The organism is Novosphingobium sp., from assembly GCF_030699305.1.
In the GTDB taxonomy this organism is placed as follows: domain Bacteria; phylum Pseudomonadota; class Alphaproteobacteria; order Sphingomonadales; family Sphingomonadaceae; genus Novosphingobium.
The window spans coordinates 445,529-501,561 of record NZ_JAUYNB010000010.1 but is presented as its reverse complement, the minus strand read 5'-3'; the positions used below and the strand labels follow the sequence as shown (position 1 = coordinate 501,561).

Genomic DNA, 56,033 nt, shown 5'->3' with positions numbered 1-56,033 from the left:
TCCTCGTCCACCAAGGGAAAGCGCCGCCCGCGCAGCCGGTCGTCATAGCGGTAATTGCCCATCCGGAACTGCTCCTCACAGCCCAGCGCAGCGACCGGCACGACATAGGCGAATTCCGGGTTGCGGGTGGTTTGCACGCCGTTTTCCACCCGGTCGCAATCGGGATGGAATTTGGTCCGGATCGTGCCGTCGTTCTGTTGCAGCGTGGAGAAATAGCCGTCCGCCAGCGCGATCATCTCCGCGCGCGGAGTTGCCACTTCGGCCATTGAATTCATGATGGGCTTGTCCCAGAACCGGGGGTTCAGGAACTTGATCCCCGAATCCGACTGGCGCACGACGATGCTTTCCGCTTCCTCGATCCCGCCATCCGCCGCCACCTTCAGCCGCAGTGCAAAGCCCGATTCTTCGGCGTGTTCGTGTGTCACGCCGAAAAACCCGACCTGACCGGTGCGGGTGTCGGCAAAGCGCAGATCGTAATCGCCGAGCCGATCAATCGTACCCCAAAGTCCGTCGCCGATATCCAGCATGACATTGTTTTCAGACGTCTTCGCCCCGTCCGCCCAGCGCAGCCGCTCTGGCGCGCGGTCCTGCAAGGCAGCCAGATAGCCATCGAGGACGGCATAAAGTTCAGCGCGGTCCATTGTCTCTCCCAATCGGGCTTTACGCCCTGTCATGGCTGCGGCATATCTTACCAATTGTTATAAACACAAGCACAGAGTGCGATCCCGCTCCGGCGGGTCGCCACTTCGCCGGGAGAAGCCAGATGAAGCCGCAGTTTCTTGCCGCACTCACCGCAGTGGCCGCCGCCGTGCTGGCCGCCCAACCCGCGTTCGCCGCGAAACCCGCCGGGGCAGGGCGCTGCAAGCTGACCCCGAAGCAGGTTGTGACGGAATTCATGACCGAATTCTATGTCCGCAAGAACGTGCGCAAGGCGTTCGAGACCTGGGTCGATCCCGGCTATATCCAGCACAACCCGATGGCCGCGACCGGACGCGACGCGGCGATTGCCTTTCTGGAGCCATTCTTCGCCAGCAATCCCGCGATCCGGTATGAGATCAAGCGCGTGATCGCCGACGGCAAGCTGGTCGCGGTCCACGCCCACGGCCGCTTCTCGGCAGAGGACCGGGGCATCGCCGTGGTCGATATCCTGCGGGTCGAGGGGTGCCGGGTGATGGAGCACTGGGACGTGGTCCAGCCGGTGCCGGACAAGGCCCTGAACGACAACGGGATGTTCTGACGCCCGGCGACGCCCCCCCTTACAGGATGAAGTGATCCCCCGCGGCGCGCACGGTGATGTCGCCGATCGACACGCCGGCCGGTTGATCGATCACGTGGATGATCGCATCGGCGATGTGTTCGGGCGCCAGGCTGGCGTAATCGATGTTTTCAGGATCGAGCCGCGCCGCCGGGAACTTCCCGTCCTGCATCCCGGCGACCATCGCCATGAAATCAGGCGTATTCTGACCCAGAATGCCGACGCTGGCGGCCTGGTTGACCACCGTGCTGCCCAGCCCCGTGGCCGGAACCCCGGTCGGCTTGACGATCGTCACCTTGATCTTGCCGCGCGCTTCGACCCGGAAACTGTCCGACAGGAAGTTCACCGCCGCTTTCGATGCGCCATAGACCGCCGCGCCCGTCACCGGGAAATTGCCATAGATCGACGAGACGTTGATGACGTGGCCTGACCCGGCCGCGATCATCGGATCGTGTGCGGCGACCATTCCGTTCAGCACCCCCTTGATGTTGATGTCGATGCAGCGTTCCCACGCGGCATAAGCCGCCGCGTGATCGGCGATGAACGCCAGCGGCATGATGCCCGCGTTGTTGAGCATGACATCGACCGCGCCGAACGCGTCCAGCGCGGCGCCGACCAGCGCCTTCACCTGACCGAGCTGGGTCACATCCACGGCCACGGCCTGCGCCTGTCCCCCGGCAGCGCGAATTTCGGCGGCAACTTCCTCCACAGCGGGCAAGTTGATGTCACCCAGCGTGACTTTCGCCCCGCGCGCGGCGGCCTTTTGCGCCACGAGCCGCCCAAAGCCCCCACCCGCACCGGTGATGACGATGGATTTGCCGCTCACGTGATCTGCCATGCTGCTCTCTCCCGATTTGCCCGACTGTATCAAAGCTGCGCGGGCATCGCGTCAAGCAGCATGGTCTTGGTTTCGAGATAGCCCCACAGCCCTTCCGGCCCGCCTTCGCGGCCGATTCCGGATTGCTTGAACCCGCCGAACGGCAGGCCGAAGTCGATCCGCAGGCCGTTCTGCCCGAACCCGCCGGTGCGGATCCGCCGCCCGATCGCATAAGCCGCCTCGGCATCCTGCGTCAGGACCGAACCGTTCAGGCCATAATGGGATTCGTTGGCAATCCGGATCGCATCTTCCTCATCCTCGCACGGGATAAGGCTCAGCACCGGTCCGAAGATTTCCTCCTGCGCGATCCGGCTTTGATTATCGACATTGGCGAACAGCGTCGGTTCGATGAAATAGCCCTGATTGAGATGGCTGGGCCGCCCGCCGCCGCAGACCAGATCGGCGGTTCGCTTGCCTTCCTCGATATACATTTCGACGCGTTCCAGCTGGCGCTTCATCGCCAGCGGGCCAAGCTGGGTGGCCGGATCATCGGAATGGCCGATCACGACCTGCTTCATTTCCGCCGCGATCGCCGCCGCCAGTTCATCGTGCCGCGCGCGCGGGACGATGGCACGGGTCAGCATCGCGCAGACCTGTCCGCTCATCAGGCTGAGCGTGCCGGTCAGCAGCTTGGCCGCCGCTTCGGTCGGGAAATCATCGCGAATGATCGCCGCGCTCTTGCCGCCGAGTTCCAGCGTGTAGCGCGCAATGCGCTCCCCGCAGACTTGGGCGATGCGCTTGCCTGCCAGCGTCGATCCGGTGAACGACACCTTGTCGATTCCGTGATTGTTGACAAGGTGATCCGCCGCTTCGCGGTGGCTGGGCACCAGGTTGACGACGCCCGCCGGGATGCCTGCCGCTTCGGCGGCTTCGGCAATGATATAGGCTTCGAGCGGGGTTTCCGGGCTGGGCTTCATCACCACCGTGCAGCCGGTCAGCAGCGCATAGGCGACCTTGTTGGCCATGATCCCGAACGGCCCGTTCCACGGCGCGATCGCGGCGACCACCCCGACCGGTTCATGCACCACGATTCCGGCGGCCGCGCCGGTCGTTTCGCGCTGCTGCACGAACCCGAAAGCTTCCGCAAAGCCCGCAATCTGCGACAACCCCAGCACCGATCCGCCGTGCATCGGCCCGGCAAAGCTGGCGAGGCCGCCCATCTGCGCCGTCCATGCGGCGGCCAGTTCGGGCACACGCGCTTCCAGATGCGCGACCATCCGCCGGAATGCGGCTACCCGCTCTGCCGGGGGGGTCGTCGGCCAGGGACCATGGTCAAACGCCGCGCGCGCGGCGGCAACGGCCGCATCCATGTCGGCCTCGTCCGCTTCGGCGCAAGTCGCAATCACCTGTTCGGTGTTGGGCGACACCATTTCCAGCATTCGCCCGGAATGCGCAGGAACCCAGTGGCCGCCGATGAACAGCTTGTCGGGATGAGCGATATTCACGCCTTGGGGCAGCATCGGTAATTCTCCCAGATGGTAATATTATAACAATTGTTATCGATCTTAGCGCCGCCCCCGGCTTGGCGCAAAGGAAAACACGCAACAAAAAGGGGTGGCCGTTGCGGACCACCCCTCCTGTTTCCCCACCTGAATGTCAGGCGTTCGATCCGGTCAGAACTGCTTCTTGACCGTGATCGCCCATTCACGCGGACGGCCAACCTGTGAGTAGATCGTCCCCGAGAAAGCGTAGACCGCCGCGAAGCGGGCCGGCGTGTAGTACTTGTTGAACACATTCTGGAGTTCGAACGAAATCGACAGGTCTTCATCCGGGTTGCGCCAGGTCACGCGGGCGTTTCCGAGCGTGTAGGCCTCGAAGTAGTCGATCGGCCCGCCAGCCGCGACGCGGCCGGCGCTGGTCTTGCCGGTATAGGCCATGTCGAACCGCGGCGTGATCGAGCCATAGCCGCCCAGATCGGCCTTGTATTGCGCGCCGACGCTCCACTTCCAGCTTGGCGTCACGATCGGATCGGTGATCAGGATCGCGTTGCCGACACGGGCGTCGATGGTCGACCAGTTGCCATCCAGATGGCTGAGCGACGCGTCGATATCGAACCCTTCAACCGGCGATGCGGTCACTTCGACTTCGAAGCCCTTGATCTTGCCGTTGCCCGCGTTCTGGCGGGCACCGCACGGCGCGTTCGAACCCAGTGATGCGCAGCTGATCAGCGGCAGCTGGATTGCCTTGTAGTCGTTGATGAAGGCCGCCACGTTCACCCGCAGGCGGCGGTCGAACAGGTCGGTCTTGAGGCCGGCTTCATACGCCCGGACCGTTTCCGGACCGAAGCTGCCGTTCAGTGCCTGCGCAGCATCGAACGGACGGGCGGTCACGCCGCCGCCCTTGAAGCCGGTGCCGACGGTGACATAGGCCAGCACCTGCGGCGAGAAGCGATAGTCCGCCGAAACGCGCCAGTCCCACCGGCTGCCGTCATAGGTGGCCTTCACACCGTCGAGCGCGCCAAGGAAGTACGACACGGTGCCGTCAAAGTTCTTGCGGACGAAAGTGTAATCCTTGTGCTCGTCGGTATAGCGCACGCCGCCGGTCAGCGTCAGGCCCTCGATCGGGCGGGCGATGATCGTGCCGAACCCGGCCTTGCTGTCGGCGTTGACGGGGTCATTGCCCATGAACTGGAAGTTCAGGCCCGGCGCGATGTAGCGGATGTCCTGGCGGGTGAAGTAGACCGAACGCTGGTCGGACATGAAGCCGCCCACGGTCAGGTCGACATTGTCACCCAGTTCGGCGTTGACGCGCAGTTCCTGGCTGAAGAACCAGAACTTCAGATCGTTGTAACCGCCCGCACCCTTCGCCGCGATCGGGCCGAAATCATCATCGGTCCCCCAGATCTGGCGATAATCGCGATAGGCCGTGATCGACTGGATGTTGATCGTGTCGGACAGCTTGATCGTGCCGTTGGCGGAAACGCCCCAGCCATCAAACTTGGTGGTGTTGGGCATGAAATAGCCTTGCCCCACCTGACCCCACGGTCCCGGCTGGCCGCCGCCGGGCGACAGGTTGTTGCCGGGCAGATAGAAGCTGGCATACGTGCAGAAGCGTCCGCAGATCACGCGGTCCAGGCCGTTGGTCTGCGTCACCACTTCGGCCGCATTGTTGCGGTCTTCACGGGTATAGTCGGCGGTCACGGTGAAATCGATCACATCGCTGGGGTTGAACCGCACGGCGGCGCGGACGCCTGCGTAGTTCACTTCGCCCAGATCGGCCATGACGCAATTCGAACCGGAACTTGGGAAAGCGGTGATGCCATCCGGATTGGTCGGGAACGAGCAGCCGTAATCGACCTGATTCACATAGCCGTTCTGGCGCTTGTATACGCCCGACACGCGGGCATACAGGCCATCGGCCAGCACGAAGTTGGCGCTCGCGCGCAGTTCCATGCGCTGGCGTTCGCCATACGTTGCCTGGATCGAGCCGGAGTTTTCGTCCGACGGCTTCTTGGAAAACAGTTTGATCGCGCCGCCGATCGCGTTGCGGCCGGTCAGCGTGCCCTGCGGCCCGCGCAGCACTTCGACGCGTTCCAGATCGAGCAGGTCGAAGATCCCGCCGGTCAGCGTGGCGTAATAGACATCATCGACATACATGCCGACGCCCGGTTCATAGGCCGGGTTGAAATCGAACTGGCCAACGCCGCGGATCGAGGCACCCAACGACGAGCCATAAGCGCCGCCCATGGCGTTCAACGTGACGTTCGGGGCCTGACGGGCGACTTGCGACAGATCGGTCTGGTTGCGCGATTCCAGCAGAGTGGCGTCCACCGCCGTGATCGACAGCGGGGTATCCTGCAATTTCTGTTCGCGGAACTGGGCGGTAACGACGATTTCGCGGCCCGCTTCGGACGTGTTCTGATCATCGCTGGTCTGCGCCAGAGCCGGCGTCGCCAGACTCAGCGCGATCATGGAAGCACCGGCCGCAAGGCCCATGCGCGCAATTGCAGTCATGCCAGAAAGCTTGGCCATCTCATCCCTCTCCTTATTTCGGACCCTTCCGGGGCCTCCTTAGATTGTGAGTAAGACATACAATATTCGGCTTGGCAAGCATTCCGTTATCGTCAATTCCTCTGGCCGCATGAGTGATGCAAAAAGGTCACAATTGTTAGGGATGTCGCTCGATCCCCCTTGCGCCGGTTCAACCACGCGCCGATAGGCGGGGCATGGATGCCACCCCACCCGGACCTGCCGCCGATATCACCCCCGGCGAAGCGCCGTTCGACCTGTTGATCCGTCTGCTCAAGCTCGGCAGCTTCATCAATGGGCCGATGAAAGACGGGGTGTGTGATCCTTCCGGCGTGTCGCAGATTGAACTGAAAGCGCTGATGGCGCTGGCGGGTGAGGGCGATCTGGCGGGGCACGATCTGGTCGAGATCATGGGCGTGCCCGCGATGAACGTCAGCCGCGCGCTGGCCACCCTGCGCGAACGCGGCTGGATCGAGGCGACGAGCGACCCGGAAAACCGCCGCCGCAAGCCAGTGCGCCTGACCGGCAGCGGCTTGCAGGCGTACCGCGCACTGCTTCCCGCCGCCGAGGCCGTGGCGGAGGCAGTTCTGGGCGGACTGACGCCGCGCCAGCAGCGTGAGTTTGCCGCCCTGTCGGACAAGATCATCGCCGCGATGACCGACTGGATTCGCAGCCACCACGAAGGCGTGAAGCTGTAACCCGGCCGCAAGGCCCTGACCCTAGGGCCACTGCTGCTGCAATCTGGTGAAGTTTTCCACCACGAACGCCGCGCCCAGCACGGGATGGGCAAAGCTCATCGCCACCTCCTGACGGTGCGGCCAGGTCTGGCGCCATTCCTCTTCCGGCAGGATCACGTCCGGACCGATCGGATTTTCGGGATAGCACTGCACAGCGGGCTGCAAGTGCGCGACCGTGTGCGCCCAGCCGGTTTCGTAATCGGCCTGCCACTGCATCAGATAGTTGAGCCGCTTGATCTTCCACACCAGATCACCGGATTCATTGGCTTCGCGGACATAGTCATTCTCATAGATGCCCGCTTCCCAGAACTGTTGCGGCATTCCTTCGGGCAGGCTGTCCTTGATCGCATCGTGCCAGCCGCCCGCCAGCACGCCCCGGAACCGGGCCTTCGCGGTCGTGCGATCAGGCGCGACGGTGATCACGTCCTGCAACTGGAAATGGTCGAGCAGCAAGCCCTTGACCGGCCCGCGCCGTCCGCCAGTGAACAGGTTCTGGAACCAGGTGCCATAGAGCCGGATCACCCCGGCATGGCCGCGATATTCGCCCGACAGGAACACCACCGCGCCGTCTTCGGCGAACAGCCCCGCCACTTCCTCGGGCCGGTTGTAGTCGATGTAATAGCCATAGGCCCATTGCAGCTTGCGGATCGCGGCCTGATCCTCAAGCTCAGCCACGCGGCCTTCCAGCGCGGTGAAGCGCGATTCCAAATCAGCCATTTCGACTCTCCCGGTTTAATTGTATGCAAAACTAACAAATGTCCGAAAGATGGCGAGAGGGAAAATCTGCATGAGCGAATGGCAAGGCCGCGTAGCCTTCATCACGGGCGGCGTTTCCGGGCTGGGGCTGGGCCTCGCGCAGGCGTTCAGCGACGCGGGCATGCGGCTGGCGCTGTCCTGGCGCAACGAGGCTTACCGCGCCGCCGCCGCCGCCTGGTTCGCCGCCAACGGGCGTGAGGAACCGCTGTGGATCAAGCTGGACGTGCTGGACCGCGCCGGCTGGGCGGCTGCGGCCGATGCGGTCGAGGCGCACTTCGGCGAGGTCCACGTGCTGTGCAACAACGCCGGGGTCAGCGTGTTCGGGGACACGGCGGAGGCATCCCATGCCGACTATGACTGGATCATGGGCGTCAACTTTGGCGGAGTGGTCAACGGGATCGTCGCGTTCCTGCCCAAGCTGAAAGCTGCGCACGGCAAGCGCCACGTCGTCAACATCGCCAGCATGGCCGCGTACCTGTCCGGCCCGCAGGCGGGGATCTATACCGCGAGCAAGTTCGCGGTGCGCGGGCTGACCGAATCGCTGCGTTATAACCTGGTCCCGCTGGGCATCGGCTGCACGCTGGTCTGCCCCGCGCTGATCCGCACCAACGCCTGGGATTCCGCCTTCCGCCGCCCCGCCGAATTTGCCGGAAGCGGATTTGGCGAGGTCGACAAGGCGCAGCTGGAACAGTTCGGCAGCGTGTTCCAGGCCGGGATGGACCCGCACGAGGCCGGGACCAAGATCATCGCGGGCATGAGCGCGGATACCGGCCTCGTCTTCACCCACCCCGAATTCGCCGAGGACTTCAAGGCGATCTATGAGGACAGCCTCGCCGCCCTGCCCGATGAAGTCGCCCCGCCAGAACGGTTGGAGGTCGAGCGGATGCGCCGCGCCGCGAACAAGGCCGCGCTGGCGGGCAAGGCCATCACCATCAACGATCTCAGCTAGACGCCGCGCCTCGCTTCACTATCTTGGCACGATCTGGAGGGGTTCAGAGGAGAACGACTGATGTGCGATGATCTGACCGCTCACGCCGAAGAAGCCGCGCTGGCGCAAACCGGCCTGAACCGCCGCGAATTTGCCGCGATTGGTGCGGCGGCGATCCTGGCATCGGGCTTTGCCACTTCGGCCAGCGCGAAAGGCGCGCCGAAGCTGAAGGAACAGACCGTCATGTTCGCCACGCCCGATGGCTCGGCGGATGCGTTCTTCGTTCACCCGGCCCGGGGCAAGCATCCCGGCGTGATCATGTGGCCCGACATCGCGGGGCTGCGCGATGCCTACAAGGTCATGGCGCGGCGGCTGGCGGAATCCGGCTATGCCGTGCTGGTGATCAACCAGTATTATCGTTCCCGCCCGGCCCCGATCATGGACAGCATCGCCCAGTGGCGCACGCCGGAAGGGCAGGCCAGGCTGGGGCCGATGATCAAGCTGATCGACCCCGCCGCAACCATGCGCGATGCCAAGGCCTGCGTGGCGTTCCTGGACGCGCAAAAATCCGTCAACCGCAAGCGCGGGATCGGGTCGTGCGGCTATTGCATGGGCGGGCCGTTCACCGTGCGCAGCGCCTATGCCGTGCCGGACCGGGTCAAGGCCGCCGCATCATTCCACGGCGGCGGACTGGTGACGGACAAGGCGGACAGCCCGCACAAGCTGCTCGCCGCGACCAAGGCCAGCTACCTGATCGCCATCGCCCGCAACGACGATGCCCGCGCCCCGGCGGACAAGGACACCTTCCGCGAAGCTGCCAAGGCCGCTGGCCGTCCGGCAGAGGTGGAAGTCTATGCGGCCGATCACGGCTGGTGCACGCTGGACGCCCCGGTGTTCGACAAGGTCGAAGCCGACCGCGCGTGGGGCCGGATGCTGGCGCTCTACAAGGGGCTGTAAGCGCCCTTTACGCCCACCAATACGCCGTCGCGCGCATTTCGATGCTGACGCGCGGCGGCGCATCGGCGGGAGCCAGCGGATCGTCGAACGCGACGTGCGGCAGGCAATGTGCGCGGGCCGGATCACTGTCATTGGTCTTGAACAGCACGGCTTCGTCCGCCGTCATGTCCGGATAGTAATACCACTGATGCGCCGGGTTATGCCCCACTACCCAGCTTTCGAACGACCATTCCGGCGCACCGTTTGGTGGATCGAATATCGCGTCGGCCACGATCAGATCGTCCGCCGCCACGCTGCGGATATCGCAAAACGCCAGCGGCACATCCTGCGGCGGCGGGGATAATGCGCGCCACAGGTTATAGGCGGCGCAGCGGGTAAAGGCGCGGCCATTTGCCCCACGCTGCGCAAACTGCGCGGCAGTGACATCGTTGATGTCGACATGGGCGAACCGGGCCGGATGCGAATTGTCGCTGCTCCCGGCCTTGCCGCTCTTTTCGCTGTAGCGCAGGATCCCGGGACTGGTGACGAACACCTCATCCGCCCCGGTCAGCTGCTGGATCAGCGCCGCCACTTCATCGCAGTGGATCGCGGTCAGCATGTCCCGGTCCGTCCAGTCCGTCACCGCGCTGCGGTGCCGGACCAGCTGGAACCCTTCGCGATCGACCTGTGCGTCAATCGCGCGGGCATCGCGGACCGCCATGGCCCGCAAGTCCACCGGCACCTGATCCTTCTCATGCGCGTTGGCGTAGTAGAAGGGGCGGGGGCAGCCCCGCTCGACATAAGCGATCAGGGCGGTGCGGTCTGTCACCCCCATATCACCTGTTAACCCTGGATCTTCGATGCGTCGAAGGTTTCCAGCCCGGGCTTGAAGCTCTTTTCGTCGAGGAACTGGCGGGTCGCTTCCTTGCGGGCCGCCGCGCCGCCAAAGCTGTGCAGCGCTTCCTGCGCACGGATCTGGTATTCCAGCCCGTTGTCATAGGTCATGTCGACCATCCGGCGCATGGTCCACTTGGTGGCGCGCAGCGCGTTGGTGTCCTTCTTTTTCAGCGCATTGGCAATTTCCAGCACGCGGGCATGGAGCTGATCGGCCGGGACGGCTTCGGTTACCAGACCCTGTTCCTCGGCCTGCTTGCCGGTCAGGTTTTCACCCATCATCGCGTGGTACATCGCCTTGCGGAACGGCATCAGTTCCTGCGCGACCTTTGATGCGCCGCCGCCCGGCAGAATGCCCCAGTTGATTTCGGACAGGCCGAACTGCGCGTCGTCGGCTGCAATCGCGATATCGCAACCGAACAGCGGGCCATAGCCGCCGCCAAAACACCAGCCGTTGATCATCGCAATGGTCGGCTTTTCATACCAGCGCAGGCGTTCGAACCAGCCATAGCTTTCGCGCTGCGACTTGCGGATCGCCCAAAGGCCCTGCTCTTCGGTTTCGCGGAAGTATTCCTTCAGGTCCATGCCAGCGGTCCAGGCTTCGCCTTCGCCGGTCAGCACCAGGACTTTCACGTCGTCGCGGAACTCCAGCTCTTCCAGCACCTTCTTCATCTGCCGGTTGAGCTTGGGGCTCATGCAGTTGCGCTTTTCGGGGCGGTTGAACTTTACCCAGGCAATGTCATTTTCAACCGTGAAGGCGACGGTGTCTGCTTCGGGGCGATCAACGGCGGTCATGGCAATCCTCTTTCGTGGCAAATGTTGCTATGACACATAACAATATGGATTGCTATGTGCAATAGCCAAGGTTAGAGCAGCGCTGTGAAAGACCCGCTGCTCGACCTTCCCGGATACTCCCTGCGCCGCGCGGCATCCGCGATGATGGCAGAGTTTGCCGCACGGATCGAACCGCTGGGGCTGCGGATTGCAGATGTCTCGGCGCTGCTGGTGATCGAGGCCAATCCCGGCGTTACTGCCAGTCAGCTGGGCCGTGCGCTGGATATCCAGCGGGCCAACATGGTGCCGCTGCTCAACCGGATCGAGGATGCCGGCCTGCTGACCCGCCGCCCGCTCGACGGCAAATCGCATTCGCTGCACCTGACCGAAGCCGGCGCCTCGAAACTGGCCACAGCGCGCATCACCATCGCCACTTTCGAAGACTGGCTGGTTCACCGCGTTCCGGCCGAACACCGCGCCCACCTCAAGCCCGCGCTTGATGCGCTGTGGCGGGATTAGGGTCAGGGCCTATTCCCCCCGCATCGCCGGAACGGCACGCGCCGCATCCTGCGGCGTCACGCCCGGCGCGGGGGCGGCGCTGATCGTTTCAAGGCGGCGCATCACCCGGCCTGCGCGCTGGATCGCGCGGACCAGCCGGGGATAGACCCCGCAGCGGCACAGGTTCGGCACGGCGGCGGCAATGTCCGCTGGCGTCGGATCGGCATTGCGGGCCAGCAGCGCGGCGGCCGACATCACTATACCGGGGGTGCAGAACCCGCACTGGATCGCCTGTTCGGCCACCAGCGCCTGTTGCACCGGGTGCGACCGATCGGGCGACAGCCCTTCGATCGTGGTGACGACCCGCCCCTCGGCCTCGCCCAGCGTGATCAGGCAACTGCGCAGCGCCGCACCATCCACCAGCACCATACACGCGCCGCAATCACCCGATCCGCAGCCATATTTGGTCCCGGTCAGGTTCGCACCGCTGCGCAGGCCCCACAGCAGCGGGGTTTGCGGGTCCATCCGGAATTCAACCGGGCGGTCGTTGACGGTCAGGCGGGTCATCCAGGTCGGATCAATCGCGCCAGCTGCGGTCGATCTTGTCGATCCGGCGGGTCCACGCCTCGAAATCGCCCTGCCCCGGCAGCTTGCCCGGCACCTGCCCTTGCGCCAGATCGCGCTGGTGAACGGCGACGACCTCGTCCGAGACGCGCAGCGGCTGGCCCATCGCCAGCGTAGCCATCTGCACTTCGCAGGCGCGTTGCAGCGACCAGTGCTGGATGAAGATTTCCGGGATCGACCGGCCCAGAATCACCGGGCCGTGGTTTTTCAGCATCAGGATGCGCTTGTCGCCCAGATTGGCGAGCAGGCGCTGCCCTTCCTCGGCGCGCACGGTAATGCCTTCGAACTCGTGATAGGCCAGCTTGCCGATGAAATTGCAGGCATAGAAATTCACCGGTTGCAGCCCGCCTTCCAGACTGCACACCGCCATTGTCGCGGTCGTGTGGGTGTGGACGATGGCGTGGGCCCACGGCACGTGGCGGTGGAAATAGCTGTGCTGCACGAACCCGGCCTTGTTCACCGGGTGCGGACTGCCATCCAGCGTGTTGCCATCGATGTCGATCTTGACCAGATTCGAGGCGCAGACTTCGGAATAGAGCAGGCCGAACGGGTTGATCAGGAACGAATTGTCCTCACCCGGCACGCGCACCGAGATATGGTTATAGATCGATTCGCCCCAGCCCATGTGGTCGAAGATCCGGTAGCACGCGGCCAGTTCCCGCCGGGCCTGCCATTCTTCCTCGCTGCATTCAATGTTGCGCGCGTGCGCGTTCAACTGGGTGGCCATCGGCGTTCCTCCATCGGGTTCGTATTTGCCACCGATCCTAATCCAGTCAGCGGCCGATGGAAACGCTCAATCCGGCCCAGACCGTGCGGGGCGTGCCAAGGTCGATCGAGCCGCCCTGATTGCGGGTGACGATGGTTGCATCGGTCAGGTTCTCGCCGCGCAGCACCACGGCAAAGCGGCGGCCCAGCGGCACCTTGACCACCGCGTCCAGCGTGGTGGCAGCGGGTTGAAGACCGGTTTCCAGATCGTCCTCATACTGCGCGCCGATGTGGCGCAGCGTGGCCGACAGCAGCCAGCCGTCGCGCGGCATCCACGCCAGACTCGCGCTGGCGGCCAGTTTGGCGACTTGCGCGGGGCGCTTGCCATCCAGCGCCAGCGACGCGCCGCTGGCCTGCACTTGCGCATCGGTCAGCGCCAGCGATCCGTCGAACCGGACCGTGCCCAGCGTGGCCGAAGCCGCCAGTTCCACCCCGCGTGAACGCACCGCATCGACATTGCGGCGCTCGCGCAAGTTCGTGCCAATCGTGACGTTGGCGATGGCGTTCTTCACCTTGTTGTCGAACGCGGTCAGGTTCAGCGTCACGCCCGGCGTCGGGGTCAGGTCCACACCCGCTTCGAACCCCAGCAGTTCCTCGTTGCGCAAGGCCGCGTTGGCGCGGGTGGTGACGGGGAACACCGCGAAGGGACGATAGAGCTCGTTCAGGGTCGGCTGGCGCAGGCTGGTATAGGCCGCGCCGCGCAGCGCCAGCCCTTCCGCCGCCTGCACCCGCGCACCGCCGCGCCAGCTGACGTCCCAGCCCGCCCGGTTTGCAAAAGCGTTGTTCACCGTGGTCGTCCCGGCAGCATTCGCCTCGGTGAAATAGCCATCGCGGATCGTCCAGCGGTCGGCGCGGAGGCCCCCCGTCAGGGTCAGCGCGCCCAGCGTCCAGCTGTCCTCGACGAACAGGCCGAGGTCGGTGTTGCGCCCGCCCGCGCGGCGGCGCGCGGTGACGAGGCCGGTGACCCCGCTATAGGCTTCTTCCTGGGTCCGCCCGGTCATGCTGCGCCAGTCCGCGCCCAACCGTAATTCGTGGCTGCCGCCGACCGGCGGGCGCAGTTCCAGCTTGCCGCCGATCCCGGTGGCGGGAGTGCGGCGCTGGTGCAGTGTCTTGCGGAAACTGGTGGAGCTGATCACGATATTGGAAAAATCGCGCGCCTGCACATAGGCCAGCGCATCGAACTGCCAGTCGCCCTTGCCCACCAGCCGGACGCTGGCATCCTGCCCGCGTGTGGCGCTGTCCGCCCCGGCAAAGCGCAAGGTCCGCTGGTCGTCATAGGCCAGCCCCCGGACCTGCAATTCGATTGTGTCGGTCAGCGGCGCGACCGCGCGCAGGCCCGCCGACCAGCTGTCATAGCGCGCCCGGGTGCTGGCGGCGACGCGCTGCGCGACCGGCGTGGTCCAGAACCCCTGCCCCCGGTCCCAGCGCCCACTGAGCACCGCAAATCCGCTGCCGAGTTTGGGGGCCAGCGTGACCGACAACTCGCTCTCACCCCGGTCGTTGACGAGGGCGCTGGCGTTCAGCAGGTCAAGGTCGTCCGCCCCGGCGCTGAGCAGCTCGATGGTCCCGGCCACCGCGCCTGCGCCAAACGCACCCGATCCGCCGCCGCGCGTCACCAGCACGCGCGACAGGCGTTCCGGCGCGATGCCGGAAAACGGGATATAGCCAAAAAACGGATCGGCCTGCGGCACTCCGTCGAGCAGGACCAGCGTGCGGCTGGAGGCATTGCCGCCCAGCCCGCGAAACGTGACACCCTGCGCCGATGGATTGGCCGAGCGGCTATCCGACCTGCGAAACTGCTGGAATCCCGCAACCGACGACAGCACATCTTCCAGCCGCCCCGATGCCGCGCGCGCCAGCCGGTCCGGCGGGATAACCTGAACGCCATAGATCCCGTCTTCAGCGGTGCGCTCCAGCCCCTGCCCGGTGACGACGATCGTGGAATCGTCGCCTGTCTCGGCATGGGCGGAAACCGGCAGGGCCAGCAAGACGACAGGGATCAGGGCGCAACGCATATGCGCCGCCCATCGGCGCAAACGCAGCGCATTTCAATGGGGACTTAGGCCAGTTCCATCGAATAACCGGCCGCGCGCACGGTGCGGATCAGGCTGTCCTCGCCCGCCCGGTCGATCGCCTGACGCAGGCGGCGGACGTGGACGTCGACCGTGCGTTCGTCGATTTCGCGGTCCATGCCCCACACCGCATCGATCAGCTGCTGGCGCGAATGGACCCGGCCGGGGCGTTCCATGAAGTGGCGCAGCAGGCGAAACTCGGTCGGGCCAAGCTTCAGCGTCTCGCCCGCGCGGCGGACGCGGTGGGCGACCGGGTCCAGTTCCAGATCGGCCACTTTCAGCACGTCGCCTTCCAGCGCGGGACGGCTGCGACGGAGCAGCGCCTCGACCCGGGCGAGCAGTTCGCGCGGGGAGAACGGCTTGGTCACGTAATCGTCCGCGCCGGTTTTCAGGCCGCGAATGCGGTCCTCTTCCTCACCGCGCGCGGTCAGCATCAGGATCGGCACGCGCGCGCTGTCCTTGTTGCGGCGCAACTGGCGGCACACCTCGATGCCCGACAGGTTCTCGATCATCCAGTCCAGGATGATCGCGTCAGGCAGGCTTTCGCGCACCATGACCAGCGCTTCCTCGCCATCCGGCGTGACGCGCACGTCGAACCCTTCGGCGCGCAGGTTCCATTCGAGCAGCTCGGACAGGGCCGCGTCATCCTCGACGATGAGGATCGAGGCGGCCATCAGTTTAGCTCTTCGTCCAGGAGCGGCAGTTCCCGCCCGGTGTGATACAGCCCGGTGGCGGCGAAATAGACCATTTCGGCCACGTTGGTGGCGTGATCGCCGATCCGTTCCAGGTTGCGGGCCACGAACAGCAACTGCGCAGCGCTGGAAATGGTCGCCGGGTTTTCCATCATGTGGGCCACCAGATTGCGGAAGATGCTGTCATAGAAATTGTCGAGCTTTTCGTCCCGCCCGATCACTTCAATCGCCAGTTCGGCATCGCGTGAGCCATAGGCGTTGAGCACGTCCCGAACCATGCCCTGGGCAATTTCCGCCATGGCAGGCACCAGAATCAGCGGTTCGAACTTCTTCAGCCGTTCGATGTGGCCAACGCGCTTGGCGATGTTCTTGGCGTAATCGCCGATCCGTTCAACCACGCCGGAAATCTTGAGCGCGGCGATCACATCGCGCAAATCGTCCGCCATCGGGGCGCGCAGCGCGATGATCCGCACGGCCAGCCGGTCCACCTCAGCCTCCAGCGCGTCAAGCTTGGCATCGGCCAGAACCACGGTGTGGGCCAGCACTTCATCGTGCTTGACCAGCGCTTCCACGGCATCGCGGATCAGAACTTCGGCCAGCCCGCCCATTTCGGCGACCAGACCGCGCAGCCGCGCGATTTCGTTATCAAATGCCTTGACGGTATGTTCGGCCATATTCGAATTCCTCAGCCGTAGCGGCCCGTAATGTAATCCTTCGTGCGCTCTTCGCGCGGATTGGTAAAGATGTCCGATGTCTTGCCGTATTCGACCATGGTGCCGAGATGGAAGAACGCGGTGCGCTGCGAAACACGCGCGGCCTGCTGCATCGAGTGGGTGACGATCACGATCGCGTAGCGTTCCTTGAGGTCGTCGATCAGTTCCTCGATCCGCGCAGTCGCGATGGGATCGAGCGCGGAGCACGGTTCGTCCATCAGGATAACTTCGGGGCTGACCGCAATCGCCCGGGCGATGCACAGGCGCTGCTGCTGTCCGCCCGAAAGCGCCGTCCCGGATTCGGCCAGCCGATCCTTCACTTCGTCCCACAGACCGGCCCGGCCGAGTGACTTTTCGACGATCGCATCCATCTCGGCCTTGTTTCCGGCGAGGCCGTGAATGCGCGGGCCGTAAGCAACGTTTTCATAGATCGACTTGGGGAAGGGGTTGGGCTTTTGGAACACCATCCCCACGCGGGCGCGCAGTTCGACCACGTCCATCCCCGAACCATAGATGTCCGAGCCGTCCAGTTCGATCCGCCCATCCACGCGGCACCCGGCGATGGTATCGTTCATCCGGTTGAGCGTGCGCAGAAAGGTCGATTTGCCGCAGCCCGACGGGCCGATAAAGGCTGTCACCACCCCGGTCGAAATATCGATCGAAACATCGTTGATGGCCTGTTTTGCGCCGTAGAACACGTTCACGTCGCGGGCCGTTATCTTGAGTTTTTGTTCTGTCATGGGGTTACCAGCGGGTCTCAAACTTGTTGCGCAGATAAATGGCGAGGCCGTTCATGGCCATCAGCAGCACCAGCAGAACGATGATCGCCGCCGAAGTGTTCTGCACAAAGCCCTGATCGATTTCATCCGACCACAGAAAGATCTGCATCGGCATCACGCTGGCCGGATCGGTGAATCCGCCCGGCGGAGTGACCACGAACGCGCGCATCCCAATCATCAGCAGCGGCGCGGTTTCACCCAGCGCGCGGGCCATGCCGATGATCGTTCCGGTCAGGATGCCGGGCAGCGCCAGCGGCAGGACATGATGGAACACCGATTGCACCGGGCTGGCCCCGATCGCCAGCGCGGCATCGCGGATCGACGGCGGGACCGCCTTGATCGCGTTGCGACCGGAAATGACAATCACCGGCATCGTCATCAGCGCCAGCGTCATCCCCCCGACCAGCGGCGAGGAGCGCGGCAGGTGCAGGAAATTGATGAACAGCGCCAGACCCAGCAGGCCGAAAATGATCGAGGGCACTGCGGCCAGGTTGTTGATCGACACTTCGACCCATTCCACCCAGCGCTGCCCCTTGGGCGCGAACTCTTCCAGATAGACCGCCGCCAGTACGCCCAGCGGGAACGACAGCGCCAGCGTGACAGCCATCGTCAGGATCGAACCCTTGGCCGCACCCCACACGCCCGCAACCGAGGCGTCGGTGGAATCCGATCCCGTCAGGAACGCCAGGTCCAGCCCGCCCAGCCCCTTGGCCAGCATGGTTACCAGCAGGAAGGCCAGGAACCCCAGGCTGAGCACGATGGCGAACAGCCCCGTCGCCTTGAACCGGCGCTCGGCCGAATGGCGGCTGGCCAGCCGCCGCTGCATGTCGGGCGATTGCCAGGATGAGCTAATCATACGCTTCCCGATACTTCTTCACGACGCGCAAGGCGACAATGTTGAGCGCCAGCGTGACGACGAACAGCACCAGCCCCAGCGCAAACGCGGACAGGGTTTTGGGGCTGTTGAATTCCTGATCGCCAGTCAGCAACTGGACGATCTGGTAGGTAACCGTGGTCATGCTGTCGAATGGATTGATCGACAGCCGCGCCGCCGCGCCCGCAGCCATCACCACGATCATGGTTTCGCCGATCGCCCGGCTGACCGCCAGCATCACGCCCGCCACGATTCCGGGCAAGGCGGCAGGCAGCAGGACCCGCTTGATCGTTTCCGATTTGGTCGCGCCCATCGCCAGACTGCCATCGCGCATCGCCTGCGGCACCGCAGCAATGCTGTCATCCGCCATCGAGGAGACGAACGGAATGATCATCACCCCCATCACCAGACCGGCAGCCAGTGCGCTTTCGGAGGAGGGATTCTGCGACCCCATCGCGGCCGCGAAATCGCGCACCAGCGGGGCCACCGTCAGCGCGGCGAAATAACCGTAGACCACGGTCGGGATCCCCGCGAGGATTTCCAGCGCGGGCTTGAGCCACTTGCGCATCCGGGCTGAGGCATATTGCGTCAGGAACACCGCGCTCATCAGGCCCAGCGGGATCGCGACGATCATCGCAATGATCGCGCCGATGAACAGCGTTCCCCAGAACAGCGGAACCGCGCCGAAATCCTTGCCCAGGTCTGGCCCGGAGCCGGTCTTGGGGGCCCAGTGCAACCCGGTCAGAAAATCGATCGGCGAGACTGCGCTGAAGAAAATGCCGGATTCATACAGCAGGGACAGGACGATCCCCGCCGTGGTCAGAACCGCGATCAACGATGCCAGCAGCAATACGCTGAGCGTTGCCCGCTCCACGCGCGTGCGCGCCGGAAAGTCTGGCCGCACCTGGGTATATCCAAACGCCCCGCCCGCGAACGCGGCCAGCAGCGCCAGTGCCGCGCCAATCAGGTCGAACCGTAATTTGACGCTGCGAAAGGTGTCGGCAAGCCCGGCGGCAAGCGGGTTGAACACGGCGGCGGCCGGGTCCGCAGCCAGTCGCCTGGCTTCACCCAGAATGGCATCGCGTTCAAAATCCGATGCCGGCAACTGCGCCGCAGCCGGATCGGCCAGCACCGCGTCGCGCACCATCGCGGGCGAAATTCCCGCCCAGATCGTCCAGACCAGCAGCGCCGGGATGACAATCCACAGCAGCAGGTGCCAGGCATGATAGCCCGGCATTGCCGCCAGCGATCCACGACCGGTGTACAGCAATCGGGCCTTGGCGCGACCGGCAAACCAGCCAGCCGCGCCAAGGCCCAGAACCACCACCAAGACAAATTGCGAAATCATGGGAGCGCGTGTCGTCCGATCACTTCAGGTCAGCAGAGTTCATCAAGGTCTTGTTGGTCACCACGTCCGCATAACGCGCGCGCACGTTTTCGGGGGACACGATCATGCCCTTTGACTTCAGCAGGCCGTCAGCGCCCCACACCTTGGGCCATTCAGCCATGTACTCGGCCAACCCCTTGATCGCGCTGAGGTGCGCCGGCTTGACGTAGATGTACATCGCGCGGGCACCCGGATACGAGAAGTCGGAGATCGTTTCATACGTCGGCGCAATCCCTGACAGCGGCACGCCCTTCAGCGTCTTCAGGTTTTCTTCCAGGAACGAATACCCGAACGCCCCGATCGCCTTGGGGTTCTGGGCCAGCTTCTGGACGATCAGGTTGTCGTTTTCACCCGAATCCACATACGGACCGTCGCTGCGGACCTCGGTGCAGACCTTCTTGTGGGCGTCCTTGTCGGACGTCTTCAGTGCCTTCATCGCCGGATCGGTGTCGCAACCCTTTTCCAGGATCAGTTCGGCCAGCGAATCGCGCGTGCCCGAAGTCGTCGGCGGGCCGTATACCAGGATCGGCATCGCGGGCAGCGCCGGGTTGATGTCGGACCAGTTCTTGGCGGTGTTCCGCTTGCCAAACGGGTTGGCGGCCAGCGCCTTGTAGATCTCGGCCGGCGTCAGCGTCATCGCCGGAGCATCCCTGCCCGCCGCAAAGGCCAGGCCATCGATCCCGATCTGGATTTCGATGATGTCCTTGACGCCGTTCTTGGTGCACTCTTCAAACTCGCTCAGCTTCATCCGGCGCGAAGCGTTTTCGACGTCGGGGTGCTGGGCGCCGATTCCGGCGCAGAACAGCTTCATGCCGGCCCCGGTTCCGGTCGATTCGATCACCGGTGACTTGATCCCGGCCGACTTGGCAGCGCTCTCTGCCACGGCGGTTGAGAACGGATAAACGGTCGATGAACCGACCACGCGGACAAAATCGCGCGAGCCTGACGAGGAGCCGCCCGAACCGCAAGCCGCAAGGGCCAGCGAGGAGAGGGCAACGGCGGTAAATGAACTGATCGAACGCATGGCAACCTCTTTGGTCAGCGAGTAATGACTGGGCGGATATGAAGGTTGCGTGACAGTTTGATGACAATCCGCCACATAACCCCGATTCAGGTCACCAGCTCAGGGCATCGGCTCAGGGCATCGGCTCAGGGCAGCAGCGGCAAAATGAGCGTCGCGACGGTGCCTTCACCGGAGCGGCTGGCAATATCGAATCGGCCCCGGTGGCGTTCCACGATGTGCTTGACGATGGCCAGCCCCAACCCGGTTCCGCCCGCCGCGCGGCTGCGGCTGGCATCGGCCCGATAGAACCGCTCAGTCAGGCGCGGCAAATGTTCAGGCGCAATGCCGTCGCCTTCGTCATGAACGCTCAGCGCGACGCGGCCCGCAGGCGTCACCTCGATCATCACCGCCACATCACCGCCCGGCTTGCCGTATTTGATCGCGTTGTCGATCAGGTTGCGCACCACTTGCGCCAGTTGCCCGCGATCCCCGGCCACTTGCGCCGCTTCGGTGTTGGTGGTGATGGTCACTTTGCCCCGTTCGCCCACTTCGCCCACGCATTCGCGGGCCAGCGCCACCAGATCGACCGGCGCGGTCGGCGCATCGTGCTTCACCGCCTCGATCCGCGACAGCGACATCAGATCCTCGATCAGCGCCTGCATCCGCCGGGCTTCGTGGCGGATGATCCCCAGGAACCGCTTGCGCGTGGCTTCGTCCGCCCCGGCCTTGGAATCGTCCAGCGTTTCAACATAACCCAGGATCGCGGCCAGCGGCGTGCGCAGTTCGTGGCTGGCGTTGGCAACGAAATCGGCATGGGCACGCGCCACGCTGACCCGCACGGACAAGTCATCCATGACGAGCAGCCGCGCGCCGCCATCGAGCACGTGGCAGGACACCTTCCACCGGCTGCCCCGCACCGACAGCCCATCGACCGTCACGCTGCCATCGTTCGGCTGGCTGAGCAGCGCGACCACCTTGGGATCGCGAATCGCGATTCGCGGGTCTTGTCCGATGACATGCGCACCCAGCACTTCACGCGCCGCAGCATTGGCAAACCGCACCTGCCCGCCAGAAATCAACAGGGCCGGAGTTTCGAAATGATCGAGCAGGCGGGGATCGGTTTGCTTCATGGCGGGCAGTCTATGGCTGTTCTCCATGAAAGAAAATGGTCAGCCGCACGAAAAACCGCAGGCAGAGCCGGGCGCGGAGACAGGGCGGCGTGCAGCCGGCCTGAAGCCAATAACCGGCCCGACGCGAACAACAGGTTGGCAAGTGCCGCGCGGCTTGCTCAAAAGGGCATCATGGACAACGTTCTCTCCCCTGAACTCAGCGCCTTTCGCGATGAAGTGCGCGGTTTTATCGCGGGCAACCTGCCCGATGACCTGCGCCGCGCCGCGCGCCGCACGCCGTCCGTATTTCACGATCCCGACGTCTCTCTGCCCTGGCAGCGCATCCTCAACGCGCGCGGATGGGCCGCGCCGGACTGGCCGTTGGAATTTGGCGGGCCGGGCTGGGACGCGGTCCAGCGGTACATCTTCATTTCCGAATGCGTCGCCGCCGATGCCCCGCACCTCGCGCCGATGGGCCTGAAGATGGTCGCCCCGGTGCTGATGCATTACGGCACGCCGCAGCAGCAGGCCCATTACCTGCCGCGCATCCTGTCGGGTGAGGATTACTGGTGCCAGGGCTTTTCCGAGCCGGGATCGGGCTCGGACCTCGCCTCGCTCCGCCTGCGGGCCGACCGGGACGGCAGCGACTATGTGCTGAACGGGTCCAAAATCTGGACCACCCATGCCCATTTCGCCAACCGGATGTTCTGCCTCGTCCGCACCTCGACCGCGGGCAAGCCGCAGGCCGGGATCAGCTTCCTGCTGATCGACATGGACAGCCCCGGCATCCGGGTCAGCCCGATCCACACGCTGGCGGGCGATCACGAATTGAACCAGGTGTTCTTTGACGATGTCCGCGTGCCGCAGGCCAGCCGGCTCGGCGAGGAAAACGACGGCTGGTCGGTCGCCAAGCACCTGCTCGCGTTCGAGCGCGGCGGGGTCTATGCCCCGGCGCTGGTCGCCCGGCTGCGCGACGTGGAACGGGCCTGCCCGGACGATCCGGTGCTGCGCCACAAGATCGCGCGTCAGGCGGTATCGCTCGAAGCCTTGCAGGCCATCGAGCTGAAGGCGCTGCGCAAGGAAGGGCCGACCGCGCTCTATCCGTCAGTCCTGAAAGTGCTGGGGACCGAGGCGTCGCAGGCGATCGACGTGTTGGCCTGCGACATCCTGGGCACCCCCGGCTGGCGCGCGCGCGAGGCCGATCTGCCGGACGACATTACGGTGACCGTGCCGCGCTATCTCAACAACCGCGCGGCTTCGATCTATGCCGGTTCGAACGAGATCCAGCGCGATATCATCGCCAAGCTGATGCTGCGCTGACGACCATCAAGCCCCCACAACCCATCCGTTCGTGTCGAGCCAAGTCGAGACACGTTGGCGCGGCTGTGTCTCGACTTGGCTCGACACGAACGGATTAGGTTGGATCAGAGAGCGGAAAAATGCCGCCGCGCAGGGCCGAGTTCCGCGCCGATGGCGAGGCCGCGCTTGTAAAACCGGCCCAGCGTCAGTTCGCCGGTCAGCCCCATCGCGCCATGCATCTGCACCGCGCCTTCGCCCACCGCGCGGACCGCGTCGATCACCTCGATCGCAGCGGCGCTGGTCGCATGGCGGCGCGCGGCGGGATCGGCATTTTCCGACTGCACCGCCACTTCGGTCAGCGCGGCGGCTTTCAGCAAAGTCATCTGCATATCCGCGACGCGGTGGCGCAGCACCTGGAAGCGGGCGATGGGCTGGCCGAACTGCTGGCGCTGGCCGAGGAACGCGACCGTATCATCCAGCATCCGCCGCATCAGCCCGCACGCCTCTGCGCAGCGCCCCGCGATCAGCGCGTCGCGGCCCAGCGCCGCCAACGCGGCGGCGGCATTGCCCCCCGCAACCGTTTCCGTCGGCGGCGCGGCAAAGGCGATGTCGCCCAGCACCGTGCCGTCCAGCATGGGACGCGGCGTGATCGCGGCACCGGCCCCGCCCAGCCGGACCAGCCGCACGGCGTGATCGTCCAGCACCAGCGCCCAATCAGCGGCGGCGGCTCCGGCCACCAGTGTTGCTGCGCCGCTTAGCGGATCACCGCTCAACCCGGCATGGTTCGCCGCATCGACCAGCATGATCCGCTGTTCCCCCAGCGCCAGTGCGGGCAACACTGCATGATCCGGCGCGGCGCGGGCCAGCAGATCGGCGGCCAGCACGTGCGGCAGCCAGTCCGACGCCGCCAGTGTCGGCCCCAGCGCGGCAGCCGTCAGCGCGCGTTCGGTCGCGCCGCCGCCAAAGCCGCCAGCGCTTTCCGGAATGCCGATGCTCATCAGTCCCAGATCGCCCGCCAGCGCAGTCCAATCCGGCTGGTCGTGATCGGCCAGGTAGCGCGCGATGCCGTCGCGCAGAGTGATCTGGTTGGCGTCGAGCGGAAGGTCCAGAGTCATGGCAGCTATGCAATCCCGGCAATCAATTGAACGGCCAGCCTGACGGCATCGCCGGGGCAAGTCCAGCCTGCGCGGCTGGCCAGCGCTGGATTTGCGGGTCGCCACCCCGCTTGAAAAGCTGACGAGCGTGGCCGGGTTGGCTCTGGCCAAACCGTCCGCCCTGCGACACATAAGGGGCCATGAACCCGCGCGACTTTGGCCTGCTGACTGTCATCTGCCTGATCTGGGCGGCCAGCAACGTGGTGAGCAAGGTCGTGGTCGGCGACTGGCAGATTCCGCCGCTGTTCTTCGCCGCGATCCGGTTTGCGCTGGTGCTGGCGGTCACGTTGCCGTGGCTGCGCCCCGTGCCGCGCCCGCTCTGGCGGATCGTGCTGATCGGCCTGCTGATGGGGGCCGGCAATTTCGCGCTGCTGTTCATCGGCCTGCAAACGGCTTCGCCGTCGGCGGCGGCGGTGGTGATCCAGGCCGGGGTGCCGATCACCACGCTGTTGTCGATCATGCTGCTGGGCGAACGGATCCACTGGCGGCGCGGGCTGGGCATTGCGCTGACGCTGGTGGGCGTGCTGATCGTGGTCTGGCGGCCGGGTCTGGCGCTGTCCGCCGGGCTGGTGTTCGTGCTGGGCGCGGCGTTTTCAGGCTCCCTGGGGGCAATCCTGATGAAGCAGACCGAGGAAATCGCCCCGATGCGGTTTCAGGCCTGGGTCGCGCTGACCGCCTGCATTCCGCTGACGCTGGCGACTGCGCTGTTCGAAACCGGGCAATGGCAGACCGCGCTGGCGGCAGGCTGGCCGTTCGTGGCCGCGCTGCTGTTTTCCGCGCTGATCGTGTCGGTGATCGCCCATACCGCTTATTACGGGCTGATCGCGCGGTATGAGGCAAACCTGCTCGCCCCGCTGACGCTGATTACCCCGCTGGCGACAATCGCGCTGGGGGTGATGATCACCGGCGATCAGCTGGACGGACGCATGATCGCCGGGTCCGCGATTGCGCTGCTGGGGGTGCTGATCGTGGCAGTGCGCCGCACCGGCGCGCCGATTGCCCAGGCCCAGGAACACGCCTGAGCGCTGTTGGTCACGCCTCCGCCAGCGGTTTCCCATCATCGCGCAGCACGATGTAGATCGCCGGGATGACCAGCACGGTCAGCAGGGTTGATGACATCAGCCCGAACAGCAGCGAGATTGCCAGCCCCTGGAAGATCGGGTCGGTCAGGATCACCGCCGCGCCGATCATCGCCGCCGCCGCCGTCAGCACGATCGGGCGGAACCGGATCATCCCGGCTTCCAGCAGGGTTTCGCGCAGGGACTTGTCCGCGCTGCGGGTGTGGTTGATGAAATCGACCAGCAGGATCGAGTTGCGCACGATGATCCCGGCCAGCGCGATGAACCCGATCATCGAGGTTGCGGTGAACGGCGCATTGAACAGGATGTGGCCGATCACGATGCCGACCAGCGTCAACGGCACCGGGGTGAGGATCACCAAGGGGATCGTGAAGCTGCGAAACTGGCCCACAACCAGCACATAGATGCCCAGCAGGGCCACCATGAAGGCCGCGCCCATATCGCGGAACGTCACCCAGGTAATTTCCCATTCGCCGTCCCACAGCAGCGACACGCGGCTTTCATCATCCGGCTGGCCGTTGAGCAGCATTTCGGGCTTTTGCAGCCCCTTGCCCGCCCAGTCGAACGCGTCGACCGCATCGCCCACCGCCATCATGCCATAGATCGGCGCTTCATAGCGACCGGCCAGTTCCGCCGTCACCATCGCCGCCCCGCGCCCGTCGCGGCGGAAGATCGCCTGCCCGCCCGGTTCCATCCGCGCGGTGACGAGTTCGCCCAGCTGGATCAGCTGGCCCGACGGCGTCACCGCCACCGGCGTTGCCGCCAGCGCGGCCGACCAGTTGCGCTGCGACTGGTCGAGCGCCAGTTCGATCGGCAGCGGATCGCGGTCCGCGCCGCGCGCGGCATAGCCGACGACTTGCGTGCCCATCAGCGCACCGATGCTGTCAAACAGCTGGCGTTCGGACAGGTCGTAATGGTCCAGCTTGGCCCGGTCCGGGATCAGCTTCAGCGTCGGGCGCGGCTGGCCAAAGCTGTTGTCGACATCGACGATATAGGGAATCGACTTGAAAATCTGCTCCACCTGCTCCGCCGTCTTGCGCCGGGTCGCTTCGTCCGGACCATAGATTTCGGCCAGCAGCGTCGCCATCACTGGCGGCCCGGGCGGGGTTTCGACAACTTTCAGCGAACCGCCCGCCGGAAGCGCAATGGCCTTCAACTTTTCGCGCAGGTCCACCGCCACGTCGTGGCTGGAGCGCGACCGGTCACCCTTGGGCAGCAAGGTCACCATCAGATCGCCCATTTCGGGCTGCGAACGCAGGAAGTAATGCCGCACCAGCCCGTTGAAATTGAACGGGGCGGACGCGCCGACATAGGCTTCCATCGACACCACTTCGGGTATGGTCCGGGTGATCGTGGCTGCCTGTTCCAGCACCCGCGCGGTGCCTTCCAGGCTGGTGCCTTCGGGCAGGTCGGCGACCAGCTGGACCTCGCTCTTGTTGTCGAACGGCAGCAGCTTCACCGTCACCGCCTTGAAATAGAACATCGAGCAGGCCACCAGCGTTGCCACGCCGACCGCGATCAGAAAGCGCTTGGCGCTCTGCGGAGTGGCGATCACTTTGCTGGCATAGTGCCGGTACAGCGTGCCCAGCTTGCCGCCGTGGTCGTCATGCCCGTGGCCCTCACCGGCGACCGCCTTGCGGGCAAAGCGGATCATCAGCCAGGGCGCGATGATCACCGCGACGAAGAATGAAAAGATCATCGCCGCCGACGCGTTGATCGGGATCGGCGCCATGTATGGTCCCATCAGGCCGGACACGAACAGCATCGGCAACAGCGCGGCGACCACGGTGAGCGTGGCGATGATCGTGGGGTTGCCGACTTCGGCCACCGCTTCGACCGCGGCGTCAATCCGGGTGCGGCCCCCTTCGGTCCCGACATCAGACATGGCCCAGTGGCGGGCGATATTCTCGATCATCACGATCGCGTCGTCGACCAGAATGCCGATCGAAAAGATCAGCGCGAACAGGCTGACGCGGTTGATGGTAAAGCCCATCACGTTCGATGCGAACATCGTCAGCATGATCGTGGTCGGGATGACGATGGCGGTCACCCCAGCTTCGCGCCAGCCGATGGCAAAGCCAATCAGCGCAACGATGGAAATCGTCGCCAGCGCGAGGTGGAAGATCAGCTCGTTCGCCTTTTCGTTGGCGCTTTCGCCATAGTTGCGGGTTACCGCCACATCGACGCTGGCGGGAATCAGCCGCCCCTTCAGCGTCTCGACGCGGTGGACCACACTTTCCGATACGGTCACCGCGTTGGCCCCGGCGCGCTTGGCGATGGCAATGCTGACGGCGGGGGCCATCGTCCATTTACCATCCGCGTCTTTCGCCCAGCGCCAGGCGCGGGCCTGATCCTGCGTCGCGGCTTGCTCCACCCGCGCAACGTCTGACAGCAGCACCGGCGCGCCGCCGACTGAACGCACGGTCAATCCGGCCAGTTCCTGCGCGTCGCGCAGCGTCTGCCCGGCGACGACCAGCGCCGCCTGCCCGCCTTCGCGCACGGTTCCGGCCGGAAAGGCGCGGTTCGCCTGGCTGACCGCTTCGATCAGGTTGCCCAGCGGCACGCGGTACAGCGCCAGCTTGGCCGGATCCGGCACCACGCGCAGCGCCATGCGCTGCCCGCCGGTCAGGAAAGTCAGGCCGATGTCATCGACTTTGGCAATTTCGGTCCGCAGCTTGCCCGCCAGTTCGGCCAGCGCCTGATCGTTCCAGCTGCCCGCCGCGCCGGGCTTGGGGGTCAGGGTCAGCACCACGATGGGGACATCGCTGATCCCGCGCACCGTCACTTGCGGCGCGGGAATGCCCACCGGGATGCGGTGCTTGTTGGCCTCGATCTTTTCATTGATGCGGATCGCGGCGTCTTCCGGGTTGGAGCCGACCAGAAAGCGCGCGGTGACCATCGCGCCGTTGTCCTGCGCCTGGGTATAGACATGCTCTACCCCGTCGACGCTTTTGACGATGGTTTCCAGTGGCTTGGCCACCAGTTCAACCGTTTCGGGCGCGGACAGGCCCGGTGCCTGGACCATGATGTCCACCATCGGCACCTTGATCTGCGGCTCTTCCTCACGCGGGATGGTAATCGTCGCGATCAGGCCGACGATCATCGCCGCGAGCAGCATCAGCGGGGTCAGCGGGGACTGGATCGTCGCCCGCGTCAGCTTGCCGGAAATCCCAAGGTTCATTGGGCTTTACCCTTGGCAGGCGCAACCAGCGTATCGCCCGCCGCCGCGCCGGACAGGATTTCGACTTTGCCCGCCTCAAGCGAAGGACCGGTTTGCACCGGCACGTCGGCTGCGCTGCCATCCTTGGCCAGCACGGTGACATAATCGATCCCGTACCGGCTGGAGATATAAGTCGCCGGAACCAGCAGTGCCTTGCGCGTGCCGGTTTCGACTTTGGCCGCCACGCGCCGCCCGATCAGGCGGTTGTCGATGCCGGGCATTTCCACATCGGCGGTGACTTTGCCCGCCGTGATCGCGGGATAGAGCTTGATGACAGTGCCAACCCCGCCGCCCGTGCCAATGCCAGTGGCCATGACGCGCGATCCGGGGTGGACCTTGTCGGCCAGCGATTCGGGCATTTCCAGCCGCACGATGGTCGGCCCGGCGGTGATGACGGCAATCGCCATCCCCGGCGCAACCGGCGATCCGGCGGGAACATCGGCGCGCAGCACGCGGCCAGTCGCGGGCGCCGTGACGACGCCCTGCCCGGCCACCGCACCAACTGCCGCCTGCTGTGCCTGCGCCGCGCGAATCTGGGCGTTGGCGGCAGCGGCGGCGGCTTCGGCCTGATCCAGCCGCGCCTTGGCATAGACGCCGTTCTGATAGAGGAACTTCACCCGCGCCAGATCGGCCTGCGCCTGCACGGCCTGGGCCTGTGCGGCAGCGGCCTGCGCGCCGTATGCACTGGACTGGTAACCGAGCTGGGTGTCAACGATCCGGCCGATCGCCTGTCCCTTGGTCACCATGTCGCCTGCGCGCACGGTCAGGGTGGTCAGGATGCCGGGAATCCGGGCCAGCACCTGTGCCTGATCGACCGTGGCGATTTCGGCGCTGACATCCTGCCAGTCGGCCGTGTCCGCCGCCGCCAGAACCAGCCGGGGACCGGCCGGGGCCTGCACGACCGGGGCCGTTTCCTCGGTGCTGCCGCACCCTGACAGCGTCAGGGCCAGCGCCGCCGCGCCAAGGGCCAACCAGGTCTTCCGCATCGCCATTCCCCTGTTATTTGCGTGTCTTAGCGCTCGACCGGCAGGCCGGCCGATTGCCAGGCACCAAACCCGCCCGCCAGATGCGTATCAACCGCCGCCTGCGCGACGCCGCACTTTTCCAGTGCCATCGCCGAACGCTTGCCGCCCAGACAGTTCAGCACCAGCGATTTGCCGCCGGTGTCGGGCAGCTTCGAGGGCTGGAACGTGGAGAGCGGCATGTTGATCGCGCCGGGGATATGCCCGCTGGCAAATTCATCCACTTCGCGCACGTCGACCACGACCACGTCGCCCGCACGGACCATGGTATCCAGTTCCTGCGCGGTCACTTCGCGGTGCGCGGCGCTCTTGCCAAATCCGAAAGCCATTCGATTCACCTTTCCATCGATCCCCCTGCAATCAGCCATTGCTGCAATCAGGGGGCGCAACATTAATGCTTGCTCATATTATATTTGCCTTATATAAGTCAAGCGCCATACAGGGGGGCCTGATCGCCACAATCTGCCGACGTTCATGCGGCGAAGGCCCTGTCTGAACGGATCAGACGACAGGAGAGAACGCATGTCATTGCCCCAGATCATCATTCTTGGCGCAGGGCTGGGCGGCACGATTGCCGCCTATGAAATCCGCGATGCGGTCAAGGGCAAGGCCGCCGTGACCGTGGTGAATGATCAGGACGATTACTGGTTCATCCCCAGCAATCCGTGGGTCGCGGTGCGCTGGCGCGAGCCGGATGCGATTCGCGTCCACCTGCCGCCGATCATGCAGCGCAAGGGCATCGGCTTTACCTCGGTCGGGGCCAAGCGCGTCCACCCAACCGAAAACCGCGTGGAACTGAACGACGGCACGTCGCTGCCCTATGACTATCTGGTGATCGCCACCGGGCCGGACCTGGCGTTTGACGAGGTCACGGGGCTGGGACCGGACGGCTTCACCCAGTCGATCTGCCGCACCGATCACGCTTCCCACGCTGCCGCCGCATTCGACGCGTTCTGCGCCAATCCCGGCCCGATCGTGGTCGGCGCGGCGCAGGGCGCATCGTGCTATGGCCCGGCCTATGAATTCGCGCTGATCCTCGACACCGAACTGCGCCGCCGCAAGATCCGCGACCGGGTGCCGATGACCTATATCAGCCCCGAACCCTATATCGGCCATCTGGGGCTGGACGGGGTCGGCGATACCAAGTCGCTGCTGGAAAGCGAACTGCGTGACCGCCACATCAAGTGGATCACCAACACCCGCATCACCAGCGTCGAAAGCGGGACGATCCACGTCGAAGAAGTGGCCGAGGACGGATCGGTCAAGGGCAACCACTCACTGCCGTTCGGCTATTCGATGATCCTGCCCGCGTTCCGGGGCGTGCCCGCAGTCTATGGGATCGAAGGGCTGACCAACCCGCGCGGGTTCATTCTGGCTGACAAGCACCAGCGCAATCCCACGTTCAAGAACGTCTACTCGCTGGGCGTGTGCGTCGCGATCCCGCCGGTCGGGCCAACCCCGGTGCCGGTGGGCGTGCCCAAGACCGGGTTCATGATCGAATCGATGGTCAGCGCCATCGCCCACAACCTGAAGCTGGAACTGGACGGCAAGGAGCCGACCGAGGAAGCCACCTGGAACGCGGTCTGCCTGGCCGACTTCGGCGATGGCGGGGTGGCGTTCGTCGCCCAGCCGCAGATCCCGCCGCGCAACCTCAACTGGTCATCCAGCGGCAAGTGGGTCCACTTTGCCAAGATCGGGTTTGAGAAGTACTTCCTCCACAAAGTCCGGCGCGGCACCAGCGAACCGTTTTACGAAAAGCTGGCGATGCACGCGCTGGGTATCCGCAAGCTGCGCTTCAAGTAACAGGAGACCATGCCATGACCCTTGATACCGCCGTGCTGCGTTTCGCCGGATTTGTCGTCCTCGCCAGCGCCCTGCTGTCGATTTACGCCCACCCCTACTGGATCGGGCTGACGATCTTTGCCGGCCTTAACCTGCTGCAATCCAGCTTCACCGGGTTCTGCCCCGCCGCGATGGTGTTCAAGAAGCTGGGCGTGCGCCCCGGCCACGCGTTCAAGTAAGCGGAACGCCAGCCGATGCGCCGCCTGATCCTGCCACTCACGGCCCTGGCCTGCTGCCTGTCCGCCCCGGCGGCACAGGCGCAGGACCTGGCCACCACAATTGCCGATGCACTGGCCAGCGCCCCCGCGCTGGCCGAAGCCAAGGCCGGAGAGGCCGCTGCCGAAGCACGGCTGGATCAGGCCCGCGCCGAGGGCAACCCGCTGCTGCGGGTCGAGGGCAGTTTCGGCGCGGGGCGGATCGACAACGGTGGGTTCTTTGGCATCACCGCCGATAACGTCACCCCGCTGGCCGTGCAGGCCACGGCGGAAATGCCGCTCTATGCCGGGGGCCGGATCGCCGCCGCCACGGCGCAGGCGCGCGGCGGAACCGACATCGCCCGGCTGGGAGCAGAACAGGCCCGGCTGCAAACCATCGTTCGCGCGGTCGCGACCTATTCCGACGTCCTGACCACCCGCAAGCTGGAAGCCCGCTTTGCCCAGCTGGTCACCGCGCTGACCGAGATGGAGCGGCAGTCAGGCCTGCGTTTCAAAGCCGGTGAGATCGCCAGTTCCGACGTGGCGCAGGCCCGCGCCCGCAAGGCTGAGGCCGACGCCGGTTTTGCACAGGCGCAAGGCCGTCGCATCGCGGCCGAGGCTGCTTATGCACGGCTGACCACGAAACAACCCGGCGATCTGGCGCCGCTGGCCGACCTGCCCCCGGTCCCGCCCTCGCTGGGCGAGGCGCTGGAACAGGCCCGCGCCGCCAACCCGGCGCGCCAGCAGGCCGAAGCCGCCGTCGCCGTCGCCCGCGCCGGAGTACGCGCCGCGCAGGCTGAGGGGATGCCCACCGTCGGTGCCTTTGCCGAAGCCGCCCACGTCCGCGACCAGTTCTTCCCCGGTTACAAGGCGGATTCGGTATCCGTCGGGGTGCGCGGCCGCTGGACGTTGTTCGCGGGCGGGCGCGTTGCCGCCAAAGTCCGCGCCGCCGATGCCGAAGTGGACGCCAGCGCCGCGCGGCTGCGGCAGGCCGATCAGGCATTGGACGGCATGGTGATCGATGCCTGGCAAGGCCTTGCCACGTCCCGCCGGATGGTCGCCGCATCGCGCCTGCGCCGCGACGCCGCCGCCGAGGCCCTGCGCGGGACACGCTTGGAAGCACAAGTCGGCGCGAAACCGACACTGGCCGTGCTCGACGCCGAGCGGGAAAGTATCGAGGCCGAAGCCGCGCTGCTTCAGGCCGAAGCAATGCAGACGCTGACGGCCTGGCAACTGGGCGCGCTGACCGGGCAACTGGCGCAGTAAACGGCTAGTCCGCCGCCGCCCCCGCCAGCGCCGCCCGCACCTCTGGATGCGGCGCGGCAAGGGAACCAAACACCAGCCCGATCCGCCGCACCGGGCGGAAGCCCCGGATGTTGACCATCGCCACACCGCCGCACCCCAGCGAGCGCGGCGCGACCGTCACCCCAAGGCCAGCGCGGACCATCGCCATGACCCGGTCATCGTTGGCGGAGCGCAGCGCAAACAACGGGCGCACGCCGTGCCGGGTGAAAAACCGGCTGGTATCGGCCAGCACCTCGCACGCGCGGCGCGCGATCATCGTGTCTCCGGCGACGTCCGCCGCCTCCACCCAAGCCTCCCCCGCCAGCGGATGCGATGCCGGCAGGGCCAGGCAATAGTCCTCCTCCAGCAAGGCCTCTGCCCCTTCACCCACCAGCGTCAGCGCCAGATCGATGCTGCCGCTGGCAAGCGCGGCGGACAGTTCGCGCTCCGACCCCTCGGTCAGCTCCAGCGGCTCTTCCCCGGCATAGGCCGCGACCGCGCGTTCCAGCCAGCCGGTCGACACCGTGTCCAGCACCCCCAGCCGCACCGGGCGCGCAGGGACCGGGAGGCTGCCGACCTGCCGTTCAGCCAGATGAAAATCGCGCTCGATCCCGCGCGCCAGCGGCAGCAGCGCATTGCCCGCCGGGGTCAGGCGAATGCGGCGGCGTTCGCGCACAAACAGGCGCGTGCCGAGTTGCCGTTCCAGCTCCGCAATCCCGCCCGACAGCGATGGCTGCGCGATGTTCAGTGCATTTGCCGCGCGGGTGAAGCTGCCGGAATCGACAACGGCCAGGAATTGCCTGATCTGGGTGCGGCTTAGCATAGGTTCAACCTATACAACTTCACCGGCAATTCCAGTTTTTCCATTATGGCCAAGCGCGGTATCACCATGCGCTGACGCGGACGAAGAACCGCGGTGCGGGATGACGGAAACCAAGGGGCCAAGCGGAATGATACGCGCATTGCTGATCGCCAACCGGGGCGAAATCGCCTGCCGGATCATCCGCACCGCACGGGCCATGGGCATCCGCACCATCGCCGTCCATTCCGATGCCGATGCGCAGGCGCTGCACGTGCGCATGGCCGACCGAGCGATAGGCATTGGCCCCGCCCCGGCGCGCGAAAGCTATCTGGTCGGCGAGAAAATCCTCGCCGCCGCGCGGGAGGCAGGGGCGGACGCGGTCCATCCCGGTTACGGATTCCTGTCCGAAAATGCCGAATTCGCGCAGGCGGTGATTGACGCCGGGCTGATCTGGGTCGGGCCGAAGCCACATTCGATCACCGCGATGGGCCTGAAGGACGCGGCCAAGCGGCTGATGCAGCAGGCGGGCGTGCCAACCACGCCGGGCTATCTGGGCGAAGATCAGGACCCGGCCCGGCTGGCCGCCGAAGCCGCGCAGATCGGCTATCCGGTGCTGATCAAGGCGGTCGCGGGCGGCGGCGGCAAAGGGATGCGGCTGGTCGAACGGGCCGAGGACTTCGCCGATGCGCTCGCCTCGTGCCAGCGCGAGGCGGCGGCCTCGTTCGGCAACGATCATGTCCTGATCGAGAAATACATCCTCTCCCCCCGTCACATCGAAGTGCAGGTGTTCGGCGATGCCCATGGCAACGTGGTCCACTTGTTCGAGCGCGACTGTTCGCTGCAGCGCCGCCACCAGAAAGTGATCGAGGAAGCCCCCGCCCCCGGCATGGACGCCGCCACCCGCGCCGCCGTCTGCGCCGCCGCCGTGCGCGCGGCCGAGGCGGTGCAGTATGAGGGCGCAGGCACCATCGAGTTCATCGCCGACGGCAGCGAAGGCCTGCGCGCCGACCGCATCTGGTTCATGGAAATGAACACCCGCCTGCAAGTCGAACACCCTGTGACCGAGGCGATTACCGGGGTCGATCTGGTCGAATGGCAACTCCGCGTCGCGGCGGGTGAGCCGCTGCCGTGCCGGCAGGATGACCTGACGATCAACGGCTGGGCGATGGAAGCCCGGCTCTATGCCGAAGACCCAGCGCGCGGGTTCCTGCCCTCGATCGGGCGGCTGGAAGTGCTGCGGTTCGGTTCCGCCCACGGCGGGCGGATCGACACCGGGGTTTACGAAGGCGCGGAGGTTTCCCCGTTCTACGACCCGATGATCGCCAAGGTCATCGCCCACGGCGCGAGCCGCGAACAGGCGGTGGAGCGGCTGGACGCAATGCTGCGCGGCACCGCCGTTTGGCCGGTGCGCACCAATGCGGCGTTTCTGGTCAAGGCGCTGGCCCATCCGCAGTTCCGGGCCGGAACGGTCGATACCGGCCTGATCGGTCGCGACGGGGATGAACTGGCGCAGCCGCCCGTGCCTTCGGACGCGGCGCTGGAATACGCCGCGCAAGCCCTCGTCCCGCGCTCCGACGCGCCCGGCTTCCGGCTCAACGCCGCACCCCGACTGCGCGCACGCTTCCTGCTGGACGGGGAGCCGGTGGACATCGCGCTGACCGGCCACGGCACCGAGCAGCCCGCCGCTTCGGCGCTGGTGATGGATCAGGGACAGGTCTGGCGGCTGGAACCGTGGCGGCGCGATGGCGTCCACGGCGCGGCGGCGGGCGACGGGGCAATTCTGGCGCCGATGCCGGGCAAGGTCATCGCAGTATCCGTGGCTGAGGGCGAGGCCGTGACGCGCGGGCAGAAGCTGCTGACGCTGGAAGCGATGAAGATGGAACACACCCTGACCGCACCGTTCGACGGGATCGTCACCGAATTGAAAGTCAGCGCGGGCGCGCAAGTGCAGGTCGAAGCGCTGCTGGCGCGGATCGAAGCTGAAACCGAAGAAGGAGCCGCCTGACATGGCCGGAAAGCATTTCGACGAATGGCAGGTGGGGATGCGGATCGAGCATGAAATCCGCCGCACCGTGACCGAGACCGACAACCTGCTGTTCTCCACCATGACCCACAACCCCCAGCCGCTGCACATCGATGTGGAAGCCGCGCGGGCCAGCGAATTCGGCCAGATCCTCGTCAACGGCACGTTCACCTTCGCGCTGATGGTTGGCCTGTCGGTGGGCGACACCACGCTGGGCACGCTGGTTGCCAATCTGGGCTATGACAAGCTGGTGATGCCCAAACCCGTGTTCATCGGCGATACGATGCGCGCGACCAGCGAAGTGGTGGAACTGAAGGAATCGAAGTCCCGCCCGAACGCCGGGATCGTCACCTTCCGGCACGAGCTGATCAACCAGCGCGGCGAAGTCGTGTGCAGTTGCCTGCGCACGGCCCTGCTGAAGCGCTCCGCCGCTGCCTGACCGAAACCCAGACCAAGGAACCGCCCCATGCGCGCCACCCCAGATTTTGACTTCGGCCTGACCGAAAGCGCCCTGATGATCCGCGAGGCGGCGGGCCGCTTTGCCGACGAACAGATCATGCCGCTGGCGGCAGAAATCGACCGCAACGACCGTTTCCCGCGCGAGCTGTGGGAGCCGATGGGCGCGCTGGGCCTGCACGGCATCACGGTCGAGGAAGAATGGGGCGGGCTGGGCCTGGGCTATCTCGACCACGTGATCGCGGTGGAGGAAGTCAGCCGGGCGAGCGGCTCGGTCGGCCTGTCCTATGGCGCGCATTCCAACCTTTGCGTCAACCAGATCCGCCGCTGGGGCAGCGCGGAGCAGAAGGCCAGGTATCTGCCAAAGCTGATTTCGGGCGAGCACGTCGGCTCGCTCGCCATGTCCGAAGTGGGCGCGGGGTCAGACGTCGTGTCGATGAAGCTGCGCGCCGATGCGGTGGCGGGGGGCTATCGCCTCAACGGCACGAAGTTCTGGATCACCAATGGGACGTATGCCGATACGCTGGTGGTCTATGCCAAGTCATCAGCCGAAGCGGGCAGCCGGGGGATCACCGCGTTCCTGATCGAGCGCGGGATGGCCGGTTTTTCCATCGGCCAGCAGATCGACAAGATGGGCCTGCGCGGCAGCCCGACTTGCGAGCTGGTGTTCGACGATTGCTTCGTGCCGGAAGAACAGATCATGGGCCCGCTCCACGGCGGGGTCGGCGTGCTGATGAGCGGGCTGGATTACGAACGCGTCGTGCTGGCGGGGATGCAGATCGGGATCATGCAGGCCTGTCTCGACGTGGTTATCCCCTATGTGCGGGACCGCAAGCAGTTCGGCCAGCCAATCGGTTCGTTCCAGCTGATGCAGGCCAAGATCGCCGACATGTATGTCGCGATGCAGTCCGCGCGGGCCTATGTCTATGCCGTGGCCAAGGCCTGCGATGCGGGCCAGACCACCCGGTTCGACGCGGCGGGCGCGATCCTGCTCGCCTCTGAAAACGCGTTCCGTGCCGCCGGAGAGGCGGTGCAGGCGCTGGGCGGCGCGGGCTATACCAAGGACTGGCCGGTCGAACGCTTCCTGCGCGATGCCAAGCTGCTGGACATCGGCGCTGGCACCAACGAAATCCGCCGGATGCTGATCGGCCGCGAACTGATCGGAGCGCGGTGATGACCGCGCCCGTCCTGCAATCCGCCCTCGACCCCACCAGCCCGGAGGCGCAGGCCCGCGCCGCGCACAACCGCGCGCTGGCCGCAGACTTGCGCGCCCGCGTGGCGGAAGCTGCGCTGGGCGGCGATGAACGCAGCCGCGAACGCCACGTCGCGCGCGGCAAGTTGCTGCCGCGTGAGCGGGTGGAGCGCCTGCTCGATCCCGGCGCGCCGTTCCTTGAAGTGGGGCAGCTGGCGGCGAACGGGATGTACGGCGATGAAGTGCCGGGCGCCGGGATCATCACCGGGGTGGGGCGCGTGGCGGGCCGCCAGTGCATGGTCTTTGCCAACGACGCGACGGTCAAGGGCGGGACTTATTTCCCGATGACGGTGAAGAAGCATCTGCGTGCGCAGGAAATCGCGCAGGAAAACCGCCTGCCCTGCATCTATCTGGTCGACAGCGGCGGCGCGAACCTGCCCAATCAGGCCGAAGTCTTCCCCGACCGCGACCACTTTGGCCGGTTCTTCTTCAACCAGGCGAACATGAGCGCGCGCGGCATCGCCCAGATCGCCAGCGTGATGGGCAGCTGCACCGCGGGCGGAGCCTATGTCCCGGCGATGAGCGACGAAACGGTGATCGTGAAGGAACAGGGCACGATCTTCCTTGCCGGACCGCCGCTGGTCAAGGCCGCGACGGGCGAGGAAATCAGCGCCGAGGCGCTCGGCGGGGGCGATCTCCACGCGCGCAAATCGGGCGTGGTCGATCATCTGGCCGACGACGACGAACACGCGCTGACCATCGTGCGCGACATCGTCAGCCACTGCCCCCCCGCAAAGGCGGGGGCCTCAGGCCGGATCGCTGCGCGCGCACCGGTCTATCCGGCCGAAGACCTCTATGCGATCGTGCCCGAAGACGTGCGCGCACCCTATGACGTCCACGAAGTGATCGCGCGGATCGTCGATGGCAGCGAATTCCATGAGTTCAAGGCGCTGTATGGCGCGACGCTGGTCTGCGGCTTTGCCCATGTTCACGGCCACCCGGTCGCGATCCTGGCCAACAACGGCGTGCTGTTTTCCGAAAGCGCGCAAAAGGGCGCGCACTTCATCGAACTGGCCTGCCAGCGCGGCATTCCCTTGTTGTTCCTGCAAAACATCAGCGGCTTCATGGTCGGCGGCAAGTATGAGGCCGAAGGGATCGCCAAGCACGGCGCAAAGCTGGTAACCGCGGTTGCCACTGCACAAGTGCCCAAGATCACCGTGCTGATCGGCGGCAGCTTTGGTGCGGGCAATTACGGGATGTGCGGCCGCGCCTATTCCCCGCGCTTCCTGTTCACCTGGCCCAACGCGCGCATTTCGGTGATGGGCGGCGAACAGGCCGCCAGCGTGCTCGCCACCGTCCACCGCGATGCGGAGCGGTGGACGCCGGAGGAGGCCGAGGCGTTCAAGGCCCCGATCCGCCAGAAGTATGAGGACGAGGGCAACCCCTATTACGCCACGGCCCGGCTGTGGGATGACGGGGTGATTGACCCGGTCCAGACCCGCGACGTGCTGGGGCTGGCGCTGGAAGCGTGCAGCATGGCCCCGGTGCCGGACCGGCCCAGCTTCGGCGTGTTCCGGATGTAAGCCGGATCAGACCTGCGTTCAGGGTTTTTGGGCGAACCAGATCACGTGGGAAGCGCCGCGATCGTTGGTGGTTTCGAGCGCGGAGACCTGATCCACCTCGAACCCGGCGTCGAGTAGCCGTTCGGTAAAGGCCGGGTCCGGCTCTGCCGACCAGATCGCAAGGATCCCGCCCCGGCGCAGCGCCGCCATCGCCGCGTGCAGACCGTCGCGGTGATACAGCTCGTCATTGTCGGGCCGGACCAGTCCGTCCGGGCCGTTATCGACGTCGAGCAGGATCGCATCATAGCAGTCCTGCCCCGAATCGATCAGCAGCGCGACGTCCTGCTTGACCAGCAGCACGCGCGGATCATCCAGGCAGCCTGCGGTCAGCGCGCGCATCGGCCCGAGCGCCCAGTCGATGATTTCGGGCACGATCTCGGCCACGGTCACGGCGGCATCGTCGCCCAGCACGGCCAGCGCCGCGCGCAGGGTATAGCCCATGCCATAGCCGCCGATCAGCCATTCCGGCGCGGTCTGCGGCCCCAGCCGCGTAGCGGTCAGCGTGGCCAGTGCGCGTTCCGAGGCGCTGGCGCGCGTGCTCATCAGTTCGTTGCGTTCCAGCAGGATCGTGAACTCGTCATCCCGCTGCATCAGGCGCAGTTCCACACCGCCCGGCGCGTGCGCCGTGCCGATCCAGTCATGGCCTTCCATCAGGTTGGTGGCGGCGATGACCCGCGCTACTTCTTGCGGGCCTTGCGCGCGGCATAGCGCGCATCGCGGGCCGCCTTGCGCTCAGCCTCGGTCACGGCGGGCTGGGCCGCGACGGCAGCCGCCGCTTCAGCTTCGGCCTGCTTTTTCGCGATCATCGCTTCGCGCTTCGCCTCGCGCTCAGCCAGGGCGGCCTTGCGCTTTTCGGCCTGCGCGGCTTCGCGTTCAGCGGCCTTGGCCGCACGCTCGGCCTGAACGGCCGGGTCCAGCGGAGTCTTGCCCTTGAGCAGCTCCAGCGCCTTGGCGCGCGCCGTTGCGGCGGCTGCCACGCGGTCGTTGAAACCCGGTTCCTTGTATCCCGCCATCAATCTTTACTCACCAATCCTGAAACTGAAAAAACAACCGCCACTATCAGCGCAAACCACGCGTCCCGGCACTGCAAGCGCATGACGGCGGGTGAACGGAGCACAGGCCCCGGTAATCTGCCGTCGGCCAGGTTGCGCCGTGCCCCTAGCACCGCTTGCCCGCAATGGCCAGTCACCGCCGTATCCAACCGGACAATTGCGCGGTATGGGCGGCCCAGCCCGTCCCGGCACAGGAATATGCACAATGGCCGATCTCTATCTCAAGGCGCTGGAATCCGAACGCAAGAGCCTGTGGGCGGCGTGCCGCCTCAAAGGTCTGGCCAAGGGCACCCCGGAACGCGTGCGGATCGAGGAGCTCGACCGCCTGCTCGCCGAACACAAGGCGAAGAAGGCCGGATAGGTCCGGACCGGCCCGCCGCCCGTATCCTTACACACCGAGGGGCACCGCGAGTGAACCTCGCGATGCCCCTTAGTGCAGGTCTGCATCAGGCCTTACAGCTTGAAGCGGATCCCGACCCGGCCACCGACACCGTCGATGTTGCGCTGGCCGGCGTTCGTGCTGAATGAACGGATGTAGTTGGCTTCAAGGAAGCCGCTGACCGTTGCATTCTGCGCGATTGTCATGCCGACCACCGCTTCACCATAATCGCGCAGGCGATCGTTGGTGTACGTCAGCGTCTGTCCGCCGCCGCTGTAGGTAACGATGTCCCGGCCCTTGAACTCATGGACATAGTTGGCCCCGGCATAGAGCGCCATCACCGGACCGCCGATGTCGATCTGGGTGCCGATCCGGCCACCGATCCGGCCACGCAGGCCATCGTCATCGTCAAACGCGATGCTGGTGCCCAGCGGGGTCAGGTTGCGCGTGTCGTTCTTGACATACGAGATGCTGGCAGCCGGTTCGATGAAGAAGCTGTCGCTGCCAAACCGCAGCCCCAGTTCCGCCCGCGCGCCGTACACGTTGCCGGTGAACTTCTGTTCGAACTGCGCACTGGGGGTGTTGGCCGTGGCCCAGTAGTGATCGTATTTGCCCAGCGCGTTGAAGAACAGGTTGCCAGACGAATAGCTGGCATAGACCCCGGCGTTGATGACTTCGAAGACCACGCGGTCAGCGCTGCCTGCGAAGTTGAGCGACGAGTTGAGGTAACCGCCCGTCAGACCAAGTGCGAAACCACCGCGTTCATTGCTGGACCCGCTGATATCAAGGCCAAGCTGACCGCCGAAGTAGTCCTGGTCATACCCGGTATCGGTCAGCCGTGACTGGCCGAACGCGTTGAAGTTGCGCTGACCTTCGCGGCTTTCCTTGGACCCGTGGAACTGCATCCAGAACCGTCCGGTCGTATCGCCGCCACCCTGCGACCACAGCGTGTCGCGGCGTGCGCGCAGCTGGCCCGATACGGCATCCGCCGATTTGAGCCACAGACTGCGAATGGCTTCACCGTAGTTCATCATCCGGAACGCGGTGTCGCTGGGCGCACCGGTCAGCACGTAGTTGTTGCCGGCCGCATCGAACCCGACTTCGTAACGCACGAACCCGGCATCAAAGTTGCCGCCAGCCAGGCTGAAGGCATTCGCCGCACTGCCAGCACCGGCATTGACCAGCATGGTCCCGGAGGTGAACATCGGCACGCTGCCGGCCAGCCGGTTGAGCGCGATCAGGGTCGAACCCGTAGCGGCTCCGCCGACGATCAGGTGATCGGCAGTCGTCACGGTGCCGACCGTGGTAATATCCAGGCCGAGCGTTCCGCCCGCCCCGGTATATGACCCCGGCAGCGTCAGCGTGTCACCGGCGCGGCCATTGCGCAGGTCGATCATGCCGCTGTTGCCGAAGCTTTCGAGGCCTGTGAACACCGGTGCGACCACTGTCGAGGCACCGCCCGCCAGGATCACCAGTCCGGCATTGTTGAACGAATCGAAACCAGCCCCGAAATCGGGATTGGGGCCGACCGTGAAGGTGCCCGAATTGTTGAGCACATCCGCACCGGCCGTCAGCACGATATCCGAACTGAGATTGCCGGTGTTGTTGATCACGATCGGACCGCCGGTTGCCACCAGGGCAAACCCGTTCAGGTTGTTGCCGATGGTCGCCGCCGTGTTCAGCGTGCTGGTGCCCGCCGAATTGAGCCTGATGTAATCGCCCTGCACGGTCGAGAACGACGCGCCGGAGCCGACGTTGACCACTGTGTTGGCCCCGCTGTTCACAGTCAGGGCATTGGCGGCCGTGCCGGTGGTGCGCAGCGCGCCGTTCACCGCAACCGTGGCATTGCCAGCCGCTGCGTTGACCAGCACCGCCTGCGAACCGTTGCCGGTGGTCGTGACGTTGCGGACGGTGACCGCAACCGGGCCGGTGGTGCTGAATGCCTCAACCCCGTTGGCGGCAAGGCCCGCGGTCGTGATCGTCCCGCCATTGCTGACGTTGGCGCCCAGCGGACCGCTGGCATAGATCCCGCGGCTGGCATCGCCCTGGGTGGAGATGTTGCCCGAAACGTTGACCGTTGCCGTGCCGGTGCTCGCAATCGCGCGCACCCCGTCCGAACCGGCGCCCAGCGTGGTTACGCTGACGCCGTTGACCTGCGCATTGGCCGATCCGATCGTCCCGGGAAGCAGCACTGCCGGGATCAGCACGCCATTGGCACTCGCGCCAGTGGTGCTGATGGTCGTGAAGTTTACAGTCGCACCGTTTGCACCGCTGGCGACAATGCCATTGGCACCCGCACCAAGCGTGGTGATCGCGCCAGCATTGACCGTCGCCGTGCCGCCGGTCGACAGCACGTTGATTCCATCAGAGCCTGCGCCAACGGTCGAGATCGTGCCCGAATTGACCAGCACTGCGCCCGTGCCGCCCGATTGCGCCAGAATGCCGGTCGAACCCGCACCGACGGTGGTGATGCGATTGGTCCTGACCGTCACCGGCCCGGATGCCGCCGAACTGGCCACCACCCCGTGGGCACCGGCACCGACCGTCGAGATCTGGTCCAGCGCGACCGAAACCGGCCCGTTGGTGGTCATCACCAGCGCCCCGTGGGCACCGGCGACGTCGGTCGTGATGATCGTGTTGGTGCCGCCGTTGACCGTGAAGGCATTGGTGCCGATCAGGGTCAGCCCGTTGGCGGGCGCTCCGGTCGTGTCGATCCGCACGCCGTCGTCCAGAACCACCGTCAGGTCGGCGGGCGGGTTGATATAGGTAATGCCGGTGGCATTCGGATTGGTCGCCACGGTGCAGGTCACCGTTCCGGGGACCAGCGGCGCCGGGCCGCATTCGTTGGCAGCCATCGCCGTGCCGGGAATTGCCAGAAGCGTAAGGGCAAGCGTGCCGCTCAACGCCGAGCCAAGAGCCAGTCGGGCACGCGAACGCTGCTGCCCGATAGTCTGGCGGATGCTGGTATAGTGCATGGGGAAATAGTCCTTCGTGACGATCCACTTCGCGTGGAGCAACGAACGTCAAACAAGGCGCACGGCGATTTGTTGCATCGGGTGGAAACTTTATTTCACAATTCTGCCTGCGCACACCGGCGCTGTTGCTTCGCCCGCGTTCACGCGTAACCTTTGACAGCGCCATCCGGCGCGCCCTAAATCCAGCGTGCGCGATCCAGCAAAGGCCGACTGAGCGATGACCACACTGATCAAACCGACCTTTCACGCTGTCCCGGTGCCGGATGTGCTGGCGGCCCTGCAGGCCCGGCGCGACGGGCTGGAAGCGGGTGAAGCCGCCGCCAGACTGGCGCAACACGGCCCCAACCGGCTGCCGGAGGCTGCGCGGAAAAGCGCGATCATGCGCTTTCTGCGGCATTTCCATAATATCCTGATCTATGTGCTGCTGGCCGCCGCGACCGTCACGGCGGCGCTGGGCCACGTCGTTGACACCGGCGTGATTCTGGCGGTTGTGGTCGCCAATGCGGTGATCGGCTTCATCCAGGAAGGCCGCGCGGAAAACGCGATGGCCGCGATCCGCACGATGCTGGCGCCGCGCACGGCGGTTCTGCGCGGGGGTCAGCGCCAGACCATCGACGCGGCCGAACTGGTTCCCGGCGATACTGTCCTGCTTGATGCGGGCGATCGCGTTCCGGCCGACGTGCGGTTGATCGAAGCGCGCGGCGTGAAGGTCGAGGAAGCGATCCTGACCGGGGAATCGGTCCCGGTCGACAAACAAACCGATCCGGTGGCGCAATCTGCCCCGCTGGGCGACCGGACATCGATGGCCTTCAGCGGCACCTTGCTGGTCGCGGGCGCGGCGCGCGGGGTGGTGGTGGCCACGGGCCGCGACACCCAGATCGGCCGGATCAGCGGCATGCTGGAACAAGTGGAAACATTGACGACCCCGCTGGTCCGGCAAATGGATACCTTCGCCCGCTGGTTGACGGTGTTTATCCTGCTGGTCAGCGCCGCGTTGCTGGCGTTCGGCGTGCTGGTCCGGCAGCTGCCGTTTGACGAGATGTTCATGATCGTCGTCGGGCTGTCGGTCGCCGCGATCCCGGAAGGCCTGCCGGCGGTGCTGACCATCACGCTGGCGGTGGGCGTGCAGGCCATGGCCCGGCGCAATGCCATCGTCCGCCGCCTGCCCGCGATCGAGACGCTGGGTTCGGTCTCGGTGATCTGCACCGACAAGACCGGAACGCTCACCCGCAACGAGATGATGGTGACCGCGCTGGTCGCGGCCGACCGCCGGTTCGATGTCGACGGCAGCGGCTATGCCCCGCAGGGAGCGGTATCGACCGGCGGAGTGGCCGCCGATCCGGCGGCGCAGCCGGTGTTGCTGGAGTTCGCCCGCGCAAGCACGCTCTGCAACGATGCTGCACTGGTCCGGTCCGGCGATGACTGGCGCGTCGAAGGCGATCCCATGGAGGGCGCGCTGCTGGCCCTGGCGGGCAAGCTCACTGCGGACGCGGCGGACCCGCTGGGCGGCCTGACCCGCACCGATGCCATCCCGTTCGACGCGGAGTGGCGCTATATGGCGGTGCTGCACCACGATCCCGCCGGACCTGCCCTGGTCCATGTCAAGGGCGCGCCGGAAGCCGTGCTGGCAATGTGCCAGACCCAGCGCGGCCCCGACGGCGCAGCGACGCCGGTCGATCCCGCGTACTGGCTGGGCTGGATCGAGGCGCTGGCCGGCGAAGGGCAGCGCGTGATCGCAGTGGCAGCGCGGACCATGCCGCAGGAAACCAGGGCGCTGAAGACGGCGGATCTGGCCGGGACGCTGACACTGATCGGACTGATCGGCCTGATCGATCCGCCCCGCCCCGAAGCCGTGCAGGCCGTGGCGCTCTGCCACGACGCAGGCATCAGGGTAAAGATGATCACCGGCGATCATGGGGCCACCGCCAGGGCCATCGCCGCCCGGATCGGGCTGCGCAACAGCAGCGAAGTGCTGACCGGTGCCGATCTGGCCGGGCTGTCTGACGCTGAACTGGCCGATGCGATCCTGACGGTCGACGTCTTTGCGCGCACGTCCCCGGCTGACAAGCTGCGGCTGGTGACCGCGCTGCAATCGCGCGGGCTGATCGTGGCGATGACGGGCGACGGGGTGAACGATGCGCCCGCGCTGAAGCGCGCCGATGCGGGCACCGCAATGGGGCTGACCGGCAGCGAAGCGGCCAAGGAAGCGGCCGAACTGGTCCTGGCCGATGACAACTTCGCCTCGATCGCGGCTGCGGTGCAAGAGGGACGAACCGTCTATGACAACATCAAGAAAGTGATCAGCTGGACTTTGCCGACCAATGCGGGCGAGGCGTTGACCATCGTGATCGCGCTGTTTGCCGGGGCGACCCTGCCGGTCACGGCGGTGCAGATCCTCTGGATCAACCTCATCACGGCCACCACGCTGGGCATCGCGCTGGCGTTCGAACCGAGTGAGCCGGGCACGATGCAGCGCCCGCCCCGCCCGCGCGAAGCACCGCTGCTGTCAGGTGAGCTGATCTGGCACATCCTGCTGGTATCGACCCTGTTCGTGATCGCGGTGTTCGGCATTTTCACTTATGCCGTGGCCAAAGGCTACCCGCTGGCGCTGGCCCAGACCATGGCCGTGAACACGCTGGTGGTGCTCGAGATTTTCCACCTGTTCTTCATCCGCAACATCTACGGCACATCGCTGACGCTGAAAGCGCTGCGCGGGACGACGGCGGTCTGGCTGGCGGTCATCACGGTCACGGCGGCGCAGTTCGCGATGACCTATCTGCCCGTCCTTCAGGCGATTTTCGGGACGCAGGCCGTGCCGCTGTTTGACGGGGTGCTGATCGTGGCCATCGGCGTGCTGTTCTTTGGCCTGATCGAAACTGAAAAGCAGGTGCGGCTGGCGTTGCGGCGTCGGGGGCGGCTGGCAGAGGTCTGACGGCCCCCCCCCCCCCGCATTCAGACTGGCGCGCGCACCATCAGCGTGTCCAGCGGAACGCACCGCAGCAGCGATTCGGCCATGCTGCCGATCAGGGCGGGCATGAACCCGCTGCGGCCATGCGTGCCGAGCACCACCAGATTCGCGCCGACCTGATCAGCCGCATCGCACACCACGGAATGCGATTCGCCGTACCCAAGCCGCGCGGACAGCCGCGCCCGCACCGCGTCGGGAATGGCCGGGTCCTGCACGAACGCATCAAGTTCTGCCTGGGTCTCGGCCGTCACGTCCTCCTGGACACTCTTCGACCGGTGCCAGCTTTCATAGGCAACGTGATAGGCGTGCACCAGATGCAGCGCCGCATCCGGAAACAGCGCGGCCGCAGTCAGCAGCGCCTGGCGCGAGCACGGCGAAAAATCGGTTGCGACCAGGATCGAGGTATAGGGTTCGTGCGGGCGCTGCTTGACCACCAGCACCGGCACGCTGGCGTGGCGGACGATGTGGTCAACCGCCGTTCCGGTCAGAAAATCGCCGACATGATTGAACCGCGCCACTCCCGTCACGATCAGGCCGCAACCGGCTGACGCAGCGGCTTCGACAATCATGGTCGGTGCAGGCCCGATCGCGGGCACGATGTCGACATCGGCGCGGGGGTCAGGCAGTGCGGCCCGGATTGCCGACTGGACGCGTTCCGGGTTGGCTTCAAGCGGCGATCCCGCTTCGATCACGTGCAGCACGATCAGCCGCACGCCCAGTTGCTGCGCCAGCGCTGCCGCCCGGTCGACGGCCCGGTCAGACCGGGCGCTGAGGTCGGTCGCAACAAGGATGGGTTGGCCGGTGCTGGTCATTGCCTGGGTCCTCTCAACAGTGAATATTCGATCTGCATACCATCAAACCCGGTTGGTTTCGACCAATCGCTGTTCCGCCACGCGGCGCTGGACGACATCGGCGTCCATTCCGGCGTGCAGCAGGACGTTGCTGGCCAGTTGCAGGCTCGCCTCGACCGTTTCGGGCGTGCAATAGGTTGCCCCGAGTTCAAGCAGGCGGCGGGCATGGGCGGGGTCGCTGGCCCGGGCGTGGATCGGCACCATCGGCCAGCGGCGGTGGATTTCGGCCACGATCCGGCTGGCGGCGGCCGGATCGTTCATCGTGACGACCACCGCTGCGGCTTGCAGAATGCCCGCCTTGGCCAGGATTTCCACGCGGGAGGCATCGCCATAGAACACCGGCTGCTGCCGGTCGCGCAGCTTGGCAATCATCGCCGCATCGGCGTCCAGCGCCACATAATCCAGCCCTTCGGCGTCCAGCGCGCGCGCCAGCGTCTGCCCGACCCGGCCAAACCCCGCGATGATGACGTGCCCCGCGCAATCGCGGAAACTGTCGTCGCTGTCCGGGGCAGCGTGCGCGGCGTCGCGGTGTTCCAGATAGTGTCCGGCGCGCTGGGCGAGCTGGGCGACCAGCGGGGTGAGCAGCATGCTGACCCCCGCCACGATCAGGATATGCTGTTCCAGATCGCTTGCGATCAGGCCAAGGCCGGTCGCGGCGGCCAGGATGATAAAGGCAAACTCACCGCCCTGCCCCAGCAGCAACCCGGCTTCGACTGCCACGGACCGCCGCTGGCCGAACGCCCGCGCCAGCGCGGCGATAATCACTGCCTTCAGCAACCACAGACCGGCCACCGTGGCGGCGATCACCAGCGGGTTGGACACCACGTTGCGCCAGTCGATCCCCATCCCGACCGACATGAAGAACAGGCCCAGCAGCAGGCCCTTGAACGGCTCGATATCGACCTCGATCTGGTGGCGATATTCGGTCTCGGCCAGCAGCAGCCCGGCCAGCAATGCACCCAGCGCCATCGACAGCCCGAAATTGGCGGTCAGTGCGGCAACGCCGACCGCCGTCAGCAGCACCGCCGCCGTGAACATCTCCGCGCTGCGGGCCTGCGCCACCTGACGCAGCACGGGGCGGATCAGCACCCGTCCGGCAACATAGATGCCCACGATCACCAGCGCCGCCTTGGCCAACGCCAGCGCCAGTCCCGTTGCCAGGCCCGGCCCATCAGGTGTGGCCAGCACGCCGACCATGAACAGGATCGGCACAACGGCCAGATCCTGCATCAGCAGGATCGCAAAGCCAGCCCGGCCGACCGGCGTCGACTGTCGGCGACCGCGCATCAGCAACTGCATGACAATGGCCGTGGAAGAGAGCGAGAATGCAGCCCCGACGATCAGGGCGGACCGCGTATCCGCACCCAGCGCAGCAGCAATCCAGGCTATCGCCGCTGCCGAGACGATAATCTGGAGCGACCCCATCCCGAACACGAGCGCCCGCGCCGACCACAGGCGATCGAGCGAGAGTTCCAGCCCGATCATGAACATCAGAAAGACCACGCCAATCTCGGCCAGCGCGCGCACGCCGTCGAGATCGGCAATGACCAGCTGGCCCAGCACCGGGTAATCCGCCGCGAGCAGGCCCAGCCCGAACGGGCCGATCAACCCGCCAACCAGCAGGTAACCCAGCACCGGGCTGACTTTCACCCGGCTGAGCAGCGGTACCGCGATCCCGGCAATCGCCAGAAAGATCAGCGCTTCTCGCAAATAGGGAATGGCCGAATGGGCTTCCATCAAACCGATTCCTCCGGCCCCGGACCGGGCTTGCCGCGGCGGCGCCACTGCCGCCAGAGCGAAAACCGCCACGCCAGATGCACCGCGCCAAACCCGGCAGCAGCCGATACGCTCGCAAACACCAGCAGGCCGAACATCGTCGGCAACGAGGCGCTGGACAGCATATCCAGCATCGTCCCGGCCTGCTGCGCAGCCACGGGCGCAGCCGCACTGCCCTCGGCCAGAACCGGACTGAGCAGCACCAAGCCCGTCCGATAGGCCGCATAGTAGATCGGCGGAAAGGTAACCGGGTTGGTAATCAGCGTGGCCATCGCGGCGACCAGCAGATTGCCGCGCGCCGAAGCGGCCAGGAGTGCGGCCACCACAATCTGGCCGATCGGCAGCATGAACCCCACAAACAGCCCCAGCGCCACCCCGCGCGCGACGTTGCGGCGGTTGAAATGCCAGATTTCAGGATGGGCAAGGCGATGCGCAACCGGGCGGAGCCAGCGGTTCTGCAACAGGGTTTCGCGCCGGGGCGTAACTTTCTTGAACCATTTCCTCACGCACATTCATCCTGGCTGGCGGGTAAACACGGCGATCGTCGCCTGCCGTTGGCTGTCATGGCAGATAAATGGCCGATTCGCGCGCCCTGATCCACTTCTGCGCCCACCAGCGGCCAATGCCGACCGGAACATTTGCGCTTTTGGCGCGTTGATTGGGCATCCTCCTGTAGCGCAGAAAGCTGACCATGATCCTGTCACCGCCCGCCGCGAAATTCTTCCAGTTCTCTGCGTTGCGTCGCTCCGGCCAAGGCCGCTCCAATAAAGGAAAGCGGTAAGGATGGCCGTGTGCTCCAGCCGCTGCGCATAGCGTTCATCGGCAACGCCTTGCCGCGCCGCTGCGGCATTGCCACGTTCACGACCGACCTGGAACTGGCCGTCAGCGCCCTGCCCGAAGTGGCCGACACCGCCATCGCCGCGATGTGCGATCCGGACGGCGATTACAGCTATCCGCCGATTGTCCGGATCACAATCGCCCAGAACGAACCGGCGGATTACCGCAAAGCTGCGGACTATATCAACGCAGCCGGGTTCGATGTGGCCTGTCTTCAGCATGAATTCGGGATCTTCGGCGGCGTTGCAGGCAGTCATGTGCTGGGCCTGATTTCGGCGCTGAACGTGCCGCTGGTGACGACGCTCCATACCGTGCTCGATTCGCCCGATGCGGCGCAGCGGGCGGTGATGGACGCGATCCTGGCGGCCTCGGCCCGCGTGATCGTGATGGCCCGCAAGGGCCGCGACATCCTGATCGAGACGTATGGTGCCGATCCGGAACGGATCACCGTGATCCCGCACGGAATCCCGGATGTGCGGTTCGCACCGGCCGATGCCGCCCGTGAGCGGCTGGGCTTTGCCGGTCGCCGGGTGATCCTGACGTTCGGCCTGATCAGCCCGAACAAGGGCATCGAAGTGATGATCGAGGCGATGCCCGCGATCATCGCTGCGGCACCCGATGCGGTCTATGTGGTGATGGGCGCCACCCACCCGCAGTTGGTGCGCACAGCGGGCGAGAGCTACCGCGAAAGCCTGATCGAGCGTGTCCGCAAACTGGGGATCGAGGACCACGTGGTGTTCCTCAACCGGTTTGTCGATCGGCCCGAACTGCTGGAACACATCGCGATGTGCGATGTCTATGTCACGCCCTATCTGGTTGCGGCGCAGATGACATCGGGCACGCTGGCCTATTCGCACGGGCTGGGCCGCCCGGTGGTGTCCACGCCCTATTGGCACGCGGCAGAGCTGCTGGCCGATGGCAGCGGCGTGCTGGTGCCGTTCGGCGATCCGGTCAGCCTGGGCAAAGCCGTGACCAAACTGCTGAGTGATGAGCCGCTGCGCGCCGCAATGGCGCAGCGCGCCTATGCCGCCAGCCGCCCGTCGACCTGGGCCAACACCGCGCGGCGCTATGCCGATTGCTTCCGCAGCGTCTCACGCCGCTCAGGCGCGCGGGCCATTGCACAGTTGGCAGCCAAGCCCGCGCAACCGCTGCCGGTACTGCCACTGCCGGAACCATCGACCCGCCATTTCATGGCGATGTGCGACGATACCGGGTTGTTCCAGCACGCCGTCCACAGCATTCCGGATCGCGATCACGGCTATTGCATCGATGACAACGCGCGCGCGCTGCTGCTGTGCTGCACGCCCGGCAGCGGGCTGCACAATGAACTGGCCGACACGCTGGCGTCACGCTTTGCCGCATTCATCCAGCACGGCTGGAATCCCGACAACCGCCGCTTCCGCAATTTCATGGGGTTCAATCGCCAATGGCTGGAACCCGCCGGGTCGGAAGACAGCCACGGCCGCACGCTGTGGGCGCTGGGGGCCTGCGCGCAGCATCGCACCAATCGGACCGCCGCGCATTGGGCTGCCGCGCTGTTTGGTGAAGCCTTGCAGCCGGTGCTGACCTTCACTTCGCCCCGTGCGTGGGCGTTCACGCTGCTGGGACTGGACCGGTACTGTGCGGGCTATCCCGAAGACAGGGCGGCCGACGCAGTCCGGACCGAGCTGGCCCGCCGCCTGGAAATCCGGCTTCTGGCGAGCGAATCGGCCGATTGGGTCTGGTTCGAGGATCGGCTGACGTATGACAACGCCCGGATCTGCGAGGCGCTGATCCGCACCGGGCTGGCCACCAATGCCAGCCACATCACCGACGCCGGGCTGCGCAGCCTGCGCTGGCTGCTCGCCGTCCAGACCGCCCCGGCGGGTCATTTCCGCCCGGTCGGATCGCAAGGCTTCATGCTGGATCGCAGCCCGCCGCTGGCGTTCGACCAGCAACCGGTCGAGGCAGCCGCCACGATCAGCGCCTGCATCGCCGCCCACGCGAGCGGCGCGGCGGGGCCGTGGCGCGCCGAAGCCCGCCGTGCGTTTGACTGGTTTCTGGGCACGAACGATCTGAACGTGCCGCTGGTCGACATCGCCACCGGCAGCTGCCGCGACGGCTTGCACCCGGATCGGGCCAACGAAAACCGGGGGGCGGAATCGGTGCTGTCCTATCTGCTGGGGCTGGCTGCGCTGCGCCGGTTCGAAATCGCAACCGACACCAACGACGGCCGCTTGCCGACCCCGCGCGCAATTCCTGCCGCTGTGGCAGCCTAGGAGCACCATGACCACCACCCCGTTCTTCAATCGCCAGGCGCTCCACCTTATGCCCGATCCGTCGCGCGTGGTGGTGCGGCCGTTCCGTCCGGCGGTGGAACCGCGCGATTTCAACACCGTCGACAAGACCCGCGCCAACCACATCGTCGAGCGGGTGCTGGCGCTGGACGCGTCGGAGGTAAAAGCCCTGCTGGCCGCAACGCTCGACAATTTCGACGGTCGCCACCGCAACCTGCTGACAAAGTTCGAACGTCGCGCAGAGGAGATGGAAGACGCATTTTGCAGTCATGACAGCTTCACCCCGATGCAACGCCAGCTGGTCGGGGCCTATTTCATGCACGAATACAGCTTTGAAGCGGCGGCGCTGTTCAATCCCAGCATCATCATGCACCCGGATCAGTCCGGTGTTCCGGAAGGCTGCGGGCGGTTCGTGATGAGCCTGCGCGCGGTGGGCGAAGGGCACGTATCTTCGCTGACCTTCCGGTCGGGCATGGTCGCGGCGGACGGCACCGTGTCGATTGATTCGCCCGCGCGGCTGGCGAGCGTTCCGGAAGTGACCGCCCGGACCGGCGATCATCTGGAACTGGCGTTCGACCAGACCGGCGACATTACCGAACGGGTGATCTTTCCCGTCACCGAAATGCAGGCCAACGGGATCGAGGATGCCCGGTTCGTGGCGTTCAGCGATCAGGGCAAGACCACCTATTACGCCACCTATACCGCCTATAGCGGGCGCGAAATCCGGTCCGAACTGCTGGAAACACAGGACTTCGTGTCATTCCGGATGACCCCGCTGACCGGCCCGGCCGCGCGCAACAAGGGCATGGCGCTGTTCCCGCGCAAGATCGATGGCCAATATGCCATGATCGCGCGCCACGATAACGAAAACCTGCACCTGATCATGTCCGATAACGTGCACGACTGGGGCCTGGGCAAAGCGGTCCTGAAACCGAAGTATCCCTGGGAATTCGTCCAGATCGGCAATTGCGGATCGCCGATCGAACTGGATGAAGGGTGGCTGCTGTTCACGCACGGGGTCGGCCCGGTCCGCCGCTATGCGATCGGGGCAGTGCTGCTGGACAAGGATGATCCAAGCCGCGTGATCGCCCGCTCGAAAGTGCCGCTGATCCAGCCCGACCAGTCGGAGCGCGAAGGCTATGTGCCGAACGTGGTCTATACTTGCGGCGGCATGAAGCTGGGGGACCGGATCGTCCTGCCCTATGCCATTTCCGACACGTTTTCCACCGTCGCCACAGTCCGGATCAGCGCGTTGTTGAGCCTGCTGGTGGAATGAAAGGTCCGCTCCCCATGCCCAGCAAACCCGCCGCCAGAAAACCAGCAGCCAGCAAACCCACAGCCAGCGAAGCCCGCACCCTGCACCGGCATGGGATCCGGCGCGTGCGCGGCGCGATCTATGTGATTGGCAATGGCCGCTATGCCAGCTTGCCCGATGCCGTGGCGCAGGCCCGTCTTCTGGCCGGAGCAGCCGCATACTTCGCCAACTGATCCCCGCCTTTGGTGACCAACGCAAAACCGGCGCCGGAATGGAAGCAATCCACTCCGGCGCCGGTTTTATCTGCTGCGACCGCGATTAGCGGCAGCGAACATCGCGGGTGGAGACGGCCCGGCCGATGATCGCACCGACGCCAGCACCCAGGATCGTGCCCAGCAGCTTCGAATCGCCCGGCGCGATCACGTTGCCCAGCACCCCGCCCGCCAGTACGCCGACGATCAGCCCGGTCGTGCCGTCGCTGCGGCGGCAGTAATACCGGTTGTCGCTACCGCGATAGATCCGGTCGTTGCGGTTGAGCTGGCGTTCCCGGTAGCGTGAACCGTCACGGTAATACCGCGCCGCATCATAGCTGCCATAAGCCGGGTCCGGACGGGCATAGTCATAATTACGATAGTTGCGGTAGTCGTCACCCGGCCTGCTGGTATCGTAACCGGTGCAACCGGCGAGTAACAGCGATGCCGAAGACAGCGCAAGAAGCATGGTCCGCATAGTCCAACCTTTCCATGAAAATGGAACAAGTAAACCGCAGGCAGAACAGATTGTTCCAGTTGCCCAGGCCGAAAAATCAGCCGCCTGCGCGCCAGTCGGAACTTTTTGGCCGATCAGCCGTTTGACAATCAGACGGGTTGCCTGATTGGGGGTTACACGCACGAAGGAGATTTGGTTATGCCGCTCATCAACGTGGTGGTCGCACTTATCGTTGTCGGGGTCTTGCTCTGGCTGATCAACAATTACCTGCCGATGGACGGCAAGATCAAAAACATCCTGAACGGGGTCGTCATTATTGTCGTGGTGCTGTGGCTGTTGCAGGTGTTCGGCGTGATCGGTGCGCTCAGCAGCTTCACGCTCTGACAGTAATTTCCCGGGCGCGGAACCAAACCGGTCCGCGCCCGTTTAATCCGCAGAACGCACAGCGTTTGTGCCGACCAAAGGAGAACCTTCATGGGTGAATTCATCGACAAAGCCAAAGGCGCTGCAAACGAAGCTATTGGCAAGGCCAAGGTTGCCGCTGGCAAGCACACCGACAATCCCGAAATGGTTGTCGACGGCGCGCAGCAGCAAGTCCGCGGCAAGGCTCAGAAGCTGGTCGGCGAGATCAAAGGCGCTGCTGGCGACAAGCTCTGATCCCGGCCTGACCGGGTTCAAGCAATAAACGAAAATTGGCAATACTTTACACCGAGTTTTTGCCAATCGGCCAGGAGCGCAGTCCAATGACTGTGTTTCTGGCCGCATTGCTTTGACGGGTGACATATTATTGTTCCGGGCGGCGGAACAAGCGCTTCGTCAGGTAGTTACACCTGTCGAGAAATGGGGATCTCCCCAGTTCACGGAGTAAAGTTTCATGCGCAAGCATCTCTTCGCGGCCGGCGTTGCCGTCGCTGCACTTATCCCGTCTGTCGCCATCGCGCAGGACTGGAACCGTCCAGCGGGTCAGACCCAGGCCGAAGCCCAGGCTCAATCCCAGTCCAGCTGCGAGCGCCAGCGCTCGACCCGCGTGATCGCCACGGTTGGCGGAGCCGGCGTTGGCGGCGTGCTGGGCAATGTGATTGCCGGTCAGGGCGACAAGACGCTCGGCACGATCATCGGCGCGGTCGGCGGAGCGGTGCTGGGCAACCAGATTGCCAAGCCGTCAGGCGATTGCAATCAGGCCTATGGCTATTACGATGAAGCCAACCGCTGGCACGCCACCGGCGTCAGCTCTGCCGCTGCGCGCGGCTATTTCGATCGCACGGGCAACTGGGTCGAAGGTCCGCCGAACGGGCGCTACGGCGATGACAATCGCTGGATTCCCAGCCCCCCTTCAGCCTGGGGCGATCACAACTACAACAGCGAACGCGGCTGGGTTCCGGCATCGGCCAACGGCTATTATGATCGCAACGATCAGTGGGTTCCCGGATCGGCGAGCGGTTATCATGATGCCAATGGCCGCTGGGTGCCCCGCACCGATGGCCAGCCGGACCGCCGCGCCGATGCCTATGGCTATTACGACAGCCATGGGATGTGGCACGCCAACACGGTCACCCAGGGCCGCGCGACCGGCTATTACGATCGCGACAACAACTGGGTACCCGGCACCCCCAACGGTCATTACGATGAACGCCGCAACTGGGTGCCGCACCGCGATGACGGCACCGCCAGTGGCAGCTATGACAGCCAGAACCGCTGGATCCCGGCTTCGTCGAGCGGCTATTATGACAGCGCGGGCGTGTGGATCGGCGGCACGGCGAGCGGGTATTACGATTCGCGCGGGCGCTGGGTTGCAGGCGTAACCACGGGCCATTACGACGCCAGCGGCCGCTGGATTGCCGGCACCGTGCAGGGCCGCCGCGATGCCAACGGCGTGTGGATCGCCGATCCGCAGCCGGGCTATTACGACAGCAACGGCCGCTGGCACGTCGGGACCGTGACCGGGTATTACGACAGCCGTGGCCGCTGGATCGGCACGGGCACGCAAACCGGCATGCCCGACCGCTACGATGATCGCCGCAGCATCCTGGCTCAGCTGACCACGATGGAAGAATATGTCCGCAGCGCCGCTGGTCAGCGGTCGCTCAGTCGGGCCAACCGCACCTATGCCCAGCGTGAGCTGCGGG

The 56,033-nt window shown here is 65.5% G+C and carries 51 protein-coding genes (2 of these 51 running past the window's edge); 22 read left to right on the top strand and 29 right to left on the bottom strand.

Translation table 11 applies throughout. From position 1 onward, the window contains the following. Nucleotides 1-641, bottom strand: partial view of a hypothetical protein gene (locus tag Q8Q53_RS05165; protein WP_305700680.1) — the 5' portion only. The gene continues 217 nt to the left of window position 1, outside the view; only the first 641 of its 858 coding nucleotides appear in the window; it begins with the start codon at nt 639-641; its stop codon lies beyond the left edge, outside the window. Between the two features lie 122 nt (nt 642-763). Here Q8Q53_RS05165 and Q8Q53_RS05160 point away from each other — a divergent pair, with 122 nt between their 5' ends. Continuing rightward, nucleotides 764-1,237 carry a nuclear transport factor 2 family protein gene (locus tag Q8Q53_RS05160; protein ID WP_305700679.1) on the top strand — a complete coding sequence of 158 codons (474 nt, stop codon included), beginning with the start codon at nt 764-766 and terminating at the stop codon, nt 1,235-1,237. Between the two features lie 19 nt (nt 1,238-1,256). Here Q8Q53_RS05160 and Q8Q53_RS05155 read toward each other — a convergent pair whose 3' ends face one another. The 3 genes from Q8Q53_RS05155 to Q8Q53_RS05145 form a co-directional block, all read right to left on the bottom strand. Then, nucleotides 1,257-2,093: an SDR family oxidoreductase gene (locus Q8Q53_RS05155; RefSeq protein WP_305700678.1), complete on the bottom strand. Its 837-nt coding sequence runs from the start codon at nt 2,091-2,093 to the stop codon at nt 1,257-1,259. 29 nt (nt 2,094-2,122) lie between these two features. Then, entirely contained in the window at nt 2,123-3,592 is a 1,470-nt protein-coding gene (locus tag Q8Q53_RS05150; protein ID WP_305700677.1) for an aldehyde dehydrogenase, read from the bottom strand. Nucleotides 3,593-3,745: 153 nt separating this feature from the next. Beyond that, the gene (locus Q8Q53_RS05145) at nt 3,746-6,103 is read right to left on the bottom strand and encodes a TonB-dependent receptor (protein WP_305700676.1); all 2,358 of its coding nucleotides are present in this window, start codon (nt 6,101-6,103) and stop codon (nt 3,746-3,748) included. Nucleotides 6,104-6,297: 194 nt separating this feature from the next. Here Q8Q53_RS05145 and Q8Q53_RS05140 point away from each other — a divergent pair, with 194 nt between their 5' ends. Continuing rightward, entirely contained in the window at nt 6,298-6,798 is a 501-nt protein-coding gene (locus tag Q8Q53_RS05140; protein ID WP_305700675.1) for a MarR family winged helix-turn-helix transcriptional regulator, read from the top strand. A gap of 21 nt (nt 6,799-6,819) precedes the next feature. Here the strand turns inward: Q8Q53_RS05140 and Q8Q53_RS05135 are convergent, their stop codons facing one another. Further along, nucleotides 6,820-7,554 carry a nuclear transport factor 2 family protein gene (locus Q8Q53_RS05135; protein WP_305700674.1) on the bottom strand — a complete coding sequence of 245 codons (735 nt, stop codon included), beginning with the start codon at nt 7,552-7,554 and terminating at the stop codon, nt 6,820-6,822. A gap of 70 nt (nt 7,555-7,624) precedes the next feature. On the opposite strand from Q8Q53_RS05135, the gene Q8Q53_RS05130 reads away from it, so the two are divergent. Beyond that, on the top strand, nt 7,625-8,542 hold the full coding sequence (locus Q8Q53_RS05130) for an SDR family oxidoreductase (RefSeq protein ID WP_305700673.1): 918 nt from the start codon (nt 7,625-7,627) through the stop codon (nt 8,540-8,542). A 60-nt stretch (nt 8,543-8,602) separates the two neighbouring features. Further along, on the top strand, nt 8,603-9,478 hold the full coding sequence (locus tag Q8Q53_RS05125; protein ID WP_305700672.1) for a dienelactone hydrolase family protein: 876 nt from the start codon (nt 8,603-8,605) through the stop codon (nt 9,476-9,478). A 7-nt stretch (nt 9,479-9,485) separates the two neighbouring features. Here Q8Q53_RS05125 and Q8Q53_RS05120 read toward each other — a convergent pair whose 3' ends face one another. Further along, nucleotides 9,486-10,286 (bottom strand): CmcJ/NvfI family oxidoreductase, encoded by an 801-nt coding sequence (locus Q8Q53_RS05120; protein ID WP_305700671.1) that lies wholly within the window; start codon nt 10,284-10,286, stop codon nt 9,486-9,488. Nucleotides 10,287-10,300: 14 nt separating this feature from the next. After that, entirely contained in the window at nt 10,301-11,146 is an 846-nt protein-coding gene (locus Q8Q53_RS05115; protein WP_305700670.1) for a p-hydroxycinnamoyl CoA hydratase/lyase, read from the bottom strand. An 84-nt stretch (nt 11,147-11,230) separates the two neighbouring features. Here Q8Q53_RS05115 and Q8Q53_RS05110 point away from each other — a divergent pair, with 84 nt between their 5' ends. Next, a complete protein-coding gene (locus Q8Q53_RS05110) occupies nt 11,231-11,644 on the top strand; it encodes a MarR family winged helix-turn-helix transcriptional regulator (protein ID WP_305700669.1) in 414 nt (137 codons plus the stop codon). A gap of 9 nt (nt 11,645-11,653) precedes the next feature. Here the strand turns inward: Q8Q53_RS05110 and Q8Q53_RS05105 are convergent, their stop codons facing one another. The 10 genes from Q8Q53_RS05105 to Q8Q53_RS05060 all read right to left on the bottom strand — a co-directional run bounded on the left by Q8Q53_RS05105 (nt 11,654) and on the right by Q8Q53_RS05060 (nt 21,662). Then, complete coding sequence (locus tag Q8Q53_RS05105; protein WP_305700668.1) at nt 11,654-12,190, bottom strand: (2Fe-2S)-binding protein; 537 nt, start codon at nt 12,188-12,190, stop codon at nt 11,654-11,656. 10 nt (nt 12,191-12,200) lie between these two features. Next, the gene (locus Q8Q53_RS05100; protein WP_305700667.1) at nt 12,201-12,974 is read right to left on the bottom strand and encodes a class II aldolase/adducin family protein; all 774 of its coding nucleotides are present in this window, start codon (nt 12,972-12,974) and stop codon (nt 12,201-12,203) included. Nucleotides 12,975-13,020: 46 nt separating this feature from the next. Next, nucleotides 13,021-15,027 (bottom strand): TonB-dependent receptor, encoded by a 2,007-nt coding sequence (locus tag Q8Q53_RS05095; RefSeq protein ID WP_305700666.1) that lies wholly within the window; start codon nt 15,025-15,027, stop codon nt 13,021-13,023. A 44-nt stretch (nt 15,028-15,071) separates the two neighbouring features. Beyond that, a complete protein-coding gene (phoB, locus tag Q8Q53_RS05090) occupies nt 15,072-15,761 on the bottom strand; it encodes a phosphate regulon transcriptional regulator PhoB (RefSeq protein WP_371136515.1) in 690 nt (229 codons plus the stop codon). Continuing rightward, on the bottom strand, nt 15,758-16,450 hold the full coding sequence (phoU, locus tag Q8Q53_RS05085; RefSeq protein WP_305700664.1) for a phosphate signaling complex protein PhoU: 693 nt from the start codon (nt 16,448-16,450) through the stop codon (nt 15,758-15,760). Before phoU ends, phoB begins: the two co-directional genes overlap by 4 nt. An 11-nt stretch (nt 16,451-16,461) precedes the next feature. Then, entirely contained in the window at nt 16,462-17,229 is a 768-nt protein-coding gene (gene pstB, locus Q8Q53_RS05080; RefSeq protein WP_305700663.1) for a phosphate ABC transporter ATP-binding protein PstB, read from the bottom strand. Nucleotides 17,230-17,233: 4 nt separating this feature from the next. Then, nucleotides 17,234-18,124: a phosphate ABC transporter permease PstA gene (pstA, locus tag Q8Q53_RS05075; protein WP_305700662.1), complete on the bottom strand. Its 891-nt coding sequence runs from the start codon at nt 18,122-18,124 to the stop codon at nt 17,234-17,236. Beyond that, complete coding sequence (gene pstC / locus Q8Q53_RS05070; RefSeq protein ID WP_305700661.1) at nt 18,117-19,490, bottom strand: phosphate ABC transporter permease subunit PstC; 1,374 nt, start codon at nt 19,488-19,490, stop codon at nt 18,117-18,119. The genes pstA and pstC overlap by 8 nt, the downstream gene beginning before the upstream one ends. Nucleotides 19,491-19,509: 19 nt before the next feature. Next, nucleotides 19,510-20,553, bottom strand: a complete 1,044-nt coding sequence (locus tag Q8Q53_RS05065; protein WP_305700660.1) for a substrate-binding domain-containing protein — start codon at nt 20,551-20,553, stop codon at nt 19,510-19,512. 125 nt (nt 20,554-20,678) lie between these two features. Then, nucleotides 20,679-21,662 carry a cell wall metabolism sensor histidine kinase WalK gene (locus Q8Q53_RS05060; RefSeq protein ID WP_305700659.1) on the bottom strand — a complete coding sequence of 328 codons (984 nt, stop codon included), beginning with the start codon at nt 21,660-21,662 and terminating at the stop codon, nt 20,679-20,681. A gap of 171 nt (nt 21,663-21,833) precedes the next feature. Between Q8Q53_RS05060 and Q8Q53_RS05055 the strand changes: the two genes are divergently transcribed. After that, nucleotides 21,834-22,961 carry an acyl-CoA dehydrogenase family protein gene (locus Q8Q53_RS05055; protein ID WP_305700658.1) on the top strand — a complete coding sequence of 376 codons (1,128 nt, stop codon included), beginning with the start codon at nt 21,834-21,836 and terminating at the stop codon, nt 22,959-22,961. Nucleotides 22,962-23,065: 104 nt separating this feature from the next. Here the strand turns inward: Q8Q53_RS05055 and Q8Q53_RS05050 are convergent, their stop codons facing one another. Beyond that, a complete protein-coding gene (locus Q8Q53_RS05050; protein ID WP_305700657.1) occupies nt 23,066-24,055 on the bottom strand; it encodes an acyl-CoA dehydrogenase family protein in 990 nt (329 codons plus the stop codon). 179 nt (nt 24,056-24,234) lie between these two features. On the opposite strand from Q8Q53_RS05050, the gene Q8Q53_RS05045 reads away from it, so the two are divergent. Further along, a complete protein-coding gene (locus Q8Q53_RS05045) occupies nt 24,235-25,116 on the top strand; it encodes a DMT family transporter (protein WP_305700656.1) in 882 nt (293 codons plus the stop codon). Nucleotides 25,117-25,126: 10 nt separating this feature from the next. Here the strand turns inward: Q8Q53_RS05045 and Q8Q53_RS05040 are convergent, their stop codons facing one another. The 3 genes from Q8Q53_RS05040 to Q8Q53_RS05030 are packed head-to-tail and all read right to left on the bottom strand — an operon-like array spanning nt 25,127 to nt 29,744. Beyond that, nucleotides 25,127-28,354, bottom strand: coding sequence for an efflux RND transporter permease subunit (locus tag Q8Q53_RS05040; protein ID WP_305700655.1), 3,228 nt, complete (start codon nt 28,352-28,354; stop codon nt 25,127-25,129). After that, nucleotides 28,351-29,379 (bottom strand): efflux RND transporter periplasmic adaptor subunit, encoded by a 1,029-nt coding sequence (locus tag Q8Q53_RS05035; protein ID WP_371136509.1) that lies wholly within the window; start codon nt 29,377-29,379, stop codon nt 28,351-28,353. Before Q8Q53_RS05035 ends, Q8Q53_RS05040 begins: the two co-directional genes overlap by 4 nt. 26 nt (nt 29,380-29,405) lie before the next feature. Further along, complete coding sequence (locus tag Q8Q53_RS05030) at nt 29,406-29,744, bottom strand: rhodanese-like domain-containing protein (protein WP_305700653.1); 339 nt, start codon at nt 29,742-29,744, stop codon at nt 29,406-29,408. A gap of 193 nt (nt 29,745-29,937) precedes the next feature. Between Q8Q53_RS05030 and Q8Q53_RS05025 the strand changes: the two genes are divergently transcribed. The 3 genes from Q8Q53_RS05025 to Q8Q53_RS05015 are packed head-to-tail and all read left to right on the top strand — an operon-like array spanning nt 29,938 to nt 32,717. After that, the gene (locus tag Q8Q53_RS05025) at nt 29,938-31,218 is read left to right on the top strand and encodes an NAD(P)/FAD-dependent oxidoreductase (protein WP_305700652.1); all 1,281 of its coding nucleotides are present in this window, start codon (nt 29,938-29,940) and stop codon (nt 31,216-31,218) included. Nucleotides 31,219-31,232: 14 nt separating this feature from the next. Continuing rightward, entirely contained in the window at nt 31,233-31,436 is a 204-nt protein-coding gene (locus Q8Q53_RS05020; protein ID WP_305700651.1) for a DUF2892 domain-containing protein, read from the top strand. 15 nt (nt 31,437-31,451) lie between these two features. After that, nucleotides 31,452-32,717, top strand: coding sequence for a TolC family protein (locus Q8Q53_RS05015; RefSeq protein WP_305700650.1), 1,266 nt, complete (start codon nt 31,452-31,454; stop codon nt 32,715-32,717). 4 nt (nt 32,718-32,721) lie between these two features. Here Q8Q53_RS05015 and Q8Q53_RS05010 read toward each other — a convergent pair whose 3' ends face one another. Continuing rightward, on the bottom strand, nt 32,722-33,558 hold the full coding sequence (locus Q8Q53_RS05010) for a LysR family transcriptional regulator (RefSeq protein ID WP_305700649.1): 837 nt from the start codon (nt 33,556-33,558) through the stop codon (nt 32,722-32,724). Between the two features lie 127 nt (nt 33,559-33,685). Between Q8Q53_RS05010 and Q8Q53_RS05005 the strand changes: the two genes are divergently transcribed. Genes Q8Q53_RS05005 through Q8Q53_RS04990 form a run of 4 tightly spaced genes read left to right on the top strand, consistent with a single transcriptional unit; the run spans nt 33,686 to nt 38,791 of the window. Further along, a complete protein-coding gene (locus tag Q8Q53_RS05005; RefSeq protein WP_305700648.1) occupies nt 33,686-35,542 on the top strand; it encodes a biotin carboxylase N-terminal domain-containing protein in 1,857 nt (618 codons plus the stop codon). Between the two features lies 1 nt (nt 35,543). Beyond that, on the top strand, nt 35,544-35,999 hold the full coding sequence (locus Q8Q53_RS05000) for a MaoC family dehydratase (RefSeq protein WP_305700647.1): 456 nt from the start codon (nt 35,544-35,546) through the stop codon (nt 35,997-35,999). A gap of 27 nt (nt 36,000-36,026) precedes the next feature. Further along, nucleotides 36,027-37,190, top strand: a complete 1,164-nt coding sequence (locus Q8Q53_RS04995) for an isovaleryl-CoA dehydrogenase (protein WP_305700646.1) — start codon at nt 36,027-36,029, stop codon at nt 37,188-37,190. After that, nucleotides 37,190-38,791, top strand: a complete 1,602-nt coding sequence (locus Q8Q53_RS04990) for a carboxyl transferase domain-containing protein (RefSeq protein WP_305700645.1) — start codon at nt 37,190-37,192, stop codon at nt 38,789-38,791. Before Q8Q53_RS04995 ends, Q8Q53_RS04990 begins: the two co-directional genes overlap by 1 nt. A gap of 18 nt (nt 38,792-38,809) precedes the next feature. On the opposite strand, the gene Q8Q53_RS04985 is transcribed toward Q8Q53_RS04990, so the two are convergent. Both Q8Q53_RS04985 and Q8Q53_RS04980 read right to left on the bottom strand, forming a co-directional pair. Continuing rightward, the gene (locus Q8Q53_RS04985) at nt 38,810-39,481 is read right to left on the bottom strand and encodes a spermidine synthase (RefSeq protein WP_305700644.1); all 672 of its coding nucleotides are present in this window, start codon (nt 39,479-39,481) and stop codon (nt 38,810-38,812) included. Nucleotides 39,482-39,507: 26 nt separating this feature from the next. Further along, nucleotides 39,508-39,843, bottom strand: coding sequence for a DUF6481 family protein (locus Q8Q53_RS04980; RefSeq protein WP_305700643.1), 336 nt, complete (start codon nt 39,841-39,843; stop codon nt 39,508-39,510). A 244-nt stretch (nt 39,844-40,087) separates the two neighbouring features. On the opposite strand from Q8Q53_RS04980, the gene Q8Q53_RS04975 reads away from it, so the two are divergent. Then, the gene (locus Q8Q53_RS04975; RefSeq protein WP_305700642.1) at nt 40,088-40,243 is read left to right on the top strand and encodes a hypothetical protein; all 156 of its coding nucleotides are present in this window, start codon (nt 40,088-40,090) and stop codon (nt 40,241-40,243) included. Between the two features lie 92 nt (nt 40,244-40,335). Here Q8Q53_RS04975 and Q8Q53_RS04970 read toward each other — a convergent pair whose 3' ends face one another. Then, nucleotides 40,336-43,236, bottom strand: coding sequence for an autotransporter domain-containing protein (locus Q8Q53_RS04970; RefSeq protein WP_305700641.1), 2,901 nt, complete (start codon nt 43,234-43,236; stop codon nt 40,336-40,338). Nucleotides 43,237-43,453: 217 nt separating this feature from the next. On the opposite strand from Q8Q53_RS04970, the gene Q8Q53_RS04965 reads away from it, so the two are divergent. Beyond that, on the top strand, nt 43,454-46,168 hold the full coding sequence (locus tag Q8Q53_RS04965) for an HAD-IC family P-type ATPase (RefSeq protein ID WP_305700640.1): 2,715 nt from the start codon (nt 43,454-43,456) through the stop codon (nt 46,166-46,168). A 20-nt stretch (nt 46,169-46,188) separates the two neighbouring features. Here the strand turns inward: Q8Q53_RS04965 and Q8Q53_RS04960 are convergent, their stop codons facing one another. The 3 genes from Q8Q53_RS04960 to Q8Q53_RS04950 are packed head-to-tail and all read right to left on the bottom strand — an operon-like array spanning nt 46,189 to nt 49,337. Further along, on the bottom strand, nt 46,189-47,016 hold the full coding sequence (locus Q8Q53_RS04960; protein ID WP_305700639.1) for a universal stress protein: 828 nt from the start codon (nt 47,014-47,016) through the stop codon (nt 46,189-46,191). Nucleotides 47,017-47,058: 42 nt separating this feature from the next. Next, entirely contained in the window at nt 47,059-48,792 is a 1,734-nt protein-coding gene (locus Q8Q53_RS04955; RefSeq protein ID WP_305700638.1) for a cation:proton antiporter, read from the bottom strand. Next, a complete protein-coding gene (locus Q8Q53_RS04950) occupies nt 48,792-49,337 on the bottom strand; it encodes a DUF2062 domain-containing protein (RefSeq protein ID WP_305700637.1) in 546 nt (181 codons plus the stop codon). The genes Q8Q53_RS04955 and Q8Q53_RS04950 overlap by 1 nt, the downstream gene beginning before the upstream one ends. Before the next feature lie 285 nt (nt 49,338-49,622). On the opposite strand from Q8Q53_RS04950, the gene Q8Q53_RS04945 reads away from it, so the two are divergent. The 3 genes from Q8Q53_RS04945 to Q8Q53_RS04935 are packed head-to-tail and all read left to right on the top strand — an operon-like array spanning nt 49,623 to nt 53,432. Then, entirely contained in the window at nt 49,623-51,926 is a 2,304-nt protein-coding gene (locus tag Q8Q53_RS04945; RefSeq protein WP_305700636.1) for a glycosyltransferase family 4 protein, read from the top strand. Nucleotides 51,927-51,933: 7 nt separating this feature from the next. Continuing rightward, entirely contained in the window at nt 51,934-53,220 is a 1,287-nt protein-coding gene (locus tag Q8Q53_RS04940; RefSeq protein WP_305700635.1) for a glycoside hydrolase family 130 protein, read from the top strand. A gap of 14 nt (nt 53,221-53,234) precedes the next feature. After that, nucleotides 53,235-53,432, top strand: coding sequence for a hypothetical protein (locus tag Q8Q53_RS04935; protein WP_305700634.1), 198 nt, complete (start codon nt 53,235-53,237; stop codon nt 53,430-53,432). 85 nt (nt 53,433-53,517) lie between these two features. On the opposite strand, the gene Q8Q53_RS04930 is transcribed toward Q8Q53_RS04935, so the two are convergent. Beyond that, on the bottom strand, nt 53,518-53,928 hold the full coding sequence (locus Q8Q53_RS04930) for a glycine zipper 2TM domain-containing protein (protein ID WP_305700633.1): 411 nt from the start codon (nt 53,926-53,928) through the stop codon (nt 53,518-53,520). A gap of 177 nt (nt 53,929-54,105) precedes the next feature. Between Q8Q53_RS04930 and Q8Q53_RS04925 the strand changes: the two genes are divergently transcribed. The 3 genes from Q8Q53_RS04925 to Q8Q53_RS16265 form a co-directional block, all read left to right on the top strand. Then, nucleotides 54,106-54,291 carry a Thivi_2564 family membrane protein gene (locus Q8Q53_RS04925; protein ID WP_305700632.1) on the top strand — a complete coding sequence of 62 codons (186 nt, stop codon included), beginning with the start codon at nt 54,106-54,108 and terminating at the stop codon, nt 54,289-54,291. 90 nt (nt 54,292-54,381) lie between these two features. Further along, entirely contained in the window at nt 54,382-54,564 is a 183-nt protein-coding gene (locus Q8Q53_RS04920) for a CsbD family protein (protein ID WP_305700631.1), read from the top strand. A gap of 217 nt (nt 54,565-54,781) precedes the next feature. Next, on the top strand, nt 54,782-56,033 hold the 5' portion of the coding sequence (locus Q8Q53_RS16265) for a glycine zipper 2TM domain-containing protein (RefSeq protein WP_371136507.1). It continues 125 nt past the right edge of the window; the window shows 1,252 of its 1,377 coding nt (coding positions 1-1,252); it begins with the start codon at nt 54,782-54,784; the stop codon falls past the right edge of the window.

Bases quoted from the DNA above. Each gene is read 5' to 3' on its own strand.
- Q8Q53_RS05145 (WP_305700676.1), bottom strand. From the start codon at position 6,103: ATGGCCAAGCTTTCTGGCATGACTGCAATTGCGCGCATGGGCCTTGCG.
- Q8Q53_RS05065 (WP_305700660.1), bottom strand. From the start codon at position 20,553: ATGCGTTCGATCAGTTCATTTACCGCCGTTGCCCTCTCCTCGCTGGCC.
- Q8Q53_RS05040 (WP_305700655.1), bottom strand. From the start codon at position 28,354: ATGAACCTTGGGATTTCCGGCAAGCTGACGCGGGCGACGATCCAGTCC.
- Q8Q53_RS04985 (WP_305700644.1), bottom strand. From the start codon at position 39,481: ATGGAAGGCCATGACTGGATCGGCACGGCGCACGCGCCGGGCGGTGTG.
- Q8Q53_RS05005 (WP_305700648.1), top strand. From the start codon at position 33,686: ATGATACGCGCATTGCTGATCGCCAACCGGGGCGAAATCGCCTGCCGG.
- Q8Q53_RS05010 (WP_305700649.1), bottom strand. From the start codon at position 33,558: ATGCTAAGCCGCACCCAGATCAGGCAATTCCTGGCCGTTGTCGATTCC.
- Q8Q53_RS04940 (WP_305700635.1), top strand. From the start codon at position 51,934: ATGACCACCACCCCGTTCTTCAATCGCCAGGCGCTCCACCTTATGCCC.
- Q8Q53_RS04970 (WP_305700641.1), bottom strand. From the start codon at position 43,236: ATGCACTATACCAGCATCCGCCAGACTATCGGGCAGCAGCGTTCGCGT.
- Q8Q53_RS05135 (WP_305700674.1), bottom strand. From the start codon at position 7,554: ATGGCTGATTTGGAATCGCGCTTCACCGCGCTGGAAGGCCGCGTGGCT.
- phoU (WP_305700664.1), bottom strand. From the start codon at position 16,450: ATGGCCGAACATACCGTCAAGGCATTTGATAACGAAATCGCGCGGCTG.
- Q8Q53_RS04990 (WP_305700645.1), top strand. From the start codon at position 37,190: ATGACCGCGCCCGTCCTGCAATCCGCCCTCGACCCCACCAGCCCGGAG.
- Q8Q53_RS05025 (WP_305700652.1), top strand. From the start codon at position 29,938: ATGTCATTGCCCCAGATCATCATTCTTGGCGCAGGGCTGGGCGGCACG.
- Q8Q53_RS05095 (WP_305700666.1), bottom strand. From the start codon at position 15,027: ATGCGTTGCGCCCTGATCCCTGTCGTCTTGCTGGCCCTGCCGGTTTCC.
- Q8Q53_RS04920 (WP_305700631.1), top strand. From the start codon at position 54,382: ATGGGTGAATTCATCGACAAAGCCAAAGGCGCTGCAAACGAAGCTATT.
- pstC (WP_305700661.1), bottom strand. From the start codon at position 19,490: ATGATTTCGCAATTTGTCTTGGTGGTGGTTCTGGGCCTTGGCGCGGCT.
- Q8Q53_RS04925 (WP_305700632.1), top strand. From the start codon at position 54,106: ATGCCGCTCATCAACGTGGTGGTCGCACTTATCGTTGTCGGGGTCTTG.
- Q8Q53_RS05000 (WP_305700647.1), top strand. From the start codon at position 35,544: ATGGCCGGAAAGCATTTCGACGAATGGCAGGTGGGGATGCGGATCGAG.
- Q8Q53_RS05030 (WP_305700653.1), bottom strand. From the start codon at position 29,744: ATGGCTTTCGGATTTGGCAAGAGCGCCGCGCACCGCGAAGTGACCGCG.
- Q8Q53_RS04935 (WP_305700634.1), top strand. From the start codon at position 53,235: ATGCCCAGCAAACCCGCCGCCAGAAAACCAGCAGCCAGCAAACCCACA.
- Q8Q53_RS05060 (WP_305700659.1), bottom strand. From the start codon at position 21,662: ATGAAGCAAACCGATCCCCGCCTGCTCGATCATTTCGAAACTCCGGCC.
- Q8Q53_RS05015 (WP_305700650.1), top strand. From the start codon at position 31,452: ATGCGCCGCCTGATCCTGCCACTCACGGCCCTGGCCTGCTGCCTGTCC.
- pstA (WP_305700662.1), bottom strand. From the start codon at position 18,124: ATGATTAGCTCATCCTGGCAATCGCCCGACATGCAGCGGCGGCTGGCC.
- Q8Q53_RS05160 (WP_305700679.1), top strand. From the start codon at position 764: ATGAAGCCGCAGTTTCTTGCCGCACTCACCGCAGTGGCCGCCGCCGTG.
- Q8Q53_RS05045 (WP_305700656.1), top strand. From the start codon at position 24,235: ATGAACCCGCGCGACTTTGGCCTGCTGACTGTCATCTGCCTGATCTGG.
- Q8Q53_RS05055 (WP_305700658.1), top strand. From the start codon at position 21,834: ATGGACAACGTTCTCTCCCCTGAACTCAGCGCCTTTCGCGATGAAGTG.
- pstB (WP_305700663.1), bottom strand. From the start codon at position 17,229: ATGACAGAACAAAAACTCAAGATAACGGCCCGCGACGTGAACGTGTTC.
- Q8Q53_RS05100 (WP_305700667.1), bottom strand. From the start codon at position 12,974: ATGGCCACCCAGTTGAACGCGCACGCGCGCAACATTGAATGCAGCGAG.
- Q8Q53_RS05020 (WP_305700651.1), top strand. From the start codon at position 31,233: ATGACCCTTGATACCGCCGTGCTGCGTTTCGCCGGATTTGTCGTCCTC.
- Q8Q53_RS04980 (WP_305700643.1), bottom strand. From the start codon at position 39,843: ATGGCGGGATACAAGGAACCGGGTTTCAACGACCGCGTGGCAGCCGCC.
- Q8Q53_RS04965 (WP_305700640.1), top strand. From the start codon at position 43,454: ATGACCACACTGATCAAACCGACCTTTCACGCTGTCCCGGTGCCGGAT.
- Q8Q53_RS04995 (WP_305700646.1), top strand. From the start codon at position 36,027: ATGCGCGCCACCCCAGATTTTGACTTCGGCCTGACCGAAAGCGCCCTG.
- Q8Q53_RS05105 (WP_305700668.1), bottom strand. From the start codon at position 12,190: ATGACCCGCCTGACCGTCAACGACCGCCCGGTTGAATTCCGGATGGAC.
- Q8Q53_RS04955 (WP_305700638.1), bottom strand. From the start codon at position 48,792: ATGGAAGCCCATTCGGCCATTCCCTATTTGCGAGAAGCGCTGATCTTT.
- Q8Q53_RS04960 (WP_305700639.1), bottom strand. From the start codon at position 47,016: ATGACCAGCACCGGCCAACCCATCCTTGTTGCGACCGACCTCAGCGCC.
- Q8Q53_RS05150 (WP_305700677.1), bottom strand. From the start codon at position 3,592: ATGCTGCCCCAAGGCGTGAATATCGCTCATCCCGACAAGCTGTTCATC.
- Q8Q53_RS05155 (WP_305700678.1), bottom strand. From the start codon at position 2,093: ATGGCAGATCACGTGAGCGGCAAATCCATCGTCATCACCGGTGCGGGT.
- Q8Q53_RS05035 (WP_371136509.1), bottom strand. From the start codon at position 29,379: ATGCGGAAGACCTGGTTGGCCCTTGGCGCGGCGGCGCTGGCCCTGACG.
- Q8Q53_RS05050 (WP_305700657.1), bottom strand. From the start codon at position 24,055: ATGACTCTGGACCTTCCGCTCGACGCCAACCAGATCACTCTGCGCGAC.
- Q8Q53_RS04930 (WP_305700633.1), bottom strand. From the start codon at position 53,928: ATGCGGACCATGCTTCTTGCGCTGTCTTCGGCATCGCTGTTACTCGCC.
- Q8Q53_RS05130 (WP_305700673.1), top strand. From the start codon at position 7,625: ATGAGCGAATGGCAAGGCCGCGTAGCCTTCATCACGGGCGGCGTTTCC.
- Q8Q53_RS05125 (WP_305700672.1), top strand. From the start codon at position 8,603: ATGTGCGATGATCTGACCGCTCACGCCGAAGAAGCCGCGCTGGCGCAA.
- Q8Q53_RS05115 (WP_305700670.1), bottom strand. From the start codon at position 11,146: ATGACCGCCGTTGATCGCCCCGAAGCAGACACCGTCGCCTTCACGGTT.
- Q8Q53_RS04975 (WP_305700642.1), top strand. From the start codon at position 40,088: ATGGCCGATCTCTATCTCAAGGCGCTGGAATCCGAACGCAAGAGCCTG.
- Q8Q53_RS05140 (WP_305700675.1), top strand. From the start codon at position 6,298: ATGGATGCCACCCCACCCGGACCTGCCGCCGATATCACCCCCGGCGAA.